Source organism: Pedococcus cremeus, from assembly GCF_900111375.1.
Classification (GTDB): domain Bacteria; phylum Actinomycetota; class Actinomycetes; order Actinomycetales; family Dermatophilaceae; genus Pedococcus_A; species Pedococcus_A cremeus.
Genome location: NZ_FOHB01000001.1, coordinates 623111 through 676648 on the forward strand (window position 1 = coordinate 623111; position 53538 = coordinate 676648).

The 53538-nt window shown below is 70.3% G+C and carries 60 protein-coding genes and 1 pseudogene (1 of these 61 running past the window's edge); 28 read left to right on the plus strand and 33 right to left on the minus strand.

The features are described from left to right. The 7 genes from BMW78_RS02930 to BMW78_RS02960 all read left to right on the plus strand — a co-directional run. Positions 1-254, plus strand: partial view of an ABC transporter permease gene (locus BMW78_RS02930; RefSeq protein WP_091756168.1) — the 3' end only. 757 nt of this gene lie to the left of the window's left edge; 254 of the gene's 1011 nt are visible here — the last part of the coding sequence; its start codon lies off the left edge, out of view; the stop codon is at positions 252-254. A gap of 5 nt (positions 255-259) precedes the next feature. Further along, complete coding sequence (locus BMW78_RS02935; RefSeq protein ID WP_091756170.1) at positions 260-1255, plus strand: ABC transporter permease; 996 nt, start codon at positions 260-262, stop codon at positions 1253-1255. Positions 1256-1258: 3 nt separating this feature from the next. Next, the gene (locus BMW78_RS02940) at positions 1259-2293 is read left to right on the plus strand and encodes an ABC transporter ATP-binding protein (RefSeq protein WP_091756172.1); all 1035 of its coding nucleotides are present in this window, start codon (positions 1259-1261) and stop codon (positions 2291-2293) included. Continuing rightward, entirely contained in the window at positions 2290-3444 is a 1155-nt protein-coding gene (locus BMW78_RS02945) for an ABC transporter ATP-binding protein (RefSeq protein WP_091756174.1), read from the plus strand. Before BMW78_RS02940 ends, BMW78_RS02945 begins: the two co-directional genes overlap by 4 nt. 84 nt (positions 3445-3528) lie before the next feature. Then, positions 3529-3837, plus strand: a complete 309-nt coding sequence (locus BMW78_RS02950) for a 4a-hydroxytetrahydrobiopterin dehydratase (protein ID WP_091756176.1) — start codon at positions 3529-3531, stop codon at positions 3835-3837. Next, entirely contained in the window at positions 3830-4543 is a 714-nt protein-coding gene (locus tag BMW78_RS02955) for a VIT1/CCC1 transporter family protein (RefSeq protein ID WP_091756178.1), read from the plus strand. The genes BMW78_RS02950 and BMW78_RS02955 overlap by 8 nt, the downstream gene beginning before the upstream one ends. Before the next feature lie 10 nt (positions 4544-4553). Next, positions 4554-5966 (plus strand): acyltransferase family protein, encoded by a 1413-nt coding sequence (locus BMW78_RS02960; protein WP_091756180.1) that lies wholly within the window; start codon positions 4554-4556, stop codon positions 5964-5966. Here the strand turns inward: BMW78_RS02960 and BMW78_RS02965 are convergent. From BMW78_RS02965 to BMW78_RS02995, 7 genes are all read right to left on the minus strand, one after another. Then, positions 5950-7248, minus strand: coding sequence for a D-alanyl-D-alanine carboxypeptidase/D-alanyl-D-alanine-endopeptidase (locus BMW78_RS02965; protein ID WP_091756182.1), 1299 nt, complete (start codon positions 7246-7248; stop codon positions 5950-5952). The genes BMW78_RS02960 and BMW78_RS02965 overlap by 17 nt on opposite strands. Before the next feature lie 74 nt (positions 7249-7322). After that, complete coding sequence (locus BMW78_RS02970; protein WP_186339005.1) at positions 7323-8297, minus strand: ABC transporter ATP-binding protein; 975 nt, start codon at positions 8295-8297, stop codon at positions 7323-7325. Between the two features lie 218 nt (positions 8298-8515). Next, positions 8516-9577: an ABC transporter ATP-binding protein gene (locus BMW78_RS02975; RefSeq protein WP_091756186.1), complete on the minus strand. Its 1062-nt coding sequence runs from the start codon at positions 9575-9577 to the stop codon at positions 8516-8518. A 9-nt stretch (positions 9578-9586) separates the two neighbouring features. Next, on the minus strand, positions 9587-10600 hold the full coding sequence (locus BMW78_RS02980) for an ABC transporter permease (protein WP_091756188.1): 1014 nt from the start codon (positions 10598-10600) through the stop codon (positions 9587-9589). A 151-nt stretch (positions 10601-10751) separates the two neighbouring features. Further along, the gene (locus tag BMW78_RS02985; protein ID WP_091756190.1) at positions 10752-12491 is read right to left on the minus strand and encodes an ABC transporter substrate-binding protein; all 1740 of its coding nucleotides are present in this window, start codon (positions 12489-12491) and stop codon (positions 10752-10754) included. Between the two features lie 145 nt (positions 12492-12636). Beyond that, positions 12637-13668: an ABC transporter permease gene (locus BMW78_RS02990; protein ID WP_091756192.1), complete on the minus strand. Its 1032-nt coding sequence runs from the start codon at positions 13666-13668 to the stop codon at positions 12637-12639. Positions 13669-13950: 282 nt separating this feature from the next. Beyond that, positions 13951-14730: an HNH endonuclease family protein gene (locus BMW78_RS02995; RefSeq protein WP_091756565.1), complete on the minus strand. Its 780-nt coding sequence runs from the start codon at positions 14728-14730 to the stop codon at positions 13951-13953. A gap of 134 nt (positions 14731-14864) precedes the next feature. On the opposite strand from BMW78_RS02995, the gene BMW78_RS03000 reads away from it, so the two are divergent. Continuing rightward, positions 14865-16172 (plus strand): hemolysin family protein, encoded by a 1308-nt coding sequence (locus tag BMW78_RS03000; protein ID WP_143056123.1) that lies wholly within the window; start codon positions 14865-14867, stop codon positions 16170-16172. Between the two features lie 31 nt (positions 16173-16203). On the opposite strand, the gene BMW78_RS03005 is transcribed toward BMW78_RS03000, so the two are convergent. From BMW78_RS03005 to BMW78_RS03020, 4 genes are all read right to left on the minus strand, one after another. Next, complete coding sequence (locus tag BMW78_RS03005) at positions 16204-16491, minus strand: hypothetical protein (protein WP_091756194.1); 288 nt, start codon at positions 16489-16491, stop codon at positions 16204-16206. A gap of 48 nt (positions 16492-16539) precedes the next feature. Beyond that, positions 16540-17340 carry an ABC transporter permease subunit gene (locus tag BMW78_RS03010; RefSeq protein WP_091756196.1) on the minus strand — a complete coding sequence of 267 codons (801 nt, stop codon included), beginning with the start codon at positions 17338-17340 and terminating at the stop codon, positions 16540-16542. Beyond that, positions 17330-18241 carry an ABC transporter ATP-binding protein gene (locus BMW78_RS03015; protein WP_091756198.1) on the minus strand — a complete coding sequence of 304 codons (912 nt, stop codon included), beginning with the start codon at positions 18239-18241 and terminating at the stop codon, positions 17330-17332. The genes BMW78_RS03010 and BMW78_RS03015 overlap by 11 nt, the downstream gene beginning before the upstream one ends. A gap of 86 nt (positions 18242-18327) precedes the next feature. Next, the gene (locus BMW78_RS03020) at positions 18328-18564 is read right to left on the minus strand and encodes a PLD nuclease N-terminal domain-containing protein (RefSeq protein ID WP_091756200.1); all 237 of its coding nucleotides are present in this window, start codon (positions 18562-18564) and stop codon (positions 18328-18330) included. A gap of 228 nt (positions 18565-18792) precedes the next feature. Here BMW78_RS03020 and BMW78_RS03025 point away from each other — a divergent pair, with 228 nt between their 5' ends. From BMW78_RS03025 to BMW78_RS03055, 8 genes and pseudogenes are all read left to right on the plus strand, one after another. Beyond that, the gene (locus BMW78_RS03025; RefSeq protein ID WP_091756202.1) at positions 18793-19656 is read left to right on the plus strand and encodes a trypsin-like serine protease; all 864 of its coding nucleotides are present in this window, start codon (positions 18793-18795) and stop codon (positions 19654-19656) included. A 122-nt stretch (positions 19657-19778) separates the two neighbouring features. Next, positions 19779-21104: a cyclic 2,3-diphosphoglycerate synthase gene (locus BMW78_RS03030; protein ID WP_091756204.1), complete on the plus strand. Its 1326-nt coding sequence runs from the start codon at positions 19779-19781 to the stop codon at positions 21102-21104. Positions 21105-21167: 63 nt separating this feature from the next. Next, positions 21168-21362 (plus strand): hypothetical protein, encoded by a 195-nt coding sequence (locus BMW78_RS03035; RefSeq protein ID WP_091756206.1) that lies wholly within the window; start codon positions 21168-21170, stop codon positions 21360-21362. An 86-nt stretch (positions 21363-21448) separates the two neighbouring features. Next, complete coding sequence (locus BMW78_RS03040; RefSeq protein WP_218144200.1) at positions 21449-22294, plus strand: pentapeptide repeat-containing protein; 846 nt, start codon at positions 21449-21451, stop codon at positions 22292-22294. A gap of 9 nt (positions 22295-22303) precedes the next feature. Then, positions 22304-23449 (plus strand): MFS transporter, encoded by a 1146-nt coding sequence (locus tag BMW78_RS03045; RefSeq protein ID WP_143056124.1) that lies wholly within the window; start codon positions 22304-22306, stop codon positions 23447-23449. 36 nt (positions 23450-23485) lie between these two features. Beyond that, positions 23486-23725, plus strand: a complete 240-nt coding sequence (locus BMW78_RS21140; RefSeq protein WP_245735624.1) for an HAD family hydrolase — start codon at positions 23486-23488, stop codon at positions 23723-23725. 18 nt (positions 23726-23743) lie between these two features. Continuing rightward, positions 23744-24202 (plus strand): annotated as a pseudogene (locus BMW78_RS21145) (HAD family hydrolase); the annotation flags it as partial. Positions 24203-24276: 74 nt separating this feature from the next. Beyond that, on the plus strand, positions 24277-24672 hold the full coding sequence (locus BMW78_RS03055; protein WP_091756213.1) for a DUF302 domain-containing protein: 396 nt from the start codon (positions 24277-24279) through the stop codon (positions 24670-24672). On the opposite strand, the gene BMW78_RS03060 is transcribed toward BMW78_RS03055, so the two are convergent. The 3 genes from BMW78_RS03060 to BMW78_RS03070 are packed head-to-tail and all read right to left on the minus strand — an operon-like array spanning position 24659 to position 29717. Next, positions 24659-25615, minus strand: coding sequence for a phosphotransferase enzyme family protein (locus tag BMW78_RS03060; protein ID WP_245735626.1), 957 nt, complete (start codon positions 25613-25615; stop codon positions 24659-24661). The two genes, BMW78_RS03055 and BMW78_RS03060, sit on opposite strands and share 14 nt — an antisense overlap. 4 nt (positions 25616-25619) lie before the next feature. After that, entirely contained in the window at positions 25620-26426 is an 807-nt protein-coding gene (gene hcaB, locus BMW78_RS03065) for a 3-(cis-5,6-dihydroxycyclohexa-1,3-dien-1-yl)propanoate dehydrogenase (protein WP_091756217.1), read from the minus strand. A gap of 36 nt (positions 26427-26462) precedes the next feature. Next, complete coding sequence (locus BMW78_RS03070; RefSeq protein ID WP_091756219.1) at positions 26463-29717, minus strand: ATP-binding protein; 3255 nt, start codon at positions 29715-29717, stop codon at positions 26463-26465. Positions 29718-29869: 152 nt separating this feature from the next. On the opposite strand from BMW78_RS03070, the gene BMW78_RS03075 reads away from it, so the two are divergent. Together BMW78_RS03075 and BMW78_RS03080 are read left to right on the plus strand one after the other, a co-directional pair. Continuing rightward, positions 29870-30334: an RrF2 family transcriptional regulator gene (locus BMW78_RS03075; RefSeq protein WP_091756221.1), complete on the plus strand. Its 465-nt coding sequence runs from the start codon at positions 29870-29872 to the stop codon at positions 30332-30334. A 386-nt stretch (positions 30335-30720) separates the two neighbouring features. After that, a complete protein-coding gene (locus BMW78_RS03080; protein WP_091756223.1) occupies positions 30721-31227 on the plus strand; it encodes an FBP domain-containing protein in 507 nt (168 codons plus the stop codon). 26 nt (positions 31228-31253) lie between these two features. Here the strand turns inward: BMW78_RS03080 and BMW78_RS03085 are convergent, their stop codons facing one another. After that, positions 31254-31811 (minus strand): TOPRIM nucleotidyl transferase/hydrolase domain-containing protein, encoded by a 558-nt coding sequence (locus tag BMW78_RS03085; RefSeq protein ID WP_091756225.1) that lies wholly within the window; start codon positions 31809-31811, stop codon positions 31254-31256. 65 nt (positions 31812-31876) lie between these two features. Here BMW78_RS03085 and BMW78_RS03090 point away from each other — a divergent pair, with 65 nt between their 5' ends. Beyond that, the gene (locus tag BMW78_RS03090) at positions 31877-32260 is read left to right on the plus strand and encodes a PIN domain-containing protein (RefSeq protein ID WP_091756227.1); all 384 of its coding nucleotides are present in this window, start codon (positions 31877-31879) and stop codon (positions 32258-32260) included. 41 nt (positions 32261-32301) lie between these two features. Here BMW78_RS03090 and BMW78_RS03095 read toward each other — a convergent pair whose 3' ends face one another. Continuing rightward, positions 32302-32913, minus strand: coding sequence for a GNAT family N-acetyltransferase (locus BMW78_RS03095; protein WP_091756229.1), 612 nt, complete (start codon positions 32911-32913; stop codon positions 32302-32304). Between the two features lie 144 nt (positions 32914-33057). Here BMW78_RS03095 and BMW78_RS03100 point away from each other — a divergent pair, with 144 nt between their 5' ends. Beyond that, positions 33058-34425, plus strand: a complete 1368-nt coding sequence (locus BMW78_RS03100) for an MFS transporter (RefSeq protein WP_091756230.1) — start codon at positions 33058-33060, stop codon at positions 34423-34425. A gap of 78 nt (positions 34426-34503) precedes the next feature. On the opposite strand, the gene BMW78_RS03105 is transcribed toward BMW78_RS03100, so the two are convergent. Further along, positions 34504-34743, minus strand: coding sequence for a hypothetical protein (locus BMW78_RS03105; protein WP_091756232.1), 240 nt, complete (start codon positions 34741-34743; stop codon positions 34504-34506). A 212-nt stretch (positions 34744-34955) separates the two neighbouring features. Between BMW78_RS03105 and BMW78_RS03110 the strand changes: the two genes are divergently transcribed. From BMW78_RS03110 to BMW78_RS03140, 6 genes are all read left to right on the plus strand, one after another. Next, on the plus strand, positions 34956-35348 hold the full coding sequence (locus BMW78_RS03110; RefSeq protein WP_091756234.1) for a VOC family protein: 393 nt from the start codon (positions 34956-34958) through the stop codon (positions 35346-35348). Between the two features lie 403 nt (positions 35349-35751). Continuing rightward, entirely contained in the window at positions 35752-36390 is a 639-nt protein-coding gene (locus BMW78_RS03115; protein WP_091756236.1) for a hypothetical protein, read from the plus strand. A gap of 302 nt (positions 36391-36692) precedes the next feature. Beyond that, positions 36693-36956, plus strand: a complete 264-nt coding sequence (locus tag BMW78_RS03120; protein WP_091756238.1) for a DUF1905 domain-containing protein — start codon at positions 36693-36695, stop codon at positions 36954-36956. 468 nt (positions 36957-37424) lie between these two features. Next, entirely contained in the window at positions 37425-37958 is a 534-nt protein-coding gene (locus BMW78_RS03125) for a DUF7255 family protein (protein WP_218144201.1), read from the plus strand. 1094 nt (positions 37959-39052) lie between these two features. Beyond that, a complete protein-coding gene (locus tag BMW78_RS20400) occupies positions 39053-39487 on the plus strand; it encodes a hypothetical protein (protein WP_143056126.1) in 435 nt (144 codons plus the stop codon). A 158-nt stretch (positions 39488-39645) separates the two neighbouring features. Next, positions 39646-39831 (plus strand): hypothetical protein, encoded by a 186-nt coding sequence (locus tag BMW78_RS03140; RefSeq protein ID WP_091756244.1) that lies wholly within the window; start codon positions 39646-39648, stop codon positions 39829-39831. Between the two features lie 1360 nt (positions 39832-41191). Here the strand turns inward: BMW78_RS03140 and BMW78_RS03145 are convergent. The 12 genes from BMW78_RS03145 to BMW78_RS03190 form a co-directional block, all read right to left on the minus strand. Continuing rightward, complete coding sequence (locus tag BMW78_RS03145; RefSeq protein ID WP_091756246.1) at positions 41192-42016, minus strand: hypothetical protein; 825 nt, start codon at positions 42014-42016, stop codon at positions 41192-41194. Beyond that, positions 42016-42228: a hypothetical protein gene (locus BMW78_RS03150; protein WP_091756248.1), complete on the minus strand. Its 213-nt coding sequence runs from the start codon at positions 42226-42228 to the stop codon at positions 42016-42018. The genes BMW78_RS03145 and BMW78_RS03150 overlap by 1 nt, the downstream gene beginning before the upstream one ends. Then, a complete protein-coding gene (locus tag BMW78_RS03155) occupies positions 42225-42455 on the minus strand; it encodes a hypothetical protein (protein ID WP_091756250.1) in 231 nt (76 codons plus the stop codon). The genes BMW78_RS03150 and BMW78_RS03155 overlap by 4 nt, the downstream gene beginning before the upstream one ends. Beyond that, positions 42452-42907, minus strand: coding sequence for a hypothetical protein (locus BMW78_RS03160; RefSeq protein WP_091756252.1), 456 nt, complete (start codon positions 42905-42907; stop codon positions 42452-42454). Before BMW78_RS03160 ends, BMW78_RS03155 begins: the two co-directional genes overlap by 4 nt. Before the next feature lie 124 nt (positions 42908-43031). Continuing rightward, on the minus strand, positions 43032-43232 hold the full coding sequence (locus BMW78_RS03165) for a hypothetical protein (RefSeq protein WP_091756254.1): 201 nt from the start codon (positions 43230-43232) through the stop codon (positions 43032-43034). A 17-nt stretch (positions 43233-43249) separates the two neighbouring features. Next, complete coding sequence (locus BMW78_RS03170; RefSeq protein WP_091756256.1) at positions 43250-43897, minus strand: hypothetical protein; 648 nt, start codon at positions 43895-43897, stop codon at positions 43250-43252. 1 nt (position 43898) lies between these two features. Further along, positions 43899-44168 carry a WhiB family transcriptional regulator gene (locus BMW78_RS03175; RefSeq protein WP_091756258.1) on the minus strand — a complete coding sequence of 90 codons (270 nt, stop codon included), beginning with the start codon at positions 44166-44168 and terminating at the stop codon, positions 43899-43901. Beyond that, complete coding sequence (locus BMW78_RS21310; RefSeq protein WP_281247057.1) at positions 44165-44299, minus strand: hypothetical protein; 135 nt, start codon at positions 44297-44299, stop codon at positions 44165-44167. Before BMW78_RS21310 ends, BMW78_RS03175 begins: the two co-directional genes overlap by 4 nt. A gap of 190 nt (positions 44300-44489) precedes the next feature. Beyond that, the gene (locus tag BMW78_RS20650) at positions 44490-44660 is read right to left on the minus strand and encodes a hypothetical protein (RefSeq protein WP_177180245.1); all 171 of its coding nucleotides are present in this window, start codon (positions 44658-44660) and stop codon (positions 44490-44492) included. Next, a complete protein-coding gene (locus tag BMW78_RS03180) occupies positions 44660-45814 on the minus strand; it encodes an AAA family ATPase (protein ID WP_091756260.1) in 1155 nt (384 codons plus the stop codon). Before BMW78_RS03180 ends, BMW78_RS20650 begins: the two co-directional genes overlap by 1 nt. Beyond that, on the minus strand, positions 45814-46062 hold the full coding sequence (locus BMW78_RS03185) for a hypothetical protein (RefSeq protein ID WP_091756262.1): 249 nt from the start codon (positions 46060-46062) through the stop codon (positions 45814-45816). Before BMW78_RS03185 ends, BMW78_RS03180 begins: the two co-directional genes overlap by 1 nt. 133 nt (positions 46063-46195) lie before the next feature. After that, entirely contained in the window at positions 46196-46369 is a 174-nt protein-coding gene (locus BMW78_RS03190) for a helix-turn-helix domain-containing protein (protein WP_091756265.1), read from the minus strand. Positions 46370-46630: 261 nt separating this feature from the next. Here BMW78_RS03190 and BMW78_RS03195 point away from each other — a divergent pair, with 261 nt between their 5' ends. Next, positions 46631-47134: a helix-turn-helix domain-containing protein gene (locus tag BMW78_RS03195; protein WP_091756267.1), complete on the plus strand. Its 504-nt coding sequence runs from the start codon at positions 46631-46633 to the stop codon at positions 47132-47134. After that, a complete protein-coding gene (locus tag BMW78_RS03200) occupies positions 47127-48248 on the plus strand; it encodes a tyrosine-type recombinase/integrase (protein WP_091756269.1) in 1122 nt (373 codons plus the stop codon). The genes BMW78_RS03195 and BMW78_RS03200 overlap by 8 nt, the downstream gene beginning before the upstream one ends. A gap of 17 nt (positions 48249-48265) precedes the next feature. Here the strand turns inward: BMW78_RS03200 and ychF are convergent, their stop codons facing one another. The 4 genes from ychF to BMW78_RS03220 form a co-directional block, all read right to left on the minus strand. Next, entirely contained in the window at positions 48266-49351 is a 1086-nt protein-coding gene (ychF, locus tag BMW78_RS03205) for a redox-regulated ATPase YchF (protein WP_091756271.1), read from the minus strand. A gap of 12 nt (positions 49352-49363) precedes the next feature. Beyond that, the gene (locus BMW78_RS03210) at positions 49364-50227 is read right to left on the minus strand and encodes a thioesterase family protein (protein ID WP_091756274.1); all 864 of its coding nucleotides are present in this window, start codon (positions 50225-50227) and stop codon (positions 49364-49366) included. 145 nt (positions 50228-50372) lie between these two features. Continuing rightward, positions 50373-52811, minus strand: coding sequence for a zinc metalloprotease (locus tag BMW78_RS03215; protein ID WP_177180246.1), 2439 nt, complete (start codon positions 52809-52811; stop codon positions 50373-50375). Between the two features lie 7 nt (positions 52812-52818). Next, a complete protein-coding gene (locus BMW78_RS03220; protein ID WP_091756276.1) occupies positions 52819-53514 on the minus strand; it encodes a peptidoglycan-binding protein in 696 nt (231 codons plus the stop codon). Positions 53515-53538 lie beyond the last annotated feature (24 nt).

Sequence of the window (53538 nt, forward strand, 5' to 3'; positions counted from 1 at the left end):
TCCTGCGCAACGCGCTGCTGCCGGTCATCACGACGATCGGCCTGCAGACCGGTGGCCTGCTCGTCGGCGCCGTCCTCACCGAGCGGGTCTTCTCCCTCGGCGGCGTCGGCGACGCCCTGGCAACCGCCTTCACCCTGCGCGACTACGCCGTGCTCCAGGTGCTGATCCTGGCTGCGGCGGTCACCTTCGTGCTGGTGAACCTCGTCGTCGACATTCTCTACGCCGTCATCGACCCGCGCGTCCGGACGAGGTGAGCCCCATGACCCCCAACCCCCTCAAGACCCAGGCCGACCGCCGCAAGGAACGCATCGACGACCTCGCTGCCACCGCGGGCGGCAGCCCGAGCGGCACCGTGACCGGCGCGGGCGAGATCGAGGAGTCGCCAGGTGTATCGCTCATCGCGAGCGCGTGGCGGCGGCTGCGGCGCAACCCCGTCTTCCTCGTGGGCGCCGGCATCACCCTGGCCTTCGTGGTCCTGGCGATCATCGCGCCGTGGATCGCCCCGCACGACCCGACCCAGGGCCTGCTCCTGGACAAGGTGCGCCAGCAGTCCAACCCGATCCCCGGGTCGGAGCCCGGGTTCCCGCTCGGCGCGGACAACCGTGGCCGTGACCTGCTCTCCCGGCTCCTCGTCGGCGCCCAGCAGACCCTCATCGTGGGTGTCGGCGCGACGGTGATCGGCCTCGTCGGCGGCCTGACGCTCGGCACGCTGGCCGGCGCGTTCGGCGGCTGGGTCGACTCGTTCATCATGCGCATCGTCGACGTGATGCTCTCCATCCCGTCGCTGCTGCTGGCCATGTCGCTCGCGGCGGTCGCTGCCCGGCCGAGCCAGATGACGGTGATCCTGGCCATCGCGATCGTGGAGATCCCGATCTTCGCCCGGCTGCTGCGCGGCTCCATGCTGGCCGTGCGCAGCAGCGACCACGTGCTCGCGGCGCGCGCGCTCGGCGTGAAGCAGTCAGCGGTCGTCTTCCGCCACATCATCCCCAACTCGCTGGCGCCGGTGATCGTCCAGGCGACCATCGTGCTGGCCACCGCCATCATCGACGCCGCCGCCCTCTCCTTCCTGGGCCTGGGGAACCCCGACGACCGCAAGCCGGAGTGGGGTCAGATGCTCGGTGCGTCGCAGGAGTTCCTCGGCGACCACCCGCACCTGGCGTTCTACCCGGCCGCCTGCATCATCATCGTCGCCCTCGGCTTCACGCTCATGGGCGAGTCGCTGCGCGAGGCGCTCGACCCGAAGAGCCGGAGGTAAGGCATGACCGAGACGATCGAGAACGTCCAGACCCAGGCCAACCGCAACGAGGCGCTGCTCAGCGTCCGCGACCTGCGGGTGACCTTCCAGCGCCACGGCGAGAAGCCGTTCGTCGCCGTCGACGGCGTCAGCTTCGACGTCAGGCCCGGCGAGACGGTCGGCCTGGTCGGCGAGTCCGGCTGCGGCAAGTCCGTGACCTCGCTGGCCATCATGGGCCTGCTCCCCCGCCGCGGGGTGAAGGTCGAGGGCGAGGTCGACTTCCAGGGCACCGACCTGCTGCGCCAGTCCGACGACCAGATGCGCGACCGTCGCGGCCGCGACCTGGGCATGATCTTCCAGGACCCGCTGTCGTCGCTGAACCCCGTGGTCCCGATCGGCGTGCAGGTGACCGAGGTGCTGGAGCGCCACCGCGGGATGTCGCGCAAGGCCGCCACACCGGTCGCGCGCGAGATGCTCGACAAGGTGGGCATCCCCGACCCCGAGCGCCGGCTCAAGGACTACCCGCACCAGCTGTCGGGCGGCATGCGCCAGCGCGCGCTCATCGCGATGGCGCTGGCCTGCCAGCCCCGGGTGCTCATCGCCGACGAGCCGACCACCGCGCTCGACGTGACGATCCAGGCGCAGATCCTGGCCCTGCTCAAGGACCTGGTGGAGGACACCGGGACCGCGTTGGTGATGATCACCCACGACCTCGGTGTCGTGGCCGGCCTGTGCGACCGGGTCAACGTGCTCTACGGCGGCAAGATCGTCGAGCGCGGCGACCGGCACCCGCTGTTCGCATCGCCCCGCCACCCCTACACCGTGGGCCTGCTCGGCTCGATCCCCCGCCTCGACGGCACGCGGGGCGAGCGGCTGACCCCCATCCCCGGCTCGGTGTCGGACAACCTGCCCTGGGACAGCGCCTGCGCCTTCGCCCCGCGCTGCCCCAACGCGATCGAGGTGTGCCGCGAGGCGCGGCCCGAGCTGCTCGACGACGGCGGCGGCCGCTGGCTGCGCTGCCACAACCCCGTGGAGAACCCCCTGGAGGTGACCCGATGACGGTCAGCGAGACGGCCACCACCGAGCCCTCGACCACCGGCGACGACGTGCTCGTCGACGTCCGGGGCGTCAAGGTGCACTTCCCGATCAAGAAGGGCGTCATCTTCGACAAGGTCGTCGGGTACGTCTACGCGGTCGACGGCGTCGACCTGCAGATCCGCCGGGGCGAGACCTACGGGCTGGTCGGCGAGTCGGGCTGCGGCAAGTCGACCCTCGGCCGCGCCATCCTCAACCTCGAGACGCCCACCGAGGGGTCGGTCGTCTTCGACGGCGAGGACATCGCCTCCCTGAGCGGTGAGCGCCTGCGCCGCAAGCGCAAGGACATCCAGATGGTCTTCCAGGACCCGATGGGCAGCCTCGACCCCCGCCAGTCGGTGGAGTCGCTGCTCATCGAGGGGATGAAGGCGCACGGGCTCGCCAAGGACGAGAGGTCCGCGGCCAAGCGGCTGCGCGAGCTCCTCTCGGCGGTCGGCCTGCCGGCAGCGGCCTTGAAGAAGTACCCGCACGAGTTCTCCGGCGGCCAGCGGCAGCGCATCGGCATCGCCCGGGCGCTCTCGGTCGACCCGAAGCTGATCGTCGCCGACGAGCCGGTCAGCGCGCTCGACGTCTCGGTGCAGGCGCAGGTCATCAACCTGCTCGAGGACCTGCAGGAGGAGTTCGGGCTCACCTACCTCGTGGTGGCGCACGACCTCGCGGTGGTGCGGCACATCAGCGACCGCATCGGCGTGATGTACCTCGGCGCGCTCGTGGAGGAGGCCGAGGCCGACGACCTGTACGCCCAGCCGCTGCACCCCTACACCCGCGCCCTGATGTCGGCCGTGCCCGTGCCCGACCCGCTGGTGGAGGACCGCCGCGAGCGCATCCTCCTCAAGGGCGACCTGCCGTCCCCCGCGAACCCGCCGAAGGGCTGCCGGTTCCACACCCGGTGCCCGTGGCGGCAGGAGACCCGGTGCGACACCGAGCGCCCGCAGCTGCGCGTCGTGGAGGTGGCCGGCGCGCCCGAGTCCCACCGGGTGGCGTGCCACTGGGCGGAGCAGATCGAGTCGGGCGAGATCCAGGCCCACGAGGTCACCGCGACGCTCACCGAGCAGACCGCCTCCGGCGGCGAGGACGACTTCGTCGGCCCCGCCTCGGTGACCGAGGCGCTGTAGCCGGGCACACGGCATACCGGGCCCGCTGTCAGGGAAGCATCGCCTTCCATGACAGCGGGCCCGCCTCTTTGCCAGAGTGTGCCCATGGCCCGCCTGCTGACTGACGACGAGGTCGAGCGGCAGCTCGGCGACCTGCCCGGCTGGAGACGCGAGGGCGACGCCCTCGTGGCGACCCTCGAGGCACCGGACTTCCCCACCGCGATCCGCCTGGTCGACGAGGTGGCGGTCGAGGCGGAGGACATGGACCACCACCCCGACATCGACATCCGGTGGCGCACCACCCACTGGTCGCTCTCCACCCACTCGGAGGGCGGCGTCACCCAGCTCGACGTCGAGCTGGCCCACCGGGTCACCCAGGCTGCCTCGCGGCTGGGGGTGCAGGCACGTGGCTGACGCGCAGCTGCACGGCGAGGAGCCCCACGAGCAGAACCACGCCGCCCGGTTGAACTGGCTGCGCGCCGGTGTGCTCGGCGCCAACGACGGGATCGTCTCGACCGCCGGCCTGGTCATCGGTGTCGCCGCCGCGACCACGAACCGCACCGCCATCCTCACGGCCGGCCTGGCCGGGCTCGCGGCGGGTGCCATGAGCATGGCCGCCGGTGAGTACGTCTCGGTCAGCACCCAGCGCGACACCGAGCAGGCCCTGCTCGCCAAGGAGCGCCGCGAGCTGGAGGAGACGCCCGAGCAGGAGCTCGCCGAGCTCGCCGCGCTCTACGAGCAGCGCGGGCTGAGTACCGCCCTGGCGCAGCAGGTGGCCGTCGAGCTCACCGAGCACGACGCGCTGGCGGCGCACGCCGAGGTGGAGCTGGGCATCGACCCCGACGCGCTGACCAACCCCTGGCACGCAGCCTGGGCCTCGATGCTGGCGTTCACGGTGGGCGCGCTGCTGCCGCTGCTCGCGATCCTGCTTCCGCCGGCCGCGGGCCGCATCCCGTTGACGGCGGCCGCGGTGGTCGTGTCCCTCGTCATCACGGGATGGGTGAGCGCCCGGTTGGGTGGGGCTCCCCTGCGACCGGCCATCCTCCGCAACGTCGGTGGAGGTGTGCTGGCGATGGTGGTCACCTACGGGATCGGCTCCCTCGTCGGCCTCAGCGTCTGACACTGGTCGCATGCGAGCGCGCCGCAGCCCCCCGTCCCCGGGTCTCGGCGCGCTCGCTGCCTCCACCCCGGCCGGCCGCGACCGCCTGGTCGACCTGGTGCGTGCGGCGAGCATCGTGGTGGTGGCCCTCGGGCACTGGTCCATGGCCGCCCTCGAGCCCCGCCACGACGGTGGCCTGCGGGTCCGCAACATCCTCGAGGTGACCACGTGGGCGCACCCGCTCACCTGGCTGCTCCAGGTGATGCCGCTGTTCTTCTTCGCGGCGGGGTTCACCAGCGCGCTGGCCCTGCGCCGGCGCCGCACCTGGTCCGCGTTCGCCGGCGGCCGGCTTCAGCGCGTGCTGCCGCCGACCCTGCTCTTCGTGGCCGTGTGGCTGGTGCTGTCGTGGGTGCTCGTGCGGGTCGGGGTGCCGGCCGTCGTGGTCGACGCGGCCGGCGACGCGGCGGCGATGCCCCTGTGGTTCCTGGCCGTCTTCCTCCTGCTCGCGGTGCTCGCCCCGGCGCAGCACGCCCTGCACCGGCGGTGGCCGTGGGCGCTGCTGCCCGTGCTGCCGGTGGTGGCGCTGCTGCTCGACCGGCTGCAGGGCACCTGCCTCGCACCGCTCGGCTACCTCAACTACGTGGTCGTGTTCGGCTTCAGCCAGGAGCTGGGCTTCCTGTATGCCGACGGGGCGCTCGTGCGCATCCGTCGCCGCTGGTGGGCGGTCGCCACGGCGGGAGCCCTCGGTGCGCTGGTGCTGCTGACCGGCCCGGGACCGTACCCCGTGAGCATGCTCGGCCTGCCCGGGCAGCGGCTGTCGAACATGCTGCCGCCGAGCGTGTGCGTCATCGCCGTCGGTGTGGTGCAGCTCGGGGTCGTCATGCTCGCGCGCCCCGCCCTGCAGCGATGGCTGCAGCGGCCCCGGGTCTGGCGCGCCACGGTGGCCGCGAACACCGTCGTCATGACGCTCTTCCTGTGGCACATCACCGGGCTGGTGCTGGCCGCCGTCGCGGCCTACCTCCTCGGGCTGCCGCTGCCACCCATCGGGTCGGCCCGCTGGTGGGCCGAGAAGCCCCTGTGGCTGCTGGCGGCCGCCGTGGTCACCACCGGCCTGGTGGTGCTGCTCAGCCCGGTGGAGCGGGCTGCGGCAGGTCGCGTGCACACCGCACCGCCCCGGTGGGGCGGCGTCGCGGCCCTGCTGGCGGTTGCAGGGCTGACCGTCGTGGCCTGCTCCGGATTCGCCGACCCCTTCCAGCGCAGCGGCGTCGCCCTCGCGGGGCAGCAGTTCGCCCCTGCCGCGGGTGCCGCGCTGCTCGCGCTGGCGTGGCTGCTCGGCCGGGCCTGGTCCCGGCCCGCCACGACCGGGGAGCGGCCGGGAACCGGCGTCGGCGAGCCGCCCGGCCCCGGGATCGGGGAGCCGCCGCCCGTCAGTAGCAGCCGTTGACCGTGGCGGCCAGCATGTCGAGGTCCTGCTTGAGCGTGAGCGTGCTCTTCCTGCCGTTCACGACGAAGGCGAAGGTCTTCACCCGCCCGTCGGTGCCCACCGTCCAGCCGGCGAGGCTGGCCGCGTCGTCCAGGCTGCCGGTCTTGGCCCAGACCTTCCCCACCGCACACTTCGACGAGGCGGTCACGAACCGGCCGTAGGAGGCCGCGAGCGTGCCGGTCTTCCCAGCTGTCGGCATGGCCGACGCCGAGCGCAGCGGGGCCAGCGCCGTGCTGTTGCGCGCGTCGAAGGCCGCGTCGACGATGCGGGCGAGCTGGACGGCGGTCAGGCGGTCGGCCCGCGACAGCCCGGACCCGTCGTAGAGCGCCGTGACGGGCAGCCCGCGGCTGGCCATGCGGGCCCGCTGGGCCTGGGCAGCGCCCAGCCACGTCGCGCCGGTGCCGAGCCGCAGGCCGACCAGCTTGTGCAGGGCCTCGGCGTGCTCGTTGTCGGAGTCCATCAGCATCTGCCCGACGATCGTGTCGAGCCGGTAGCCCGCCGAGGAGGCGAGCACCGTGGCGCCGGAGGCAGCGCGGGTGCGGCCGGCATACGTCGCCGTCACGCCATGGGCCTTGAGGCGGTCACGGAAGTAGGCCGCGGCGTCGACCGTGGTGTCGGCCACGTCGTGCTGGCTACGGACCAGGGCACGCACCGGTGTGATGTCGGTGGGCACGTAGGTGGACCGCCACCCGTAGGCCAGGGTCGGGGCGGGGAAGAGGTAGTCGTCGGCATACACCTGTGCCGACGTGATCCCCTTGCCCCGCAGGGCGGTTGCGGTGGCCGAGGCGAGCCGGTCGACGGCCGCGCTGGTGAGCGTGGGGTCACCGGAGCCGACCAGCACGACCCGGTTGGCCGCCACTCCCTGCTTCACCGTGGTGGTGAACCGGAACGCCGGACCGTAGGTCGTCAGCGCGTTGCTCGCCGTGACCAGCTTGGTGGTCGAGGCCGGCATGAGGGCGGTGTCGCCGTTCCTCGACCAGAGGAGCGTGTTGGAGCCGGCGTCCATGACGGCACCGGAGAAGGCCGACCCGGACCGGGTCGCCGTGGCCCGCGTGGCCAGCCGGCTCGCGAGGCGCGTGTCGGCCGTGGTGCGCACGTATGCCGGGTCCGGCCGGCTCGTGCTCGTGGCTCCGGTGGCGGCCGAGCCGGTCGCCGCCCCGGCGACGCCCGCCGTGGCGGCGACGCCGGCAGCGGCCGCCGAGGCCAACAGGACGCGGGGCAGGCGGCGGAGGCTGCGCGGCATACCCGGGAGGCTAGGAGCCGCGACCGGCGACACCCGGGCGAACCGCGCCGAGGTCGGCCGAACGGACTATTCGGTCACATCACGTCGAGCGACGCGGGCCCCGCGAAGTGGCAGGCCACCTCGTGGTCCGGCCCGTGGCTGGTCTGCACCGGCACCTCGGAGACGCAGCGCTCGCGCTGGGTGTCGTCGAGCTCCTTCTTGTAGCGGGGACAGCGGGTGTGGAAGACGCAGCCGCTGGGCGGGTTCACCGGGGAGGGCAGGTCGCCGGTCAGCAGGATGCGCGACCGCTTGTGCTCCTTGCGCGGGTCCGGCAGCGGCACGGCCGACAACAGGGCCTGGGTGTAGGGGTGCAGCGGGTTGGCGTAGAGCTCGTCACGGTCGGCGACCTCCATGATCTTGCCGAGGTACATCACGGCGACGCGGTCGCTGATGTGGCGCACGACCGACAGGTCGTGGGCGACGAAGATGTAGGTCAGGTCGAACTCGTTCTGCACGTCCTCGAGGAGGTTGACCACCTGCGCCTGGATCGACACGTCGAGGGCCGACACCGGCTCGTCGCAGACGATGAGCGACGGGCGCAGCGCGATGGCCCGGGCGATGCCGATGCGCTGCCGCTGGCCCCCGGAGAACTCGTGCGGGTAGCGGTTGTAGTGCTCGGGGTTGAGGCCGACGCGCTGCATGAGCCCCTGCACCGCCGAGCGCACGCCGCCCGTCGGCTCGATGCCCTGGATCGCGAAGGGGGCCCCGATGATCGCGCCCACGCTCTGCCGCGGGTTGAGCGACCCGTAGGGGTCCTGGAAGACCATCTGCATCTCGGTGCGCAGCCGCCGCAGGTCGCCCCCCTTCAGGCCGGTGATGTCGCGCCCCTGGTAGCGGATCGTGCCGGCGGTGGGCTCCAGCAGCTGCAGGACCGTCCGTCCGGCGGTCGACTTGCCGCAGCCGGACTCCCCCACCACGCCGAGGGTCTCGCCCTTGCGGAGGGTGAAGCTGATCCCGTCGACGGCCTTCACCGGGTCGGTGGGCCGCCGGATGATGCCCTTCGTCCGCATGGGGAAGTGCTTCTTGAGGCCCTCCACCTCGAGGAGCACGTCACCGAGCTCGACGCGGCGGCCGCCCTCGGCGCGGTGGCCGCTGAACCGGCGTCGCCCGCGCGGGGTCCCGCCGTTGCCGGCCCGGGGTGCCTCGCCGTTCGACGTCCCTCCCTCTGGGGTCGTGCTGCTCGGTGTCGGTCCGTTGCTCGGTGTCGAGCCCTGTGGCGTTGAGGTGCTCATAGCGTGGGCCGGACCTCCTCCTCGAAGATGCGGCGGCGCTCCTCGGGGTCGATGGAGCAGCGCACCGGGTGCGGTAGCGAGGCGTCGAACTCGGGGGTCACGCTGTTGCAGGCCCACCGCTCGTCGTCCCGGTGGTCGCACCGCGGGTGGAACGGACACCCCTTGGGCCGGGAGATGAGCGAGGGCGGGTTGCCGCGGATGGGCCGCAGCCGTTCCAGGCGCAGGCGGTCCATGCGGGGCATGGACGACAGCAGGCCCCAGGTGTAGGGGTGCTCCGGGTGGTAGAAGAGCGTGTCCGCGTCGCCGCGCTCGGCTGCCATGCCGGCATACATGACCATGATCTGGTCCGCCATCTCGGCCACGACCCCGAGGTCGTGGGTGATGATGATGATCGAGGAGCTGTGCTCCTGCTGCAGGCTCACGAGGAGCTCGAGGATCTGCGCCTGTACCGTGACGTCGAGGGCGGTGGTGGGCTCGTCGGCGATGATGAGCCTGGGGTTGTTGATCAGTGCCATGGCGATCATGGCACGCTGGCGCATCCCCCCGGAGAACTCGTGCGGGTACTGGTCGACGCGCTGGGCCGGGTTGGGGATGCCGACCCGGTCGAGCATCTCGATGGTGCGGGCCCGCGCCTCCTGCTTCGAGGCGTCGTGGTGGACGAGGTAGCCCTCGATGATCTGGTTGCCGACGGTGTAGTACGGGTGCAGTGCCGAGAGCGGGTCCTGGAACACCATGGCGATGTCGCTGCCGCGCCGCTTGCGCAGCTCCTCGTCGCTCAGCGTGAGCAGGTCGACGCCGTCCAGCTCGATGATGCCGCTGAGCCGCGCCCGGGTGCCCCGGTAGAGCCCCATGATCGCCTGGCTGGTGACCGACTTCCCCGAGCCGGACTCACCGACGATGCCGAGGATCTCGCCCTGCCGCAGCTCGAAGCTCAGTCCGTCGACGGCGTGGACCAGTCCGTCCTCGGTCGGGAAGTGCACCTTGAGGTCGCGGACCGAGAGCAGGGTGCCCGCACCCGTGCTCCCGGCCGCCCGCTCGGCGCTGACGTCAGTGCTCATGGTGCCCCCTCAGGCGTACTTCACGCGCGGGTCGATGTAGGCGTAGAGCACATCGACGATGATGTTCGAGGTGATGATGAAGAAGGCAGCGACGATGACGATGCCGACCAGGGTGGGAAGGTCGAACGTCGTGGAGGCCTGCACCGTCAACTTTCCCAGCCCGTCGTAGTTGAAGACCGTCTCGGTGATGATGGCTCCGGCCAGCAGGACCCCGAGGTCGATGCCGGCCACCGTGGCGATCGGCGTGAGGGACGCTCGCATCGTGTGCTTGCGCAGGATCTTGCTCCGGGGCAGTCCCTTGGCCTGGGCGGTGCGCAGGTAGTCCTCCCCCATCGTCTCGAGGACGAAGGCACGGGTGATGCGGACGTACGACGCGATGAAGATCAGCGCCAGCGTCAGGCTTGGCAGGAACAGCCCGGCCAGCCAGGCGGACGGGCTCTGCGTGAGTGGCGTGTAGACCGGCACCGGGACCAGCTGCCACTTGATGGCGACGTAGATGTAGAGCCACAACCCGATGAAGAAGGTCGGGAAGGCGTAGAACACCAGTGACGTGCCGACCAGCGCCCGGTCGAGGAAGCGCCCCTTGTTGAGCGCGGCCACCACTCCCCCCGAAATGCCCAGGACCATCCACATGAGGAAGGCGAAGAGTGCGAGCGAGACCGTGACCGGTAGCTTGCTCGCGAGAAGCGACGTCACGTTCTGGCTCATCAGCGGCGAGTAGCCCAGGCACGGCGCCGGGCAGTGGACCACGGTCTGTGGTGCGGTCTTGGCGATCGCGGGGTCGTCGGGGTAGTTGCGCCCGGTGAAGATGCCCTTGACGAACTCGCCGTACTGCACCAGGACCGGCTTGTCGTAGCCGAGCGCCTTGCGGTTCTGCTCGACGAGCTCAGGGGTGCAGTTCTTGCCGCAGGTGAAGCGCGCCGGGTCGGTGGGCATCGAGAAGAACAGCAGGTACGTCACCAGCGACATCACGAACAGCATGATGAAACCGACGAGCACCCGACGGACGATGAAGGCGAACACGGTTACTCCTCAACGCTGCTCGGTGGTCAGGCCCCGCGGCCGCGGGCCCGGTGTGGGCCCGCGGCCGGGGACCGGGGGCGTGGGCCGCGGGGAGCGGGTGGCGTCCCCACGGCCCACACCGGTCGGTGCTGGCATCAGCGGTGGACCTGCGTCACTTGCTGACCCCGATGTTGCCGAGGTCGGGGTAGCCGTTGGACGCCGGCGTCTGGGTGTAGTTCGTGACGCCCGAGCCGCGCAGCAGGTAGAACTTCTCGACCGCCAGCGGGATGTAGGCGACGTCCTTGCCGAGCTGGTCGTCGATCTGGTTGTAGACCGCGCCCGCGGACTGCACATCGGGCTTGACTGCTGCCTCGTCGATCAGCTTGTTCACGGCGTCGGACTTGTAGTTGCCGTAGTCCTGCCCGTTCGACTTCGCCGTCAGGTTGATCCGCGAGTCGAACAGTGCCGGGAGCACGGTGGCCTGCGACGGCCAGTCGGCGCCCCAGCCGCCCCAGATGACGTCGGACTTGTTGTTCGACGGGTTCTGGATGACGTCGTAGTAGGTGTCGGTCAACGGCTGCAGGGTCACCTTGAAGCCGGCCTTGTCCCAGGTCGCCTTCATGCCGGCTGCAGCGTTGTCCACCTCGGTGGTGCCGCCGTTGTAGGTGTAGGTGATCGGGTAGGGGAGGGTCACCCCCGCCTCCTGCAGCAGCTTCTTCGCCGCGGCCGGGTCACCGCTCGGGGGCATCGTGAAGTTCGGGTTGTCCTTGTAGCCGATGAGCACGGGGCTCACGATCGACTTCGCCGGCCGACCGAACTTGTCGCCGCCCTGGGCGTTGATGTACGCGTTCTGGTCGGTCGCCATCATCAGCGCCTGCCGGACCTTCGCGTCCTTCATGCGGTTGAAGTTCGGCAGCACGTAGTCGATGTAGGGCGCGTCGACGAGCGTCGCCCGCGACTTCACGTTGGGGTTGGCGGAGACCTGGGTGTACATCGACGCCGGGATGCGCCGGTCCGTCACGGCGAACTTGTCGTTGCCGCTGTCGGCGATGAGGCGCTGCGTGATGATCTCGTTGGTCAGCCCCTCGACGAAGATGATCTTGTCAGGGAGTGCCTTGCGCAGTGTGTCGGTCTTGGGGTCCCAGTTGGTGTTGCGCACGAAGGTGCCACCGACGTTCTTCTTCCACTCGCCCTGCAGCATGTAGGGGCCGTCGGAGAAGATCGTGTAGTTGGACTGCTCGCCCTTGTCCTGGTCGGCCCGGTAGGGCGCGGCGAACCGCAGCGAGGCGATGGCCAGGGGGAAGTCGATCCACGGCTTGTTGAACCGGTAGGTGATCGTCTTGCCGTTGCAGGTCACTGCCTTGTCGAACTCGGCCTGGCCGTTCTTCTTGTACGGCCCGTCGTAGACGGGCAGGCCGTTCTTCTTCGGGACGTCGAGGTAGGCCAGCTGGTAGTTCGGGCCGCCGGTGATGACGTCGGTGGCGAAGCCGCGTGAGAAGCCGTACTTCAGGTCCTCACACGTGATGTCCTTGCCGTCCTGCCACTTCACGCCGTCCTTCAGCGTGAAGGACCACACCTTGCCGCCCTCGGTCGACTTGCCGGTGTCGGTCGCCAGGTCCGGCACCGGCTTGGTGCCCTCCTTGGCGTCCGTGGTGATGGGGAAGGACACGAGGTCGCGGTAGAAGAGCCGGTTCGCGTTGGCCAGGTCGCGGCCGATGTAGGTGCGCTGCGGGTCCCAGTGCTCCGTCGGACGCTTGGTCAGGTAGTAGAGCGTGCCGCCCTTGCTGGCACTCGCGCTGCCACTGCTGGACGACCCGCCCCCGGGCGCGGTGGTCCCGCTGCAGGCGGCGACGGCCAGCAACCCGGCCGACGCCACGGCTGTCAGCGTGGCGGTTCTCATCCTGGTGGTCATAAGCCCTCCTTCGGCTCCTGCACCGCGGTGGCGGTGCCTCGTTGCACCGCGGTGGCGGTGCGTCGTCCCCCGGTCGTGCGGCAAGGGGCGTCTGTGGTTTCTCCTGGTGGTCCCGCCGGCGGCGCGCTGGAGCGCGCGCTGCTGCTCACCGCTCGGCCTTGGGGTCGAAGGCGTCGCGCAGGCCGTCGCCAAGGAGGCTGAACGAGATCACGAGGACCGCGATGAACAGCGCGGGGAAGAAGAAGAAGGTGAAGTCGGCCGAGGCGTAGTTGACCGAGTACTTCAGGATGTTGCCGAGCGTGGGGGTCGGCGGCTGGATGCCGACGCCGAGGAAGCTCAGCGCCGCCTCCGCGGAGATGTAGGTCGGCAGCAGCAGGGTGAAGTAGACCAGCAGCGGCGCCCACAGGTTCGGGATGAGCTCCTTGGTGTAGATGCGCCGGTTGCGCGCACCGAGGCTTCGGGCCGCCTCGATGAACTCGCGCTCGCGCAGCGAGAGCACCTGCCCGCGGATGATGCGCGCGATGTAGGGCCAGCCGAACAGTCCCAGCACCAGGATGATGTAGACGCCGTTGCTCCAGTTCCCTGCCGGCACACCGAACGAGGTGATCCGGTCGATCAGCATCCCCGACAGCGCGAGCAGCATCAGCGTCTGCGGGAAGGCGAGGGTGATGTCGATGAGCCGGGTGATCGTGAAGTCCGGCCAGTGGCCGAGGAACCCGGAGATCAGCCCGAGCAGGGTGCCCAGCCCCACGGCGATGATGGTCGCCGAGGTGGCCACCACCAGCGAGAAGGTCACGCCGAGGATGAGGCGCGACATCACGTCGCGGCCGGTGCCCGGCTCGACGCCGAGCGGGTGCGCGAGGCTGATGCCGCCCGCAGGACCCTTGGGGAGCCCGCCGGTGTTGGGGTCGATGAGGTCCTGGTGGAACGTGTACGGGTCGAGCACCCCGAGCTTGGTGAGGATCGGCGCCGAGATCCCGACCAGCAGGGCGAGGGCGACGATGCCCAGGAACGTCATGGTGATCTTGTCGCGGTAGAGACGTCCGCGCGCCAGCTGCCACGGAGTCTTGCCGGCGATGACCTGTTCGGCCGACTCGTCCTGGATGAGCGAGTCGGCCTCGAGCGAGTCGACGGCAGCGTCGCGCTGCGGTCCTCGTGAGGCAGTTCTGTCCGACATGTGCCACCCGCACCCTGGTCAGGGCCGACGCGCCTGCGAGCACGCGCGCACAACCATCCGCTCCGGTCGGGAAGGACGAGCCGACTTCCGCCCCGTCAGTCGTTCCGTTCTAGCCTGACCGCTCTCTTCGGACGGTAGACCCGCTCGGGGGAACGGTCACCGGCGTGAGCCACGCGTTCACCGAATTGCAACCGAACTTGGGCATCAAGATGGCGAAAAGGGACTGTTCGCAACGTTTTTCGCAGGAGACCCAATCTTCACCGGGTGGAGGCGCGGCGACCCTCACCTGGGGAGCGGCTGCCCCGGGCACGCGGTGAGCACACGTCGCACCGCATCGCGCTCCGCGGCGGTCACCCACAAGCCGTAGCGCTGCTTCACCGCCACCTGCCGGGCGACGTAGGCGCAGCGGAAGGAGCGTCGCGGAGGAAGCCACGTCGCGGCGTCGCCGTCGCTCTTGCCCTGGTTGACGCTGCCGCCGACGGCGAGCAGGTTGAGCGGGTCGTTCGCGATGGCGGTCCGCCGGGCGGCCGGCAGCTGTTGCGCCCCCTTCTGCCAGGCGTCGGACAGGGCCACCACGTGGTCGACCTGCACCCGGCTCGACGTGGTCCGTCCCCGCACGAAGGCGACGGTGTCACCCGTGTACGGGTCGTGGAGGGTTCCCCGCAGCACGACGCACCCGTGCGTCCCGGCCTTCAGCGTGTATGCCGTGAGGTCGCGGCGGAGCACGTCGTTGCGGGTGTCGCAGCCGTTGTGGTCGGTGTCGGACCACGCCGGCGCGAACTGCTCCCGCGCGTAGCCGGTCCTGGGGGCGCGGCCCTTGACCGGGAGACCCGCCAGCGCCGCCAGGGCGGTCCCGGCGCGAGGGGCGGCAGCCGGCGACGAGGACGGCGACGACGGGCCGGAGGCAGGGGCCGACGGCCCGGACGAGGACGGCGGGGACGGACGCCCAGCCGGGTCGGCGGGGTGGGCTGTCCCTGCGAGCCCGGGCCACACGAGCCCGACGAGCAGGAGGAGGCCGCAGGCGAGCAGCCATGCGCGACGGGACGGGGAGGGGGCAGGCATGAGCGCATCGATCCGGGTCATGGGGCGGGGACCGGCACAGGGTAGAGGGGCGCTCGGGTACCCCGGGGAACCGGCCGGACCGGCTGGGCGTTGAGCCGGTCCAACCCCTACCGGAAGCGGTGAGCTCTCCCTCCATGTCTGGCTATTGGCTCGACATCGCCCTCGTGGGCATCCTCGTCCTCCTCAACGCCGCGTTCGCGGGCAGCGAGATGGCCCTGGTCTCCTTGAGGGAGGGACAGCTCAAGCAGCTCGAGCGGCAGGGCGGCACGCGGGCCATGCGGTTGGTGCGGCTGGCCCGCGACCCCAACCGGTTCCTCGCCACCATCCAGATCGGGATCACCCTGGCCGGCTTCCTGGCGTCGGCGACCGCGGCGGTCTCGCTCGCAGAGCCGCTGGTGCCCCACCTCTCCTTCCTCGGTGCGGCGGCCCGGCCGGCCGCCATCGCCGGCATCACCCTGGTGCTCACCTTCGTGACCCTCGTCCTCGGCGAGCTGGCACCCAAGCGGCTGGCGATGCAGATGGCGCTCCCGTGGGCGCTGGCGGTCGCCCGCCCGCTCGACGTGCTGTCGACCGTCTCGCGGCCCGCCGTCGCCCTGCTGAGCGCGTCGACGAACGCCGTGGTCCGCCTGCTGGGCGGCCGGGCGGAGTCCGAGGCGCAGGAGATCTCCCCCGAGGAGCTGCGTGACCTGGTCACCGGCCACCGCGACCTCAACCCCGAGCAGCGCGAGATCATCAGCGGCGCGCTCGAGCTCCACGAGCGCAAGCTCCGCGAGGTGCTCGTCCCGCGCGGCTCGGTCTTCGTGGTCAACGGCGACGCGACGCTGGACCAGGCGCGAGCGGCCATGGCTCGCTCCGGGCACTCCCGGGTACCCGTCACACGTCAGCACCACCTCGACGACGTCGTCGGCATCGCGCACTGGGCCTCGGTGCTCGAGGGAGGCGACCAGCCGGTCTCGACCGTCGCCACCCCGGCGCTGGTGCTCCCCGACACAGTGCGCATCTCCGACGCCCTGCGCCACTTCAAGAGCGAGCGGCAGCAGATGGCCCTCGTCATCGACGAGCACGGCGCGGTCGACGGCATCGTCACCCTCGAGGACCTCCTCGAGGAGATCGTGGGTGAGATCTGGGACGAGACTGACCGCGACGTCATCGGCGTCGAGCGGTCGGCCGACGGCGCCCTGACGCTGCCGGGCACCTTCCCGATCCACGACCTCGAGGACGTCGGCGTACGCCTGGAGTCGGCGAGCGGCGACTACACCACGGTGGCCGGCCTCGTGCTGATGCAGCTCGGCCGGGTGCCCGACCGGACGGGCGACCAGGTCACCGTCGACGGGTGGCGCGTCGAGGTGCTGGAGGTCGCCCACCACGCCATCACCCGCGTGAGGTTCACCCCCGCGTCCGCCGCGGCGGCGGACGGCGCCGAGGAGAGGGCAGCCGGGTAGCGACGGCGGGTCTGCTCGACCCGGCCGCTGCTCAGCGACGGCGTGCCGCCCCGCCGCCTGCCGCGCCGTAGGGGAAGGTCAGGCCCAGCACGAACCCGAAGTCGTACCAGTTCCCGTTGTTGTGCACCTCGTAGATGCTCACGTTGTCGTTGAACAGCGAGATGACGAACGTGACCGGGATGATCATCCCCTGCCAGAGGCCCAGCCAGAAGCCGGCGCCGCTGTGGCTCTCCGCGGCGTTGGTGCCGGCGGCGCAGGCGCCCAGCAGCAGCACGACGGCCGCACCGAGCAGCACGCGGCGAACGGTGACCTGTCCCATGGTGTCCCCCAGTTGGTGTGTCGGGTGGTGTCCGAGCTGGTGTGACAGTCAGCCGTGCACGTCGCGGCGCCGGAAGCCGACCACCGCCAGGGCGACGAGCACGAGCACGGTGGCGGCGGCGACCGCTGCGGCAGGCCCGGAGACACCGGTCCGCAGGGGGTCGTGCCCGATGTACTGGAAGAACGGCGAGTAGCGCTGCAAGGGCTCGAGCCACGACACCATGGGACCCAGCCCGTTGACGAGGTACCCGACGACGGCGATGCCGGCCGGCACGGCACGGCTCAGCCCCACGTCGCCGGTGACCGCCCCGATCGCCAGGGCGATCGCCCCGAACACCAGCCCGAGCAGGGCCAGGTGCAGCATCGCCGCGCCGATCCGGTCCACGGGGATCACCATGTCGAAGAGCTGTCCCTCGACCACCAGGGCCAGCCCCAGCGTGGCCGTCAGCACGACGGTCCCGGCCACCATGGCGGTGGCCTTCTCGAGCAGCAAGCGCGACCGGCTGACCGGCTCCGCCAGGAGCAGGTCCATGGTCCGGCGGTCCTCCTCACCGGCAACGGCGCGCGAGCCCTGCGCCACGGCATACACGATCACGAGGGTCGGCCCGATGAAGGACATGAACTCGATCTGGATGTAGCCGACCGGGGTCGACATGTCCGCACCGGACGACGCGAAGAGGGACCTGAACGCCTCGGGCATCGTGTTGAGGAAGTCGCTCATCGACGGCTGGTCGCGGATGCTCGGCCAGATGCCGGCGTACATCAGCACCAGCAGGACGATGGCCGCGACCCATCCGAGCAGCGACCGCCTCTGGTCGTAGGCCGTCTTGGCGAAGACGCTACGGAGCATGCACGGCCTCCTTCTCGTAGTAGGCGAGGAAGGTCTCCTCGAGCTCGGCCTCGGCGCACTCGAAGTCGAGCACGGTGTGCCGGCCCACCTCCTTGATCACGGCGTCGAGGGCCGTCTCCGGCGCCGAGCACGACATCGAGTGGTCGTGCACCTGCAGGTCGCGCACGCCCGGAACGCCGGCGAACGTGAGGGGTTCGACGGCGTCGGCGAACGTCGCGCGGATGTGGTGCAGCGAGCGCTCCCGCAGGGTCGCGAGCCGGTCGACGGCGATGAGTCGTCCCTCGCGCAGCACACCAACGCGGTCAGCGACCCGCTGCACCTCGCTGAGCACGTGCGAGCTGAGCAGTACCGACCGCCCCTCGCCGGTGGTCTCGCGGACGATCGCCTGGAACTCTTGCTGCGCAAGGGGATCCAGGCCTCCGGTGGGCTCGTCGAGCACCAGGAGGTCGGGCAGCGACATGAGCGCGAGCACCAGGGCGAGCTTCTGCCGGTTCCCCTTCGACAGCTCGCGCGAGGGCCTGCCGAGGTCGAGGTCGAGCCGCTCGGCGAACCGTTTCGCGGCGAGCCTGCCGTCCGTGCCACGGAGGTGCCCGAGGAAGTCGACGTGCTGGGCACCGGTGAGCTTGGGGTAGAGAGCCGGCTCCCCCGAGAGGTAGCCGACCCGGCGGCGCACCTCGACCGAGTCGTGCCAAGCGTCGAGCCCGTCGACCTCCGCCGCACCGCTCGTCGGCCGGAGCAGCCCCATGAGCAGCCGCAGTGTGGTGGTCTTCCCGGCGCCGTTGGGCCCGAGGTAGCCGAAGACCTCGCCGCGCTCCACCTCGAGGTCGAGGTCGCGCAGTGCGACGGTGGCCCCGTAGTGCTTCGTCAACCCGTGCGTGCGCACGATGGACGTGCCCGTCATGGCCTCAGCGTCGCTCCGCCGCAGGTATGCCGCACAGGGCCTTTGTGCCCCGGCCGCCGCCACTGCCGGCGCGGGCCACCGGAGGCTCAGCCTGCGGCTGGGCTGCGTCGCCGACCGACGAGGAAGTAGGCGATCGGGCCGACGAAGTTCACCGACATGGCGGGGACCCAGACCCACTTGGGGCCACGCACCTGGTCGGCGGGTCGTCGCCGCAGGTCCCGCAGCGCCACCATCTCCAGGCCGATCTGCACCACCGCGCCGACCACCACCATGCGTCGCTGGCTGTCGCTCAGGTCCTGCCACCGCCGCCTCTGCCGCGCCATGCCGTCATCGTCCCGCCGACGTAGGACCCAGCAGACCGCCCTATGGCCTAGTCCTGCACCTCGCCGTTTGCGGCATGTTTGGCATGGTTTGCGGGTATATGGAGGATCGCAATGGCCACCGCGCCGTCGTAGTCATGGACACCGGCGCCTACGACGGATTGACTGCCCTCGGCGTCTACGGCGACGGCGGCGCCATGCGGGAGACACCGACTGATTCCTGGAGGACAGATGAGACTTGCTCGTTCTGCGGCCGTTGCTGCCGCGACTACCACCCTCGTCGCCGGCACCGCGCTGGCCGCGACGGCGATCACCGGTGGTGAGGTCGACAGCGCCAACACGTACAAGAACGTCGGGATGATCGCCTTCTACGAGGACGGCGGCCGGTACCGCTGCACGGCCACCCTGGTCACCCCGACGGTGCTGCTGACGGCGGCGCACTGTACCGCGGACGTGAAGGGCAAGGTGGCGGTCACCTTCCAGTGGAAGGTCGCGGACGCGCCGCCCTCGGGCCTGCCCGTCGCTGCGGACCCGAACGCGGGCTACACCGGCACCGAGTCCACGGCCTACGCGTTCGGCACGCCCCACGCGCACCCGCAGTACTCCAACTTCACGGACCTGAAGAACTGGAACGACGTGGGCGTCGTAGTGCTCGACCAGCCGGTCACGGGGATCACTCCGGCCAAGCTGGCACCGAAGAACTACCTGAACCAGTACACGCCCGACATCCTCAACAAGGAGCTGTTCCGCATCGTCGGGTACGGCACCGAGGTCCGCCAGGACGCCGCCGCCAACGGCAACATGAAGCCGACGCCGATGAGCTACCCGATCGTGCGACGCTACGCCGACTCCCCCGGGCAGAAGCTGACGCCGCAGATCCTCCAGACCAACGGCAACGAGCACGACAACCGCGGCACCGGCGGCAGCTGCTTCGGCGACTCCGGCGGCCCGACCTTCAAGAACGGCTACCAGGTCACCGTGACCAGCTACGGCTACACCAGCAACTGCCGCTACCTCGACGGCCTCCAGCGCGTCGACATCCCGGTGGTCCAGGACTGGCTGGCCACCTACGGGGTCACGCCGGCGGCCGGCTGACCAGAACTGCACTGAGCAGACCTCGACTGGCCGGACCACGACTGGCCAGACCTCGAGAGACGGGGGCTGTTCCGGGACTTCTGCCCCGGGACAGCTCCCGTCCACGTCTCTAGCCTTCCGCCATGGGCAGACCGCGCAGAGTCGTCATCCTCGGGGCCGCAGGCCGCGACTTCCACAACTTCAACACCGTCTTCCGTGACAGCGACGACGACGTGGTCGTGGCCTTCACCGCGACGCAGATCCCCAACATCGCCGGTCGCGCCTATCCCCCTGGGCTCGCCGGATCCCGCTACCCGCAAGGGATCCCGATCGTTCCCGAGTCCGAGCTGAGCGACCTCATCGCTCGCGAGGACGTCGACGTGGCGGTCTTCGCCTACTCCGACGTGCCGCACACCCGCGTCATGCACGTGGCCTCGCAGTGCCTGGCGGCCGGGGCCGACTTCCTCCTCCAGAGCGCCAAGCACACCATGCTGCCGTCCTCCGTCCCGGTCATCGCGGTCACCGCGGTGCGCACCGGCGCCGGCAAGAGCCAGACGACGCGCTACATCGCACGAATGTTGCGCGACATGGGAAAGCGCGTCGTGGCGGTGCGCCACCCGATGCCCTACGGCGACCTCGAGCGCCAGGCGTGCCAGCGCTTCGCCGACTACAGCGACCTCGACCGGCACGAGTGCACGATCGAGGAGCGCGAGGAGTACGAGCCGCACATCGACAACGGGGCCGTGGTCTACGCCGGGGTCGACTACGCGCAGATCCTCGCCGCGGCGGAGCAGGAGGCCGACGTCATCCTCTGGGACGGCGGCAACAACGACCTGCCCTTCTTCGCGCCCGACCTGCACATCGTGGTCGCCGACCCCCTGCGCGCAGGCGACGAGGAGACCTACCACCCGGGGGAGACCAACGTCCGCATGGCCGACCTCGTGGTCGTGAACAAGTGCGACTCCGCGACCGAGGAGGCGGTCGCCGCGGTCGAGGCGTCCGTGCGCCGGCTCAACCCCGGCGCGACCGTGCTGCGCGCCGACAGCCCCGTCACCGTCGACGACGAGGCGGCCGTCGTCGGCCGCCGGGTGGTCGTCGTCGAGGACGGCCCGACCCTGACGCACGGCTCCATGAGCTGGGGCGCAGGAGTGGTCGGCGCCAGGGCCGCCGGGGCGGCCGACATCGTCGACCCGAGCCCGTATGCCGTGGGGTCGCTGGCCGCGACGTACGCGCAGTACCCCAACGCCCGCGGCGTCCTTCCGGCCATGGGCTACGGCGACGCCCAGGTGGCCGACCTGGCCGCGACCATCGAGGCGACCCCGTGCGACGTGGTCGTCTCCGGCACGCCGATCGACCTCGGGCGCGTGCTCACCGTCTCCAAGCCGGTGGTGCGGGCGCGCTACGACCTCCGGGAGCGGGACCCCGGCCGGCTGGAGGCTGCAGTGCGGAAGGCCCTGGAAGGGGCCTGACGGCGTGCCCCCGGGGTCTTTGGACTCTGGGACAGGCTGACCCGAGACGGAAAGCATGGCTCCATGAGGACAGCGGACCACGCCGACACCGTGAACACGGGTTTCTGGCCGGCGGCCCTTTCGGGCCGGTGGCCGCTGCACCTCATCGCGCCGACCGGCGTGGCGACGGTCTCGTCCATGGTCGCCGTCGCCACCGGTCGGCGTGACCGGTGCGGGGTCGTGACGTCTGCCGGCGTGGAGGGCACCGTCCCGAGGTAGAGACCCAGAGCGAACGGGTGCCAGGCGCCTGCGACCGCCGCCTGGCACTCGCATGTCGGCTCCGGCGCTCTGGGAGAATGCTGGCCATGTCCTCCGACCTGCCTGCGCCCGGCGCTCACCGCGCCGACGTCGGGCAGCGGCTACGCGCCGACTGCAGCCGATGCGTCGGACTGTGCTGTGTCGCCCTGCCGTTCGCGGCCTCGGCCGACTTCGCCATCGACAAGCCCGGCGGGGTGCCCTGCCCGAACCTGCGCGCGGACTTCCGGTGCGGCATCCACGACCGCCTGCGCGAGAGCGGCTTCCGGGGCTGCACGGTGTTCGATTGTCGCGGTGCGGGGCAGCGGGTGTCGCAGGAGACCTTCGCCGGGCGCGACTGGCGTGAGGACCGCGTGACCGCCCGGCAGATGTTCGCCGTCCTTCCCGTCGTGCAGCACCTCCACGAGCTCATGGGCCACCTGCTCGAGTCGCTGGCACGACCGCAGGCCGCTGCGCTGCACGCCGAGCTGGCTGAGGCGCTCGAGCGGCTGGACGTCCTTGCCTCCGGCGACGCGACGAGCCTGCTCTCCCTCGACCGTGGAGCGGTGCAGGCCGAGGTCGGCGAGCTGCTCCTCAGGGTCAGCACGGCGGTGCGCGAGGCGGCCGCCCCCGGCGGCGAGGACCACCGGGGAGCGGACCTCGTGGGCGCCGACCTGCGCCACGCCGGCCTCACCGGCGCAAGCCTGCGGGGCGCACTGCTGGTCGCAGCCCGGCTGGACGGCGCCGACCTGCGCTGGGCCGACCTCGTGGGCGCCGACCTCCGCGACGCCGACCTCAGCGGCGCCGACCTCGCCGAGGCGCTCTTCCTCACCCAGCCGCAGCTCGACGCCGCTCGCGGGAACGCGCGCACCGTGCTTCCCGAAGGGCTGACCCGCCCCTCGCACTGGCAGGTCTAGAGTCGAGAGGTGCCCGCCCGGCTGTGGCGAATGCTGGTTCCGCTGGTGCTCGCGACGATGGCGTCGCAGTCCCTGCTGGTGGTCCTGTCCCCCACGATCGTCGCGATCGCAGCCGACCTCGGAGCCCCTGTCGCCACGGTGGGCCAGGCCAGGTCGGTGACGGCACTGGTGTCGGTGCTCGCCTCGCTGTACCTCACGGCCCGGGCGGACCACCTGCCGGTGCGCGCCCTGCTCCGGTGGGGATCCGTCCTCGCCCTGGTGGCCTGCGGACTGGTGGCCAGCGCCTCCTCCGTGCCCCTCTTCCTGTTGGCGCACATGGTGGTGGGACTGGCCTTCGCACCGTTGCTGTCCGGCGGCTTCGCCGGCCTGGCGGCCTTCGGCCCGGCGGACCGTCCCTGGGCCACCGGGTACGTCGCGGGCGCCAACGCGCTGGCTTGGATCGTGGTGAACCCGTTGGCCGCGGCCCTGACCGCGACCGTCTCGTGGCGGGCGGCCCTGGCGGTGCCGGCGGCCGTCGCCGTCGCGGCCCTGCTGACCTCGGGCGCCGCTGCGTCCGCCCGTCCGGGTCTCGTGGGCGCGAGCCTGTGGGAGCCGCTCCGGGTGACGCCCGCCCGACGGTGGATCGGGAGCGAGGTCACTGCGTTTGCTGGGTGGACGTGTCTGCTCACCTTCGCCGGCGCCTTCTTCATGGAGGAAGTGGGTGTCCCACAGTCGACGGTGGGCTGGGTGCTCGCCGCCGGCGCAGCGGCATACCTCCTGGCCTCGGGCCGCGCCGGGAAGCTCGCTGCCCGGGTCCCGCTCCGGCACCTCGTGTGGGGCTCCGCCCTCGTCATGGCGACCCTCATCCCCCTGCTGCTGGGGACCCTGCGGGCACCGGTGCCGGCGGTGGTGGCCTTCTGCGCCGTGGCCATGGCTGCCGGCGTGCGCACTCCCGCCTCTGCCGGTCTGGCGTTGCTGCAGCTGCCCGAGCACCCGGGCGTCATGGCCGCTGCACGCACGGCGGCCACGCAGACCGGCTACCTCGTGGGTGCCGTCATCGGGGGCGTTGTCATCGCCGGGCCGGGCTGGCGAGCACTGGGCGTGGTGCTCGCTGTCGTCATGGTGGCCTCCGCCTGGCTCGTGCGGCGTATCCACGAGGTGGCCACGATTCCCTGAGTGGTGGAGTGCAGCGTCACTGGGTAGACAGGGCGCATGGCTGACGCAGCGCGAACGCACCGGCACGACACCGTGCTCCTCGACGTCGACGGGACCCTGGTGGACTCGACCTACCACCACGCGCTGGCGTGGCACCGTGCCTTCCAGGCCCACGGCATACGGGTGCCCATGTGGAAGGTCCACCGGGCGATCGGGATGGGCGGTGACCGGCTGGTGGCCGCGGTGACGGGCGACGACGTGGAGGAGTCGCTGGGCGACGCGCTGCGCGAGGAGTGAGAGAAGGGCTACGAGGGCCTCATCGACGAGGTGGAGCCGCTGCCGGGCGCCGCCGACCTGGTGCGCGCGCTGGTGGAGAAGGGCTTCGTCGTGGCCCTCGCCTCGTCGGGCAAGCCGGACCACACGCAGACGGCCGTCGAGCGCCTCGGCGTCGGTGACCTGCTCGCCGCGGTCACGACCTCGGAGGACGCCGAGTCGACGAAGCCGGCGCCGGACATCCTCTCCGTGGCCCTGGAGAAGGCGGGCGGCACCAGCGCCATCGTGGTCGGCGACTCCACCTTCGACATCGCCTCGGCGGCCCGCATCGGCTCTCCGTGCGTGGCCACGCGCACCGGCGGGTTCGGTCGAGACGAGCTGCGCGAGGCGGGAGCCGTGCTGGTGGCCGATGGGATGGTCGACCTGCTGGACGCGGACTGGGCGGGCCTGGCCGAAGCCACGCCCCCGCAGGGGGCCGACCACGACCCCCGGCTGCCGTAGCGCGAAGCGGTCGCAGCCATACCCCCAGAGGTATGCTGCGTGGAAAGGCACATGTCGTCGCAAGGAGGCCTTCCATGGGCTACGCCCTGAGCACCACTGTCGACCGTCCGTTCGAGCAGACCCTCGAAGCAGTGCGTGAGGCCTTGCAGCAGCAGGGTTTCGGCGTGCTCACCGAGATCGACCTGAAGGCGACGCTCAAGGCCAAGCTCGACGTCGACGTCGAGCCGCAGGTCATCCTGGGCGCCTGCCGTCCCCCTCTGGCCCATGCGGCCCTGCAGGCCGAACCGTCGGTCGGGCTCCTGCTCCCCTGCAACGTCGTGGTGCGAGCGTCCGGGGCCGAGAGCACGGTGGTCGAGGCGCTCGACCCGGCGACCATGGTCGACCTCACTGGCAACGAAGCGCTCTCCGACGTGGCCACCGACGCGAAGGGGCGCCTGCAGGCTGCTCTCGACGCCCTCACGGGTCCCTGAGCTGCCTCACGGCCGCGAGCAGGCGGTCGAGCACCGATCGGGTGTGCGGGTCGTCGAACACCTCGCTGATCCACGCCTCGGCGTCCTCGCGTCGCGGCGACCGCCGGTTGGGCTCGAGCCAGTCACAGGCGGCGAGCTCGGTGATGTGGCCGAGCTGGGCGATCAGCATCGTGAAGTGTCCGCGCCGCTCCACCGCCGCAGGACCACCCGCGTCGCGGTAGGCCGCCACCAGCTCGCGGACCCGCCCGGGGTCCGAGCGAGCGAACTCGAAGAGAGCGCACGCCAGCTCGTGGTGCGGGTCGGCGGGTCCACTGTTGTCCCAGTCGATCACGCACACGTCGCCATCGGTCGTGGACAGCACGTTGTCGGCCCACAGGTCGCAGTGGCAGACCTGCAGGTCACGCGGCGGCTCCAGCCACGACTCGAGGGCCACCAGCTCGTCGCGCAGGTCGGCGACCCGTCCGGCAAACGGAGCCCCACCCGCGGAGAGCCGACGGACGAGTTCGTCCCAGCGGGCGGCGCCGACCGGCTCGTGGTTCCACGCGTGGGAGGGCCCCGGCGCCTCCAGGACCACCTGGTGGAGGTCGCCCAAGAGCGCCCCCACCCGGCCGGGGTCGAGCATCGGGTCCGGCGGCAGCAGGTCGACCCACTCGTGCACGCGCACCTGCGCTGCACCGACGACAGCGAGGACCGACCCTTCTTCCGTGCGGCGCACCTTCGGGGTGGGTACGCCTGCGGCCCAAGCCTGCTCGTTGAACTCCGTCGGCAGGCGCACCTCGGCCTCCGAGGTGCGGCGCAGCGGCACCTTGACCGCCCAGCGGCCGTCCGAGGTCTCCAGCCGCCACACCAGCCCCTGCTTGCCCCGGGCCACCGGGCCGTCGGACAGGTGCGTCGCGCGCCCGAGCCCGAAGCGACGCGCGACCTCGGTCGCGTCCCAGTCCACGTTCTCAGGGAGCCGGTGGCAGCGGCATACCCCGCACGGAGAAGCCACCGTCGCAGTCGACCACGGTCCCTGTGGTGGCAGCGGCGTTCGCCCGCGAGGCGAGCTGCACGTAGTGGCCCGTGTACGCGGCCGGCTCGGGCAGGACAGCCAGGGGCAGCACCACGCGCGCCAGCTCGTCGAGGTCGGGCATCGAGGCCAGGGTTCGGTCAGCCTGCCCGAGGGCACCCGGCCCACGGATGTCGGTGCGCATGAAGCCCGGGGCCACCGCATTGACGCGCACGGTGGGCGCGAGCTCGAGCGCGAGCTGCTCGACCAGACCCACGACCGCGTGCTTCGAGGCGGTGTAGACCGCTCCACCCACCCCGGCGTTGCGCGACGCCAGGGATGCGGTCAACACCACGCTGCCGCCGGACTCTCCCAGCGCCTCGGCAGCCGCCTTGACGCCGAGCAGGTAGCCCTTGACGTTGACGGCGAACAGCTCGTCGAAGCCGTGCGCGAGCGCCTCGATGGGCGTATCGACCAGCCGGGCCCCGTAGTCGAACAGACCGGCATTGCCTACGAAGACGTCGAGACGCCCGAACGACGAGATCGCCTGTGCCACAGCGACTTCGTTGTCAGCGGGGACGGTGACGTCGCCGACCACCCCCACCACCGTGTCACGGTGCTGCGCCTCCACGGCGGACACGCGTTCGGCACTGCGGTCGAACGCGACCACCCGTGCACCCTCGGCCACGAAACGGTCGACCAGCGCGCGGCCCAGTCCCGACCCCGCACCGGTGACCACGGCGACGTCACCCTCCAGCCAGCCCATCCGCTCCTCCTTCGTCAGGTGTCCTCATCAGCGTGCTCACCCGGCCGCCGACAGGGCCGAGCCCTCGACCGCGAGGAGTGCCTCGGTGGCCAGGCGCACGGTTGCCCGCAGGTCGGGTGGTTCGTGGCCCGAGGGAGCGGACGGCTCCTCCGGTTGGTCGCTCGGGGGCGGCGGCACCACTGACTCGGCCGCCGCCTGACGTGGGGTCGCCACCGCTCCGCAGGCTCGTCGCAGCGACCGGGCAGACCGCGCCAGCTCGGTTGCCGTGGACGGCGCGGCCGGGCTGACCAGGACAGCGGCGGCCAGGAGCGACTCGACCAACCCCAGGCGGTCACCGATCACGTCGCGGATCACGAGGGCCTCGCGGTGGAGCCGCGCGGCGTCCCGCACCTCACCGCGAGCGGCGCTGACACAGGCGAGGCCCCATCGGCTGTTGGCCTGGTGGCGCGGCGACGCCTGGGTGGTGGTGTGCTCGACGCCCAGGCGGAAACGCCGCGCCGCCTCGGTGAGGTCGCCCTCCTCCAACGCAACCACACCGGACACCCACTGAGGGAACACCGAGCGCATGGTGTGGCCCAGCACGCTGAGGTCGCGGGCGCGCTCGGCCAGCTGGTGCGCCTCCGTCAGCCGCCGCTGCTCCAGGGCAGCGCACGCCCGGGTGCACAGCACCCCTGCCACCTCGGCGGGCGCGTGCAGCCCCTCCGCGACCTCGTGGGCTCGAGTCACGTCGCCCTCGGCCACTGCAAACTCGCCTCGCCGCACCAGTCCTTCGGCCCGCAGTCGCAGGGCGCTCGCGAGCGTGCGGCGGTTCCCCAGGTCCTCGGCGAGCTCGGCAGCCTCGTCCGCGAGCCGGGCCGCGGTGCCGAGGTCGCCGGTGAGCAGCGCCACCCATCCGAGCTCGCAGAGCAGGAGGGGACGGGCGGACAGGTCGCCGATCGACGACGCGAGGTCGAGCGCCTGGCCGTAGAGGTCCTGCGCCTCCGAGTACCTGCCGGTCCAGAGGTCGATCTCCGCCCGCGACCCGAGGAGCAGCCGGAGCAGCTGGTCGTCGTGGGCGTGCTCTGCCGCGCGGATGCCTCGGTCGAGCCACCGCCCAGCTTCCTCCTGGTCGCCCCGGCTGCCGGCCGCGATCGCCAGGCTGCGCAGCACCCCCGCTGAGACCCGCTCGTCACCGGCCTCCTCGGAGCTCTCCAGGGCCTGCCGCCACCGGTTCTCGGCGCCGTCGAGGTCCGACCGCCGGAACGCGACGTACCCCAGACCTGAGAGGGCCCGGGCCCGCGTCGTCGCGTCTCCGCGGGTCCCGCTCAGGGCCAGCGCCTCTGACAGGCACCTCTCGGCGTCGTCCATCTCACCGCGGAGGATGAGCAGGTTGCCCAGTGCCGCCAGCGCTCGGGCCCGAGCCGAGTCGGCTCCGCCCTGGAGCGTCAGCGCCTCGCGGAGGCGGTGGACGCCGGCCCCCCAGTCGCCGTGCGAGGTCCAGAACGGCCCCATCGCAGCAGCGCAGCGCAACGTGGTGTCGGCATCGCCTTCCGCCACACCGGTGGCGAGCGCCTGGTCGATGTTGTCGAGGTCGACCAGGAGCTCACCCATGACGGCGCCGCGGTCGTGCAGGCCGAGCTGCGGCGCGAGGGTCTCGGCTCGGCGTGCGAAGAACTCACGGTGCAGCGCCGACAGGGCCCCGGTCTGGCCGCGCTCCTTCAGCTCGAGGGCCGCGAGCTCGTGCACGGACCCGAGCACGGTCCACCGGTCGTCGTCCCCCATGGAGACCAGGGAGGATCGCACGAGCCGCCGCAGCAGTCTGGGAACGTCCGTGGCCACCAGCGGCGCCTGCCCGCAGACCTCGCTCGCAGCGTCCACGGAACCGGTGCGGGCGAAGACACCCAGGCGGGCGAACAGCAGCCGCTCCTCGGCGCCGAGCAGGTCGAGGCTCCAGCCGAGCGCGGCGCGCAGGGTCTGGTGCCGCTCGGGTGCGCTGCGCCGTCCGTAGGTCAGCAGGGCGAAGCGGTCGGCCAGGCCCTCGACGACGCTGCCCAGGGATCGGTCGGCCAGCGCCGCCGCGGCCAGCTCGAGCGCGAGCGGTATGCCGTCGAGCTGGCGCACGATGGTGGCGACCTGCGGCGCGGTCGCATCGGTGACGCGGAAGCCCGGCCGCGCGAGAGCTGCGCGCTCCTCGAACAGGCGCACGGAATCGGCCCTGCGCAGCCGGTCGGCGGTCGTGGCGCCCCCCTCGGGCACGGGCAGCGGCTCCAGCCGGCACACGACCTCGCCGTCGATCGCCAGCGGCTCCCGGCTGGTGGCCACGACGACCACGTGGGGGCTGTGGCGGGTCAGCTCCTCGGTGAACGCGGCCACCGGCTCCAGCACGTGCTCGCAGTTGTCCAACAGCAGGAGGGCCGACTTCCCGGCGAGGTGGTCGACCACCACGTCTCTCAGGGCGCGTCCGGCGGTCTCCGCCACTCCCAGGGCCGTGGCGACGGCGGAGACGACACCCCGGTCGTCGCGAGCCGAGGCCAGCTCGACCAGCCACGCGCCGTCATCGAAGTCGTCGAGCAGGTCGAACGCCACCTGGGTCGCGAGTCGGGTCTTGCCGACGCCACCGACGCCCACCACGGTGACGAGGCCCGTGCGCCGGACCATGGCCGCCAGTGCGGCTCGCTCCCCTGCCCTCCCGATGAAGGCCGACCGGTGGAACGGCAGGTTGTGGTGCACGACCCCCTGCACCCGAAGGGGTGGGAACTGCACCTGCAGACCAGGGTGGTCGGCCTGGAACAGCCGCGCCGGCTCGGCGAAGCCCCGCAGCTGGAAGGATCCCAGGAACGTCAAGGCCACCTCGGGCGGCAACCGGTGCCGCACCTGCTTCGCCGTGACCTCGGAGAGCACGACCTGACCGCCGTGGGCGCCGGCACAGATCCGGGCCGCCTGGTGCAGCCCGAGCGATACGTAGTTGTCGCCGACCGGCTCCGCCTCCGCCGTGTGCAGTCCCATGCGCACCCGGATCATCGCGCCGGGAGGCCAGGGATGGGACTCCAGGGCGAGCTGGCCCTCGACGCAGCCGCTCAACGCCTCCGCCGCGTCGTCGAAGGCCACCACGAGGGCGTCGCCCTCGGTGGCGACCTCCACGCCACCGTGGCGCTCGAAGGCGCCGGCCAGCAGGCGGTGGTGGGTCTCCAGAAGGCCCACGTAGCCGTCGCCGAGCTCGCGGAACAGCCGCGTGGAGCTCTCGATGTCGGTCATCACGAACGTGACGAGGCCAGCGGGGAGCCGTCGCGCTGTCCGCTGCGGCTCCGCCATGGTGCGTCCTCCACCTCGGGGCGCGGCCTGTGCACGACCACCCGTGCGCGCGTCCCGCCCCACGACGATAGTTCGCTCGCGGCACACCCGTCAGGGCCTTGGGGCGACAGCCGCGGAGCGAGCGCCGCCGGCGGATGCAGGAGAATGCCGCCGTGGACATCTCCGCGCGCACCGAGTACGCCATCCGCGCCATGCTGATGCTGGCCGAGGCGTCACTGACGGGCGCGGGTCCCGTGAGCGTCGACACCCTCGCCACGAAGCAGGACCTTCCCCGCAAGTTCCTCGAGGCCATCGTCGGCGACCTGCGACGGGCTGGGCTGGTGGTGAGCACCCGGGGCGCCCGCGGCGGCTACGCGCTCACCCGCGACCCGGCCGCGATCTCGCTCGGTGACGTGTTCCGCGCCGTCGACGGCCCGCTCGCCGAGGTGCGCGGGCTGCGTCCCCACGAAACCCGCTACGAGGGTGTCGCGGAGCACCTGCCCACGGTCTGGGTGGCCGTGCGCGCGAGCCTCCGCCAGGTGCTCGACGGCACGAGCCTGGCGCAGGTGCTCAGCGGCCGTCTCCCCCCGTCCGTCGCCGCGCTGACCTCCGCCCCGGACGCCTGGCAGAGTCGGTGACGGGCCCGGCAGAGTCGTTCACAGGCCGGCAGAGTCGTTCACAGACCGGCAGAGTCGTTCACAGACCGGCAGAGTCGTTCACAGACCGGCAGAGTCGTTCACAGACCGAAATGGGTGTGACCTCTGGGTGGCCGGCCCCTTAGGCTCTCCGGGTCGTCACAGGGGCGGCCACGAGGACACAGGGAGCGAGCGGGTGCCGGACGTCGCCGCGGGATGCGAGGTGGCCGCTGAGGCCTGCTCGGCCGCCGGCCACACCCGCCCCCGGAACTCCTGACACCTCGATCCTGAGCTCGACGGCTGCGCCGCGCTGCGCACGCCCGCTCGTGGCCGGTGCCAGGCGTGTCCACGCATCCTGGCAGCCGCCGCACCGAGAGCAGAGAAGAACCATGAACCCCCTGACCGAGAAGCAGATTCGCACCTCCTTCATCAACGCCACCCGCCGCGAGACGACGCAGGCGACCCTCCCCGACCTCACGGCGGTGAGGTGGGACCAGCTCGACTACCTCGGCTGGCGCGACCGAAAGGCACCCCTGTCGGCGTACGTCGTCCTCGAGCTGGCGGACGAGCCCACGGGCATCCTCCTGCGGGCCGGCACCCCGAGCGCGACGACGGTTCGCCGCAAGGCGGTGTGCGCGTGGTGCCGCGACCTCGCCTCCGTCGAGGCGGCGATGTTCGTCGCGCGACGCGGCGGCTCCGCGGGACGCGCGGGCAACACCATCGGCACGCTGGTCTGCGAAGACTTCTCGTGCTCGCGCAACGTGCGCCGGCCGCCGACCAGCAGCGACGCGGGCACCGACGCCGAGCTGGTGCGGGAGCTGATCATCCAGGACCGGGTCGCCGGGCTGCGCGAGCGAGCCACCCGGTTCGTGCAGGAGGTCGCAGCGACCCTCTGACGCGGCACGGGACGCGGCCGAGGAGCTCAGACGCGGTCCAGCAGCGCGGAGAAGGGCTCCGGCTCGCGGCCCGGCTCCATCGCCGCGACGAACAGTGCGGCATACCGCGCCTTGCGCCCGGACCCGCCGAGGAAGCGGCGGAGCACCGCTGTGCGTGTCCAGCCCTGTTGCGCGGGCATGCCCGCCAGGCGCTGCAGCGAGCGGCGCTCACCGGCCGCGTCCACGACCCCCTCGGCGGCGTCGAGTCCCAGGGACCTGATGAGCTCGTCCTCGAGGTCGGCCGAACACTTGAAGAAGCCCAGCCGCGAGGGCCCGTCGGGTTCGAGGGCCTCCCTCAGGCCGGCCGCGGCGAGGCCGCCCCGGAGCTTGGCCTCGTCGGCCTCGTCGTAGAGTCCGACGAGCGGGAGGCCGAGCCCCAGGGGTCCGTAGCGGAACGCGAAGGTCCGGGTGTTGGTGATGCCGTTCATCGCGACGACGTCGACGCCCTCGGAGGCGAGGTCGCGGCCCCGGCGCACCGCCAGCGCCTGCAGCGCCACCAGGTCGCTGTGCCCCTCGACGAGGACGACGGCACGCGGCGGGGACACCTCACCATTAGGTGCCCTGCGCGTATGCCGGTCAACCGGCTTTTCGTCCCGCCTACCCTGAGCGCATGGAGCTGCTGGTCGTCGACGCGGCCAACGTCGTGGGTAGCCGCCCCGACGGCTGGTGGCGCGACCGCGCCGGTGCGGCTCGCCGCCTGCGCGACAGCATCGCAGCCGTGGACTGGGGCGACGACGAGGTCGTGCTGGTCGTGGAGGGTCAGGCGAAGGCCGGGCTCTCCCCCGGCCAGGATGGGCACGTCCGCACCGTCCACGCCGCTCGGTCAGGCGACGACGCGATCGTCGACGAGGTGGTCCGGCAGATGTCGGCGCACTCGGTCGCCGGTGACGAGCGAGAGGTCGTGGTGGTGACGGCCGACCGGGAGCTGCGCGACCGCGTCGAGGCAGCCGGAGCCACCACGCGGAGCCCACGCTGGCTGCTCGACCGGCTCTGACGGCATACCGGGTGGCCTCTCATCGGGGAGGCACCGCGCCGTCAGGCTGGCGCCACGGTGCGCTTCATCACGCAGTTCTTCTGGCCCTTGGGCCTCTCGTGCGTGAAGCCGGCTTCCTCGTACATCGCGCGGGTTCCGTTGTAGAGGAAGGAGGACGACATCTTCTTGCCCTCCGGCTGCTTCGACAGGTCGTGCGGGTAGCCCTCGACGACGCCACCGCCGGACGCGGCGATGAGGTCGAGGGCTCCTTGCAGCGCGAGGGCTGCGACCCCGCGCCGGCGGTAGCGCCGGTCCACGAAGATGCACGTGACCCGGAAGTCCGGCGGGCTGAGCAGGCCGGCTTCGTACTCCTGCCGGTGGTGGATGTTGGGCAGCTCGTCGGGTGGCCCGAACTGTGCCCACGCCACCGCCTCGTCACCGTCGAAGACCACCGCGGCGTGCGCGCGTCCCTCCTCGACCAGCCGGCACTTGAGGTCGCGGTTTCCCTCGTAGGTGCGGTCCTTGTCGCGGCTCAGGGTGTGGAACCACGTGCACCAGCACCCGCCGAACACACCGTTGTGCCGGGCGACGAGGTCGGCGAACGCCGGCCAGGTGTCCGTGGCGAGGGGCCGGATCGTGAGGCGGTCCACGTCGGCAGGGGTCTTCGCGGTCATGCCGACGAGGCTAGAACCGAATGCGGACGAGCACCGTCCGGTTGCCTCGCCCGGTGAGTGCCCCGGGCCTCCACTGTCAGCCTCCACTCGCCGCGCGTAGGAAAATGACGCGACATCGGCCATCGGCCCCACGAGAATCTCCGGGTGACTCTCGACGCCGTCCTTCGCCAAGCGCGCCCGCCGTCACCTCTGGCCGGCCGGCTCTCGGCCCAGTCACTGCTCTTCGCCCTGGGCGAGGGCACCTTCATGACCGGCTCGGCGGTGTTCTTCACCCAGATCGTCGGGCTGTCCGCCGCCCAGGTCGGTCTGGGCCTCACCTTCGCGGGCGTCGCCGCGTTCCTGGCGGCCCTGCCGATGGGCAAGCTCGTCGACCGCTTCGGACCCAAGAAGATGTGGGCGGTCAGCGCGACCGGTCAGGCGGCGATGTTCGCGCTGTGGCCGCTCATCAACGGCTTCCAGGGCTACGTCACCATGGCCGTCGGCATGGAGGTCATCGGCGCGCTCGGTGGCGCGGCCTACGGCGCGTACACCATCGATGTGCTTCCAGCCGACGAGCGCGTGAAGTCGCGGGCCTACATGTACTCGGCGCTCAACGTCGGCTTCACGCTCGGCTCCATGCTCGGCGGCATCGCCCTGGCCTTCCACTCCAACGACGTCCTGCACGCACTGCCGTGGTTCACGGCGCTGGTCTTCCTCGTCAACGCCGTCGCGATCGGCCGCCTGCCGAAGGCGGCGCACGATGAGCGCAGTCCCGAGGACCGGAAGGTGAAGGTCCCCGGGCCCGGCCCGCTCCGCAACCCGGGCTGGCTCCTCACCACCTTCTTCACCGGCGTGTTCTGGACCAACCAGGTGCTGCTCAACGTGGTGATCCCCCTGTGGTTGGTCGAGAAGACCGATGCGCCACGAGTGCTGCTGGCGTTCCTGTTCGGCACCAACACCGTCATGTGTATCTTCCTGCCGATGGTGACCTCTCGTGGGGTCAAGGACGTGCCGACGGCGCTGCGGGCCGTCCGGTTCTCGTCGGTGTTCTTCGTCGTCTCCTGCCTCATCACGCTGGCGACGCACGACACGGTCGGCTGGGTGACCATCGCGCTCGTCTGGCTCGGACACGTCACGGTGACCGGCGCCGAGCTCTACCTCTCGGCCGCGAGCTGGTCGTTCGAGGCCGAGCTGATGGACCCGCGGCAGCGCGGCGCGTACCAGGGGGCCGCCGAGCTGAGCGGCACGCTCGGTCGGGTCTGGGCTCCTGCCCTCTACACGTTCCTCGCGATGAACTGGGGCGCCGGGGGCTGGCTGATCATCGCGGCCATCATCATCGTCGCGGCAATCGGCATCCACCCCTCGACCCGGCTGGCACGGCGGTTCCTCGAGCAGCACGTGCCGGCCGACGTGCTCGCCGACGCCCGTGCGTCGGCGCCCGAGCCGGAGGACGGCCTTGCCGTCGGCCCGCCGTCACTCATCAGCACCGAGGATCCGGTGCCCGAACCCGAGCCGGACTCGGTCCGCCGCTGACGTTGCCCGGCGTGTAACGCTGGCCCGCGGTCCGGCAGAGAGTGTCATGAACGTCAACCGTCTTCAGGAGACGGGCACTCAGCGGAGCCACCCGGGGCGGGGGTTCACCGTGTCGCCGTACCAGCTCAAGTCGTCCTCGTAGGCAGCCTCGAAGGCCTCGAGACGACTGTCCGCGAGGAGTCCGTCGGCAACGTCGTCCGAGCAGGCGACGAGTGTGCTGTCCCAGTCGATCTCCGTGGCGACACACCACGAGTGGTCCGACGGCCAGATCAGGTTGGCCGACTGCGGCCAGAACGGATCCATGCCGGGCCACTGCATGAAGGCAGCCTTTCTCGCGCTGAAGAGACGGTACGAACGCTCGGAGCGTCCATGGCGCCCATCTGGCAACGCCGGTCCACGACTTCTCCGCACTACGCCGAGCCGCGGTTCATGCTTTGAGGGGGAACTGCTCCCGCTGCTTTCCGGCCCGCCCCGTATCGGTGCCATGGTGAGATGATCGCGAAAGCGCAGAAGCCTAGGGGGCCTGACCGATGCACATGAAGTTGGAACTGATCCCACTACCGGTCTCAGATGTGGACCGAGCCATCGACTTCTATGCGGGCAAGCTTGGGTTCGAGAAGGATGTCGACGTGCGGCCGAGTGAGGGGGTCCGCGTCGTCCAGCTGACACCCGAGGGCTCGGGTTGCTCCGTTGGTTTCGGGACCGGCTTGGACGTGTACGCGGGAGAGCCCGGCAGTGTCAGGGGCTTGCACCTGGTCGTAGAAGACATCACCGAGGCGCGTGCCGAGCTCATTCGGCGCGGCGTAGAGGTCGGCGATATCCACGACTTCGGGGGCGGAGTTCGAGGTGCGAACTTCTCCGACCCCGACGGCAACACTTTCGAGCTGCAGGAAATGGCGTGGCGCAGGGGGCCCCAGTACTAGCGCGGCCCCGAGGTGGACACCAGCCTGCTGGGGGTGGTGCAAAGTGGGCTGACCGATGCCGGGACGACATCCCGCGGGTAACGCGCGATGTCCGCTTGCTGCGACGGGTCCTTCCGTCCGCGTCGTTTCCACGCGACGAAACACCCTCCAGCACTCAGGGCGTTAGGAGAAGTGCCTCTCCTGCCCCTGTTCGGGGAGCGGGTGCTGCGGCCCTCACTCGCAGGGAGGACCTCACTTCCGTCGCCATCGTTGGTCGTCGCGAGCCACCAGCGGATGAGCGTCTTTCGCATTTTCCCGACCTGAGCAGCGGCGCGTGTGCCACTCTGACGCCCGGGGGGGGCCGACCGGCTCCGGTCGTCGCGAGGAAGTCGTTCTTCCTCGCCACACACAGGGGGATGCACTCATGCGTACAGCTCTACGTACCACCGTTGCCGTCGCGGCCATCGTCGTACCGCTCACTGCAACAGCACTGCCCGCCACCGCCGCCAGCAGTCTCCTGTACCGAGACAGGGGCACGTACGCCGAGACCTACTTCGAGGGCGCGGGAACGCCTGGCGGCCTGCCCGGCAACTACTCGATGGGGTGGCTCAGCTTCCACAGCACCGACGTCGCCGAGGGTTATGTCGACACCTACGCCTGCGACCCCGGCGAAACCCCCTGGGGCGACGTGAACGGTGAGAACGCCTGCGACCCTGCCGGCTCCTACTACGCCTGGGGGGAGACCCTGAAGCTGGTGTCCGGCAAGGGAAAGAACCCCTCCAGCACCTACTCAGGGACTCTCGGCCTGTACGACATGATGTCCGAGAGCGGTGCGACCGCCGCGGAAGGCGTGCCCTTCACCGTCACGCTGACCCCCAGCGGGGCAACGTCCCGCACGACGTTCACGGACTCCTTGAAGGACCCCGAGTCGGGCTACACCTACAAGTACAGCGAGACCCGCACCACCAGCTACGCGGCCGTCGCCGGGAGCCTCGATGGCGTTCCGGCGGTGGGCGGTTCGGTGGGCACCTACTCCCTGAGGAGCATGGAGCGCAGCCGCTGATCCTCACCACGGCCCGGATGGGCTGACCCAACCAGCTGCCGCTGTGGGCTGACCGTAGCTGTCAGCCCACAGCGGCAGAATCACTTCTTGGCACTGCCGTTGGCGACGGATGGTTGAGAGAAAGATGCGGGCCTCCGGGCCCTCCTCATCCAGCCGTCGCCCAACGACCTGAAGCACCCATGCGACGGTGGTTCTCGCCTCAAACCGCGCTTCCTGACGTTGCAGCGGACTGGGCCGAACGACTCAGCCGAGTCCTCCTCAACGCGGCAGCTGAGTGCGCCGCGAGATCTATCGTTGGGCGCATGACGACCTTCCGCACCGTGCTCCAGGCGACAGGCGGCAACAACGTGGGCATTGTCGTTCCCGAGGCGACGGTGCTCGCCTTCAACCGCGGGAAACGAGTACCCGTCGTTGTGACGATCGACGGCGGCTACACATACAAGACGACCATCGGGGTGATGGGAGGCCGCTACCTCGTCTCGTTCAACGCGGAGACCCGTAAGCAGACGGGGCGCAGTGCGGGCGACGAGGTCGAAGTGGAGCTGGTGGCCGACCCCGACCGCTGACGGTCAATTCATCGGTCTGCCCGCGCAGCGAATGCGGCAACCTCGAACGACCGCAGCGCACGCTATCAGCGGCATGTGAGTACGTTGCATCATGAGCAACCCGGGAGCTGCCCGGCTACCTGTTCCCCGGCTGGGGCCCAAGCGCCACATCAGACCGACGTGGATGGCACGTCGCTTCGGACTACTGCAATGCCCGGGTAAAGGGTGGGTAAAACATTCGGGCCCGCGATCCGCGAAGGTCCCGGTTTACGCGCATTGGCGCATTCCGCTCCATCCGATGCCGTGTGAGCATGGCCGGGGTGAGGCAAGTACGGGGCAGCCGGGGGCGCCATGAGACTACCGACCTGGAAGAACGATTTCAGGACCGCTGCAGCGCGAGACAGGATCATGCTGGAGCGATCGCGAGAACCATGGCTCAACCAGCACGGACACCTCGGCCTACCGGAAAGCCTTGCGGAGGAGCGCCGGGTGCTTGGGTTCATCTTCGCCGCCCTCGGTGGCGTGCCGAAACAGTTGGCCATCAGGCGTCCCGGGCAGGCGTTGCTCGGCGACTTCCGGCACCGGGAGTCCGGAACCCTGATCGAGGTCGACACCTGGCAGCACTTCAACCACTACCGGCTGATTGCCCTGAACATGTACCCGCCCGAGGTTCATCTGGGGTTCGACCTCGATGAGTACCGGTCGCTGTGCCGGCAGTGGGCGCCACGGGCCGACCACTACCGGCCGGAGTCCGCTTCGATAGTCTTCGGAGAGGCCGGTGACGCCCTGCAACGGCAACGCGCCTATGAGGATGCGCTTCGGGATCTGGTCACCCCCGTGATGGGCCGCCCACCTGTGGTGCGAGTTCCCGCTGACGACGGAGACGGTGAGGCCGCGTACAAGCGCGTCCGAGACCAGCTGATGGAACTGCAGACGCGGCAGGGGGAACGTCCCCGCGCGGCAGCCTACGGTCGTCCGGCTCCGGGCGGCTGGGCTCCGGATGGGCACCTTGCAGCGAACTGACACCGAGGTGGCAAGGTCGTGCGGGCTCGCCGCCGTCTGCGCAGTGCGCATGGCCGGGTTGCTGATGCTGGGCTTCGCGCGTCCCTGCGATCTGCACCAACGGCCTTGACATGAGGAAGTCGTCCCGGGCCGCCGCGGGCCTCACTTCCCCACGAAGGCTGCCGAGTCGATCCAGCGCGTCCTCTCATCGGCAGATCCGAGCGTCGGCGCCGACTCACGATGGGGGCGACGTTGAGCGTTCAGGTGCCGTTGAGTGGCACCCTGGCGCTGGCTCCCGAGCAGGCACAGACCCCAGTTTCCTGTCGGTACTCGAACACGGCTGTGCCGTGCTGGGCCAGGTCATCGGTGGCCGGCGCCACTGTGACCGTCACTGTTCGTCCATCGAGCTGCTCCGGGGTCACGTGTTGCGGCAGCCTCACGAGCACCGTCCCGCTGTGGGCGGTCAGGTCCGTGCAGGCCATGCCTTCTATGCACAGGTGCGCCGTGTCTCCGACGAGGTGGACGGGACTTGTTCCGTCGACATCGACGAGGTTGATGTATGCCGGCGGAGGGCAAGGAGCGCATTGATCTGGCCCGTGGCTGCACGCGACCAGAACGGCCGCACATGCCGTTACCCACATCGGTGCCCCACAGCGTCGGCCGGTCATAACCTTCAGACGTCCGTTGTCGGCGAGTGGTTGCACTGCACCGTCGAACGCCAGGCGACTCGGGCGGCGGTGCGTTGACATCGGGTCCGCAGGGAGAGCGGTGCGATCACGCGGGCGGCTCGAAGCTGCAGACGGTGCCGGCTGCGCTCATGTCCCTGGCTCGGTGCTGCCGGCTCGAGGCGAGTCGGTGATCACGGTGGCCAACAGTGCCCGGGCCCGCATGTGCCCCACGTGTGCCCCACGGGGAGGTCGCAGGTCGCTGACCGCCCCGTGGGGACCATGTCTCAGACGTTGAAGCGGAATCTGTACCGCATGGATTAGCGGCAACGACTCCTGACGATAAACCCTCTCTGACCTGCATAAACGCCGTTCACAGGTCACGGCATTCAACGGTCCTCGACTGCCCTTGTGTGGGCAATCTGAGGGCAGAACGAGGGGATCAATCTCATGACCATCACCCGCACAATCACCGCCAGTGCCCTGTCGCTCGTCGCGGCCGGCGCCATCGGCGGCGGCATCGTCCTCGCAATGGGCCAGGACCGCAGTCCCGCACCCGTCGAGCTGCGACAGGTTGCCGGGACTGCCACCAACTCACCCACCTCGAGCGCGACGACGGCCACCGTCACCACAACGACGGCAACGGCCAGCCCGAAGACCACCACAGCGCAGCAGCCCACCCGCACACACCGCCCCGTCGAGCCCAAGCCGGCCGCTACCGCAGCAGCCGAACCGGCCCCCGCGCCCGTGCAGCCGGCCCCTGCACTTGTTGCGCCCAAGCCGGTAGCCGAGCAGCCTGCGCCAGTCCAGTCGATGCCGCGCCCAAAGCCGATCGAGGAGGGAACGGCACCCAAGGTGCTGGGAACACCGACGCCGTCGAAGTAATCCACAGGGCGGGACGGAAACCGCAAAGTACCAGCAAAGTACGGAAACCAGCACGAAGCGCCACACAGGTGGCGTAGACATAGAGCGGCCCCAGCCGGTGAGCAAACACCGACCAGGGCCTTGACCGATCACCATCAGGGGAAGGCGAACGATCCACCATGAACATTACCGACACCATCACCCGCGGGAGCCTGCTTGACCCGACGCGGCAGGAACTCACCCCGCTCGAGGTCGCGGCGGCCACTGGACGCAGTCTGTTTGAGGTCTATGACGCCATCAGCCGGGGCACCCTTCCGGCAAGGCCGGCGTACCTCATCGACGCGGCCGACGTCGGCAAGCTCTAGCCACAACCAGAACGAACGACAGCGCCCCTACCTAACGTCGAGGCGGGGGCGCTGTCACGTATCCGCGGTCGAGGCGGCCCCGGTCGCCCGCAGGGGGGAAGCGTTCGCCGGGGCCTAAGGCGACGCCTGAGATTCGGGGGGTCAGGCATCGCCCTACAGACATTTTGTACCCCGCGGGGCAACCCACAAATCCGGGGGCTCTGTGAACATCTGCCAAGCCGCAAGGACCAGACAGCCCTCAACCAATCGGGCGATACCTGCCGAAAACACCACACAGCCACGAAAGGGCTCCATAGGTTGTCAATGTGCTCCTCCTAGGAACCCCCACCCTCCGAGCCATCGCCTGCCACCCCGAGGAACCAACTGACGGTCGGCACGTTCGTTGCATCTGCGCCGAGCCGGCCTGCGACGGAGCCTGCGAAACCGAGATCCTCGAGCGCTGACAGAAGCAAGGCCCGCGCCACAGTCCCCGAATCCGTGGTGCGGGCCTTGCCTTAAATCCCTGCCCAAGCTTTCGCCGGCTTGCACAGCATGCGGCACGTGCTACGCACTACGGCATCCCCCGATCAGGGGATGACATACCGCGCACCATGTCCTAGACCACTGGCCCGAAGTGGCGTGCAGGCAACGTGAGGCATGGTGAGTGGAGCCGAAAGCCTCCGCACCTGCCCTCCCCCCGGGCGGATCGGGAGACACCGGTTAGGGCGCAGTACCCCCGGTAGGCGCCCCGCCCCTCGTGCAAGCCCCAGACCATGCGGCGCTCGAGCGGGCGCACGCCCTCCCCTCTAGCCTCGTAGAGAAGCGGGTGGGCGTCGGCGCAGATTCCAGCGGCGCACCTCGCGGCCATTGATCCTCACCCACACGCCTGGGCAAGTCCACATCTGCCAGCCCTCCGCGGCCATCCGACGCCCCCACGCCTCCTCGCTCTCACCCCTCGAGGGGTCATAGTCGGCCAGGGTGTAGCTCCACATAGGGACACGGTAGGCAGTCGCCCCGACAGACAGACACCGCGAAATGTTTGAACCCTCCGCACCAACGGGAGCCATCCCCCGCGGTCCCAAGAGGACGGGCGATAGGGACACCCCCCACTAGGGGTGGGGCCGGACCCACGCACCGCCCGCGCGTCAGTCTCGTCGGCATACTGACGCTTCTCTCTCCACGAGATTCTGAGCGCCCCAGGTGGCTCCCTGTTGGCCGTTCTGAGGACCATTCGCGTGTGGAAAAAAAGTCGGGGAGGGATGCCGCCATTGCCGAGATAGGCGGCGGGCGGGACTCTCGGGTCCCCCGCCACCCCCTGTGTTGTGGTCATGCCGGCTGGCCCCGCTTACAGCCATTCACGGGGCCAGCCGGTGTCTTTGGGTTAGGCGAACGCGTGCACAGTTCCGGTGTCGCGCTGTCCGGTCATGGCTTCGATGATCTGTCGGGCACGTCGGCCAACCTCCTGCGGTCCAGCCCATTCGAAGGTGGCTCCCAGCTCGGCGAGGGCGGTCGGTGGGAACAGTGCGTCAACGGTCACGGGGGCGAGGGGTGAGCCTCCCTTGGCGCGTCCGGTGAGCGCGTCGTGGAAGGCGTACGCCTGGGTGTGGTTGTCGAAGACGGGCGGCTTGGCCCAGCGCAGTGCGGCAGCAGCAGCGGGGGTGAACGATCCGCCGATGGCGCCGGGGATGGCGGCGGCGTAGATCGTGGCGAGGGGGTCGCGGGTGGTGTCGATGCGGGCCGCTGCGTCACGCACGCGGGTCCAGGCTGTGAACGTGTCGCCGTCGAGGGCTGCGGCGTTGTCTGCCTTGAAGCGGTACGGGAGCCGGTGCGCGTCGGCGTTGAGGGTGTCGACGTCGGCGGCGAGGGCGTCACCGAACGCGGCGGCGATGGCTTCGGCGTTGGCGCGCATGATGGAGCGCAGCCGGGACGATGCGGCGTTGATGATGTGGCCGTTGAGCTTGGCGTCGGCTTCGGCTGTGGCGAGGGCGAGCGCGGCGGCGGCGCGGGCCTTCTCGAGGGCCTTGGGGTCCCCCAGGTGTCGGACGATGTCGGCGACGTAGCTGCCGGCGTTGGCGCTGTTCTGCGGGGTGGTGTTCAGGGTTTCAATGTGGGCGATGCCTGCGGTGATTTCGACGGGGAGGGCGGCGCCTGTCTGCTTGGCAGCGCGGGCCACGAGTCGAACCTCGTTGTAGTGCTGTGCGGTCATTAGAAGATCTCCTTGGCGATGCTGTCGAGGATGTCGGCCTCGGTGGGGTCGGTGTCGTTGGTGACGGGCTGGGGAAAGTGCGGGGCGATGGCGGCGGCGAAGTCGTCAGCCAGGCGCTGCCTGCGTTCCTGCGGTGTCTCGGCGACGGGTCGTGCGTCGATGGCGGCGGCTTGGGCGTCGACCATGGCTTGGAAGTCGTCGGCGATGCTCATGCGGCGGCCTTCCTGTCGAGGGGCACGGGCGCGTCGAGGCACTCGCTAAACGTGACGTGTAGGGCGGTCAATGCCAGGACGAGCAGGGCGTCGGGCGTGGTGTTGTCGACGCGGGCCAGCAGGGCGTCTCTGACAGCCTCAGAGTCACCGGCAATGGTGCACAGCGACCGGATCAGGAGGCGGGCGTCGGTGTCGATCTGTGGGCCGTCGATGGGGTTGTGTGTCATGGGGTTTCTCCTGCGAACTCGAGGAAGTCGGTGCTGTTGTTGGACCTGCGGCGGGGCGTGCGGGCGGCTCTGGTGCAGGGCTGGCAGCCCTTGCCTTTCCACGTCACCACTTGGTCGTGGTGTTCGCGGCAGCGGTAGCGGTGCGCGGTCGAGGTGGCTGTCTGGGGCTTGGCTGCCTCGGTCTCGGCGGTGTCTGCGGCCTGAGCCTCGGACTGCGCCTGAATCCCGGCCTTGGCGCACTTGGCGCACAGGCGCTTGGTTGCCTGACGTCGGCCACCGCACCGGCCGCACTTCGGCACGCCATCCTCAGCTAGGTACTCGATGGCGAAGTATCGGCAGCCGTTGCACCACCACACGCGGTCACCCTTCTCGCCGATGCGGTGGGACAGGTCAGCGCCAGGGCAGTCGGCTCGGTGCTTCATCGGGGGTGGGGTCGGGTTGGTGTCGATCATGCGGTCATGTCCTTGTGGTCGAGGCAGCGCCAGGTGCCGCGGAGGTTGTCGGCGTGCTGCGGCTCGACGTAGAGCACGGCGGCGCAGCGGGTTTCGGCGCACTTCACGGGCGTGCGAGGTTCCGTCAGTCGATCCACGGCGCGTCCATCACCTGGTCGATGGGGAACTTGTCGAATTCGGTGGGGTGAAGGTCGCCGACGTTGCGGGGCAGCTCGGGCTGGGGCTTGTGGTCAGCCGGGGGTGCGGTGTCCTGGTCGAGCCACGGGGAGCCGAGCACCTGAGGTGCCGTGCCCTCTTCGATGGGGTTCGGGCGGGGAATGCTCATGTGAATCTCCTTGAGGATCAGCGGAACCAGAGCACGGACCCGGACAGGTCGGCGCGGTTCAGGGAGTCGGACGGCCACGCGTTGAAATCGGCCAGGGCCTGAATGGCGAGGGCGATGGTTCCGCCGCTGAGGCCGGTGAGGACGACGGACATGGGCGTTACTGCGGTGGCCGATCCGCCCGCGTTGGTGGCGGCGATGGGCACGGCGGTTCCGGTGTTGGAGCCCACGACCGGGCGGATTCGCAGGTAGTCCACGCCGCTCGCGCCGTTGTTAAGCGCGAACACGCGGGCGACGACGCTGATAGCCGCGCTGGTGAAGCCTGCGGGGACGGGCAGGGAGCCGGTGAACACGTTGGCGTAGGCGGTGCCGATGCCGAATCCGCTCGAGCTGTCGTTGATGACACCGGGCACGACCGGGCTTGTGAGCGCGTCGTTTCCGATGATGCCGCCGCGCAACGTGAGGTCGTTGAACTCGGCATTGCCGTTGTCGCTGAACCGGTAGCCGCTCACGCCGGCCTCGTAGTTGTCGCTGTCCATTCCCCCTAGGCCGTTGGGGTGGAAGCCGGTGCCAAAGAACGGGGAGCCGTTGCGGGAGGCTCGGGCCTGCTCGCGGTCCTTGCGGATTTCGCCCGTGATGGTTCGTCGGGTGGGTGGGAGCTTGCTCATGTCACTTCTTCTTTCTCTGGTTGATGGTGCGTAGGGCTCCGCGGTCGCGGATGGTGCCGCCCCACACGCCGAACTTCTCGTCCATCTCGTCGGCTGCAGCACCACACAGGGACTTGATGGGGCATCCCTGTTGGCATTCCTCTGCGGCGGCTAGTAGTTCGTCTGGTGTGCCCTCGAAGAACCGCTCTGAATCGCCGCGCTGGCAGGGCAGCCAGTCATGGGACTCGTGGCGGCGTGCCAGCTCCTGGGCGAGGCCGTCAGCGGCGCTCATTGGCCCTCCCCGAACACGCGGCGTCGGTACCCGGGCGTCTTGGGTGCGAGCCACAGCACGACGGCCCAGAATCCGGCCGGCAACGCGACACCAAAGAGCGCGTATGCCAGGGCGATGATGAGCACACTCATGCCTGCGCCCTCCTACACGCCGGGTGGACGAGCACGCCGGGTCGGAGTTCACCGCCACAGACGGGGCAGTGCCGTTTCCGGGCTGCCAGTGCTGCCCTACACGCTGCGATGCCTGCGGCCCGTGCCTGCTCGGCCTGCTGCCGGTCGTCGCCGTCGATGCGGTCGCCGGTTCGGTCGTAACGGTGCGCCATCACTCCACCTCCCTCGTCCGGTACGCGGGACAGGTGGTGTCGTGGTGCACGGTCAGCCGATAGACGGGCGCCTCGGAGGTGTCGAGCGTCTGGTAGGCGTCGCAGTCACCGCACCCGCCGTGAATACGCCCGTCCTCGGGAACGGCCATGAAGAACGAGGCGCCAGCCATCACGCCACCTCGCAGCGGCAGAACAGCCCACCGCAGTCAGCGCACCGTTCGGATGGCACCGGGACGTCATCCGACAGTCCTGTAGGGGTCTGTTGCATGTGTTGCGCCTGTTGCGTTCCACCTTCAAACGCAACACTCGCAACACTCGCAACAGGGGTATAGGTGCCCCGTCCCGTCTTGGCGATGCGCCCCGACTCAGCCAGTCGGGCGAGGTACGTCCGAGCGGTGTGGGGCTCCATGCCGCACGCCGATGCAACGTCGGCCGCCTTCACCCCATCGGGTTTGGTGTTGACGAACTCCACCACCTCGGCGCTCTTGTCGCCAAGGTCCGCCGTCGCCCGGGCCATCTCTGCGGCCTGCGCAGCTTCCGCCAGGGTGGAGCCGTCGAGCGTCCACCGACCGTCAGCCGAAGTGACTGCGAACTCCGATTCGACGACATCGCGGCCGGTCACCCGGATCACCCCGGACCCAGAGTTGCGGGCGCGGTGCAGGTTGATCGTGAAGTCAGCCGCACCGTTAAGCCCATTGGTGCCACTTGTGGAATCCATCCAGTCTTCGCCGGCCGCCTTGCGGATGTGGTGAATGACGAGCAACGTCGAGCCGGGGTGCGCGTCGGCAAGAGCCTTGAGACGTGAACCGATCCGGTAGTCACGCTGATACGCGCCCTCTCCCGGCTGAGCTGGCGGCATGACCTTGCCGAGCGTGTCGAGCAGCACGAGCGGCTGTGCGTCACCGTGAACGCCCATCCACGCTTCGATGAGCGGGATTACCTGGTTGGGGTGAGCGCTGGTGACGGTGTGCAGGAGTGCTGGAATCGGGTTGCCGTCGAGCAGTTGGCGGGCGCGCCACTGCAGTCGGGCATTGCCGTCCTCGAGCGCGAGGTAGAGCACGGGTCGCGGCTTTCCTGTGGCGATCTTGCCGAACGCCGAGCCACCGGACGAGATAGCCAGGGCTACCCCGAACGCGCACCAGGACTTGCCTGCCTTGGGTGGCCCGGTCAGTAGGCCGAAACCCTCAGGAATGAGCCCGTAAACGGCCCACCGCAGCGGAGGGAAGTCCTGTGCGTCGAGCCAATCGCCTGTCTTGACGAGATCGAGGATGTCGAACGCGTGAGGGTCAGGGGTGGAAGGGTTGTCGTACTCGGTCCCGTACATCAGGCGACACCGCCTCGGGCGGCCTCAATCATTGCGGCCTGCCAGTGCGGACCTTTGGCGGCAGCGTTGCTGATCGCCAGCGCCTCAAAGTCGTTGGCGAGATCGTGAAGCCATTGACGAGCGAGCCATTCGGACGCCTCGCGCTGACCCTGCGCGCGGCCCTGCTCTATGAACGCCATGGCGCCCGCGTGAGCGCCGTCGAGGAAGTCAAATGCGGTAGACTGGACAGTGGTGGTGGAGCCGGTCACGTTGTGGCCGGTTTCATTATTTGACAAGGCTTTTCGCCCTTTCGTGCCAGCGCCTGCAGTCCCCACTGCCGTTCTTCGGCGCGCTGGTGTGATCCCCCGGCAGGGGGCCTATTCAGTTGTGAAAGTTGGCCTGTCAGGCCGCGTTGAACTTGTCGTTCACGAACTTCTCGAGGTCAGCTCGCCGGAACATGCGGCGGCGGCCGATCTTGGCGCTGGCTGGAGCCTGGCCGGTCTGCATCCACCACCGGAGGGTGGCGATTGGGACGTGCATGAAGTCGGCGGCTTCCTCGGTCGTGAGTAGATCCATGACGGACCCCCTTCGTAATCGTGAATGGGCTGTGGCTTGGTGTGCGGCAGTAGTTCTCGTGTGCCTTGGCCTTGTTGGGTCCGCCATCCGACCGCGGCTTTTCATGTCGGAGTCGCCGCCTCCCGTGGCCCCGTCACCCCCTCGTGACGCCCTGTTACGGGTCGGGCTACTGCCTACACCATCGGTGTTAAGTACCGAATACAGATGAGAGTACACGGATCGTGTTGACAATGCAACCGGGTTTGTGCAACCCTGCTCGACATGACGGAACAAGGCGCCGGCCACCGCGACGAGGAGCGCTTCACCGCGAACCTGCGACGCCTACGCGAAGCAAAGGGGTGGAGCCAGAACGAGTTGGCGACTCGGATGCGCGGGCGTGGCTGGGAGTCGTTTCGGCAAACGACAGTCAGCCGCTTGGAAAAGGGTGAGCAGAGCGTCAGGATCGGGGAGGCTCGCGCCCTCGCGGACCTGCTCGGCGTGACCGTTGACGACATGGCACTGACGGAGTCCGCAGAGGCCCAAGCCATCGCTGAACTCCGCGCAGCTATCGAGGAATGCACGAAGGCGCTAGACCGTATCGACACGTATGGGCAGTACCTTCCCCAAGCACAGGCTGACGTGCGCCGACTCATTGCCACCACTCCGAATGCGCCGGCAGACCTGCGTGCAGTAGCGCAGTCGGTGCTGACGGCAGATCCCCTGACGACGCTCACTCGAGCGCTGACCATCGGCCAGGAGATCGCCGGGGGCGGCAGCGATGGCTAACGGCGTCACCCGACGTGGTGACTCATGGCGCGCCCGCTACCGCAACCCCCGCACCGGAAAGCAGTACCAGCGCACATTCAAGCGGCAGGCTGAGGCTCAACGCTGGTTGCGGGATCAGGTTGCATCGCTCGACCGGGGCGCGTGGATCGACCCGAGCGCCGGCCGCATCACATTCGCCGACTACTTCGCCCGTTGGTCAGCTCGTCAGGTGTGGACGGATGGCACGCACAAGGCCATGTCCCTCGCGGTGAGATCTACCCCGTTCGGGGACGTGCAGATCAGGCACATTGCCGCCACCGACGTTGAGGCCTGGGTGAAGGCGATGAGCCAGCCCTCAGATGAGCGGGCGCGGCCACTGGCACCGGGCACGATCAAGACCAGGTTCACCAACGTTCGGGCCGTCTTCCGGGCGGCCGTTCGCGATGAGGTGATTGCCAAGGACCCCACGGAGGGTGTGCGGCTGCCCCGGCAGCGCAAGCGTGAAGCGGCCATGACGATCCCGACCCCTGATGAGGTGCGGGCCATGCTCGAGGCCGCGGATGAGCGGTTCCGGGGCTTCGTGGGCGTGTGCGCGTTCGCCGGGTTGCGCTTGGGCGAGGCGGCAGCACTGCAGGTCGCAGACGTTGACTTCCTGCGCCGTCAGATCACCGTTTCTCGACAGGTCCAGCGCGCCGGCGCAGGGAAGGTAGAGATCCGCTTGCCCAAGTACGGCAGCGAGCGCGTCGTGCCGATCCCGGACGAGCTGGTGACGATGCTGTCAACGCATGTCGCCCTCGGGCACCGCGGCGACTGGCTCTTCCAGGGTGCTGGCGACACTCCCCCGCATCAGAACACGGTGGGCTACTGGTGGCGGCAGACATTGGCCGCCGCGGGCCTGTCAGGGGTGCGGCTGCACGACCTGCGGCACTTCTACGCTTCGGGCCTGATCGCGGCAGGGTGCGACGTGGTGACCGTGCAGAGGGCGCTAGGCCACGCCAAGGCCACCACAACCCTCGAGACGTACAGCCACCTGTGGCCCTCCGCGGAGGACCGCACACGGACGGCCGCCGCGACGCTCGCCGGGGAAGTCCTCGGCGCTAGTGTGGGCGCTGTGAGGGCAGGGGGTGATATCTGAGCGTCTGACGTGGGGGTTTACACGTTGAAGCGGAACTCCACCACGTCGCCGTCGGCCATCACGTAGTCCTTGCCCTCCATGCGGACCTTCCCGGCCGCCTTGGCGGCGTTCATCGAGCCGGCCTCGACCAGGTCGTCGAACGAGACGATCTCGGCCTTGATGAAGCCGCGCTGGAAGTCGGTGTGGATGACGCCCGCGGCCTGGGGGGCGGTCCAACCCTTCCGGATCGTCCAGGCGCGCGACTCCTTCGGCCCGGCAGTCAGGTAGGTCTGCAGCCCGAGGGTGTGGAAACCCTTGTGCGCCAGCTGGTTCAGCCCCGGCTCGGAGACACCGACGGACTCGAGCAGCTCGCGCGCCTCGTCCTCCTCCAGCTCGGCCAGCTCGGACTCGAGCTTGGCGTTGAGGAAGATCGCGTCGGCCGGCGCGACCATGGCCGACAGCTCCTTCTGCAGGGCCTCGTCGGTCAGCTGGTCCTCGTCGACGTTGAACACGTAGAGGAACGGCTTGGTGGTGAGCAGCCCCAACTCCTTCGCGAGGTCCATGTCGACACCGGCAGCCGCGCCCGCGGCATACAGCGTCTCGCCCTCCTCGAGCAGCTTCTGGGCGGCGAGGGCGGTGTCGAGCACCGCCTTGTCGGTCTTCTTGCCCTTGACCTCCTTCTCGAGGCGGGGCACGGCCTTCTCGAGGGTCTGGAGGTCGGCGAGGATCAGCTCGGTGTGGATGGTCTCGATGTCGTCCTTCGGCGAGACCTTGCCCTCGACGTGGTGCACGTCGTCGTCATGGAAGGCGCGCACCACCTGGCAGATGGCGTCGGCCTCACGGATGTTGGCGAGGAACTTGTTGCCCAGCCCCTCCCCCTCGGACGCGCCGCGCACGATGCCGGCGATGTCGACGAAGGAGACCGTGGCCGGCAGCACCCGCTCGGAGCCGAAGATCTCGGCCAGCGTCTGCAGGCGCGAGTCCGGCAGCGGGACGACGCCGACGTTGGGCTCGATGGTCGCGAACGGGTAGTTCGCGGCGAGCACGTTGTTCTTGGTCAGCGCGTTGAAGAGCGTCGACTTGCCGACGTTCGGGAGACCGACGATTCCGATAGTGAGAGCCACGGGTACAGGAGTCTACCGGCGCGGGGAGGTGGCCCTTGCCAGCTGCCGTGAGAGGGCCACCAACCGGCCCTCGCTGTCCCACACCTCGGCGTCCTCCTCGAGGTACCCGCCGGAGAGCGTGCGACTGGTGAGGTTGACCCGCAGCCATCCCGGGGCGGGCCGGCAGCGCACGTGCGCGGTGAGCTCCAGCGTCGGCGTCCAGCCGGGCAGGCCGAGCTCGAAGGCCACCGGCGGCAGTGCGTCGACAGCGAGCAGGAGCAGCAGCGGGTCGGGCTCCCGCCCGTCGGCCATGCGGAACCAGCCGCGGATGACGCCGTTGCCCGACGGCTTGCCGACCGCCCAGCCGGTGGTGGCCGGGTCGAGCCGCAGGTCGAGCCGCTCGAGCAGCGTGGCGTGCTTGAGGAACTGCGGCGGTGCCTGCGCGGCAGATACGCACGCCTCCGGGTCCGGCAGCTGCGGCGGTGTCGCGGTGGTGGTCGCGTCACCGTCGACCGCCGCCAGGTCTCCGTAGGTCGCCAGCACCCGCACCCGCTCGACCTCGCGGCCGGTCTCGTCCTCCTGCACGAGGGAGGCCTGCCCCGTCGAGACCGCCCGCCCGCGGCGCACCGTGTCGGTGCGCACCGTGACCGCGCCCGGCACCCCGGGGGTCAGGTAGTAGGCGCTGATGGCCATCGGGTCGGAGTGCCCCGGTATGCCGTCGGCGGACGTCTCGCCGAGCTCGCGCCTGAGCGCGTGGCCGGCAAGGGCGAGCAGCAGCCCGCCGTTGATGCCGCCGCCGATGCGCCAGCCCTCGCCGAGCTGGCCGCGGTAGGTCCCGGGCTCACCGTCGGCAGCGTCCAGCGCGATCTCGCGGTCGAACTCGCTCTGAGCGGACATCACGCCTCCTGGCTGCGCGGGCAACGGACCGGACCCGGCCCTCGGACAGTCTGCACCGGCACCGGGCCGGTGCCGGCAAGAGGGTCACGGCGCCGTCGCCAAGGGTCAGGACGCCGTCGCCAGGGTCGGGGCGCCGGCGCCAGGGTCAGGGTGCCGTCGTCTCGGCGGCGGCAACGGTGGCGGTCTCCCCTGTCACGGAAGCGCTCGCCGTGTCCGTTGGGACCGGGGTGGTCGTGGCGGAGTCCTCCGGCTCCGCGGTGGAGCTTGGGCTGGGGCTCGAAGAGGTCGCCGTGGCCGTCGAGCCGGGCGCGGTGGCGCCGTCGGTGCTCCCGGGGCCGGCCGTCGCCGTACTGTCGGGCTCGGGACCGGTGGTGCTGGCCTCCCCCGTCGACGTGCCCGTCGGGGCTGAGGTCGAGGAGGGAGCTGACGTCGTGGAACCGGTGGGGTCGACACCCACGATGTCCAGGATCTGCCGCTCGTAGTCCGTCAGTCGCGCCTGGATCTCCGAGAGTGAGAGGTCCTCCAGGCTGGCCCCGAATGCGGCAATCTCCTGCCACAGCGCCTGGAGCTGGGCCATGGTGGCCGCGTCGGGCGCCTCCGGGACCGTGACGACCAGCTGCCGGGCGACCGCAGCCGTCACGCACTCGACGCAGGCGTAGTTGAGCGCGCCGGACAGGTTCTGCGGCACCACGACGTCGGCCGACCCGACGATGAGGACGACCTGGAAGGCCACGGCGACGGTGCGGCAGCCGGTGCAGCTCGCGAAGGCGTAGGCCTCGTTCGTGTTGAGGACGGTGTCGTCATCGGCCCAGACGAGCGCGAAGGCGACGTCATAGACCGTGCTGCCATCGGTGGTGTTGACCGCCAGGGCCTGGTTGTCGCCCTCCCCCGGCGGCAGCGGCCGGTTGAAGGGGAAGACCCACGTCGGTGCCGCCTGCCCCGATCCCGGAGCACCAGAGCCGCCCGATGCGTCAGAGCCGCCCGCCGCGCCGGAACCGGTCCCCTTTCTGGGCACCAGCACGACGGCCAGCTGCGGGGCGTCAGCCGAAGGCAGCTCGGCGTCGGCGGGCCAGATCGTGCGCGCGGTTCCTCCGCGTCCCTCGACGAGACCTGAGGGCGTGGTGCTGCGCAGCGAGGCCGGCAGCACGTCCTGCACGACGCCCCGCTCGTAGGGACGGATCGGCCGGTAGGTGCCGGCGTCGGGCCACCAGGCCCAGGCCAGGCCGGCGACGATGGCAGCCGCCACGACACCGGCCACCGCGCGACGCCCGGGGCGTCCCTCCGTGGCACGCCAGGTGCGCCGCACCACCTGGGTGGTCGTGCGCCCGATGATGAGCAACGTGCCAGCTGTGGGGAACGCGATCGCCACGAGCGAGAGCACCCGAACCCCCACGCCGGCGACGTCGCCCTCTCCGAACTGCTCTCCGAGCAGTGACGCCTGTGCCGACAGGCTGTGCGCCGCGGTTCCCAGCATCCTCGGCAGCGCCAACACCATGAGCACGAGAGTGGTCGCCAGCATGGGCACCACCACGACCACCCAGGTCGTGACGACAGCCCGCGCCCACGGCTTGAGCACCGACGCCTCCGGTGACCTCCAGCGCCCCGGGAGCAGCCCCTTCAACGTCGGGCCGATGCGGTGGTAGAGGTCGGGTACCCCGGTGACGTCCGCCAGGACGTGGTAACCGTCGAACCGGACGAGGGGAGCCAGCTGCCGCAGCATCTGCAGCACCTGGGTTGCGATGATGAGCAGCACCGCGTCCCACCCGGTGGCCCACCACAACCCGAACATGACGAGGGCGACGATGGCGTTGAAGTACAAGCCGCCGAGGTCGGTGCGAACGCGGCCGGCCCGACCGAGGCGGTAGCTGTCGGTGACGTCGGTGTAGAAGGCCGGCCAGACGAGGTAGAGACCGGTACCCATGGCGCCCGGCGTCGCCCCGCCGTACCGCGCCGCCGCCGCGTGCCCGAACTCGTGGAACCCGGCGGAGACGACCGTCAGCGCGAAGACGACCAGGAGGAGCACCGGCTTGTCGAACGCCTGGTGCGCCGCTGAGGCCAGTCCCTTGCCGAACAGCAGCCAGCCGCAGACGGCGACGAAGGCCAGGCAGACGATGGCCACCACCAGTGGGGCGAAGAGCCAGGCAAAGGGCGCCGTCACGCGGTTGGTGACCGAGGGGTCGGACACCACGTAGCGAAAACGCAACGCCAGCAACGGGTTCGTGCGTTTCAGCGTTGGCTCTGACCCGTCGGCGCGACGGAGCGCTCCGAGCGTCCTCAGTCGCTCGCACAGCGTCTGCACGTTCTCCGCCGTGACCTGTCGACCGATCGCAGGTCCCACGACGGCGGCGATCTCGCCGTGGTCCCGCCGTCCATCGACGGCGGACAGCACGGCATACAGCAAGGGCGTCAGCGTCATGACCTGGCCGTCGCCACGGCGCACCAGGGACGGTGCTTCCTTGTAGCCGGAACCCGGGATCTCGCCGATCAGCTCGAGCCCGGTTGCGCGGACCGGCACGTCGGCCGGCGGCGCCGCCCCCGCAGCGCCGCCGGCCGTCGTGCCACTCGCCTCGTGGAGCGCACTCACGCGAGGCCTACTGGTTGATGTCGGACGTCTGGTTGGTCGTGGCTGCGGCGTCGGCGTCGATGTCCTGGCTGATGATGGCGTCCTGCTGGGCCACCGCGACGGCGTCCGAGTCCACCGACGCCACGTTGGCCGCGACGGCGGCGTCGATCGGGGCGGCGACGTTGGCGTTGGCGGCGACGGCGCCACCGATCGGTGCGGCGAGGTTGAGGTCGGTCGCGACGTCGACGTTCACGTCGAGCAAGTCACCGTCGAGCACCGACCCGGTGTCGGTCGGGTCGGTCGCGTCGACGCTGGTACCCGAGCCGGTGGTGCCGTCGGTGGTGCCGTCCGTGGTGCCGCCGGCGGAACCGTCGGTGGCGCTGTCCGTGCCCGACGGGTCGGCAGCCTGGTCGATCCCGCTGTCCTGGTTGCCCTCCGCCACGGCCTCGCCCGTGAGGCCTTGGTCGATCATGACGCCCTGGTCGGAGAGCGCCTGCGCCTGCGAGCCACTCGAGAGCACGTTGGCACCCACGGCAGCATCGATGGGCGCGGCGACGTTGGCGTTGGCGGCCACCGCCAGGTCGATGGGTGCCGCGGCGTCGAGGCCGAGGTCGAGGTCGGCGTTGAGGTCGAGGAGGCTGATGACCTCCTTGTCAGGAAGTGCGGTGCCGCCTTCCGCGGCAAGCTCCTCGTCGGAAAGCGGTTGCAGCTCTGCGTCGCTCATGGTTCTCCCCTGGTCGCGGCCGCG

What these genes read in the sequence shown, in the direction of transcription:
- BMW78_RS02935 (WP_091756170.1), top strand. Translation starts at nt 260, where the DNA reads ATGACCCCCAACCCCCTCAAGACCCAGGCCGACCGCCGCAAGGAACGC.
- BMW78_RS02940 (WP_091756172.1), top strand. Translation starts at nt 1,259, where the DNA reads ATGACCGAGACGATCGAGAACGTCCAGACCCAGGCCAACCGCAACGAG.
- BMW78_RS02945 (WP_091756174.1), top strand. Translation starts at nt 2,290, where the DNA reads ATGACGGTCAGCGAGACGGCCACCACCGAGCCCTCGACCACCGGCGAC.
- BMW78_RS02950 (WP_091756176.1), top strand. Translation starts at nt 3,529, where the DNA reads ATGGCCCGCCTGCTGACTGACGACGAGGTCGAGCGGCAGCTCGGCGAC.
- BMW78_RS02960 (WP_091756180.1), top strand. Translation starts at nt 4,554, where the DNA reads ATGCGAGCGCGCCGCAGCCCCCCGTCCCCGGGTCTCGGCGCGCTCGCT.
- BMW78_RS02965 (WP_091756182.1), bottom strand. Translation starts at nt 7,248, where the DNA reads ATGCCGCGCAGCCTCCGCCGCCTGCCCCGCGTCCTGTTGGCCTCGGCG.
- BMW78_RS02970 (WP_186339005.1), bottom strand. Translation starts at nt 8,297, where the DNA reads ATGCGGACGAAGGGCATCATCCGGCGGCCCACCGACCCGGTGAAGGCC.
- BMW78_RS02975 (WP_091756186.1), bottom strand. Translation starts at nt 9,577, where the DNA reads ATGAGCACTGACGTCAGCGCCGAGCGGGCGGCCGGGAGCACGGGTGCG.
- BMW78_RS02985 (WP_091756190.1), bottom strand. Translation starts at nt 12,491, where the DNA reads ATGACCACCAGGATGAGAACCGCCACGCTGACAGCCGTGGCGTCGGCC.
- BMW78_RS02990 (WP_091756192.1), bottom strand. Translation starts at nt 13,668, where the DNA reads ATGTCGGACAGAACTGCCTCACGAGGACCGCAGCGCGACGCTGCCGTC.
- BMW78_RS02995 (WP_091756565.1), bottom strand. Translation starts at nt 14,730, where the DNA reads ATGCCTGCCCCCTCCCCGTCCCGTCGCGCATGGCTGCTCGCCTGCGGC.
- BMW78_RS03000 (WP_143056123.1), top strand. Translation starts at nt 14,865, where the DNA reads ATGTCTGGCTATTGGCTCGACATCGCCCTCGTGGGCATCCTCGTCCTC.
- BMW78_RS03005 (WP_091756194.1), bottom strand. Translation starts at nt 16,491, where the DNA reads ATGGGACAGGTCACCGTTCGCCGCGTGCTGCTCGGTGCGGCCGTCGTG.
- BMW78_RS03010 (WP_091756196.1), bottom strand. Translation starts at nt 17,340, where the DNA reads ATGCTCCGTAGCGTCTTCGCCAAGACGGCCTACGACCAGAGGCGGTCG.
- BMW78_RS03015 (WP_091756198.1), bottom strand. Translation starts at nt 18,241, where the DNA reads ATGACGGGCACGTCCATCGTGCGCACGCACGGGTTGACGAAGCACTAC.
- BMW78_RS03020 (WP_091756200.1), bottom strand. Translation starts at nt 18,564, where the DNA reads ATGGCGCGGCAGAGGCGGCGGTGGCAGGACCTGAGCGACAGCCAGCGA.
- BMW78_RS03025 (WP_091756202.1), top strand. Translation starts at nt 18,793, where the DNA reads ATGAGACTTGCTCGTTCTGCGGCCGTTGCTGCCGCGACTACCACCCTC.
- BMW78_RS03030 (WP_091756204.1), top strand. Translation starts at nt 19,779, where the DNA reads ATGGGCAGACCGCGCAGAGTCGTCATCCTCGGGGCCGCAGGCCGCGAC.
- BMW78_RS03035 (WP_091756206.1), top strand. Translation starts at nt 21,168, where the DNA reads ATGAGGACAGCGGACCACGCCGACACCGTGAACACGGGTTTCTGGCCG.
- BMW78_RS03040 (WP_218144200.1), top strand. Translation starts at nt 21,449, where the DNA reads ATGTCCTCCGACCTGCCTGCGCCCGGCGCTCACCGCGCCGACGTCGGG.
- BMW78_RS21140 (WP_245735624.1), top strand. Translation starts at nt 23,486, where the DNA reads ATGGCTGACGCAGCGCGAACGCACCGGCACGACACCGTGCTCCTCGAC.
- BMW78_RS03055 (WP_091756213.1), top strand. Translation starts at nt 24,277, where the DNA reads ATGGGCTACGCCCTGAGCACCACTGTCGACCGTCCGTTCGAGCAGACC.
- hcaB (WP_091756217.1), bottom strand. Translation starts at nt 26,426, where the DNA reads ATGGGCTGGCTGGAGGGTGACGTCGCCGTGGTCACCGGTGCGGGGTCG.
- BMW78_RS03070 (WP_091756219.1), bottom strand. Translation starts at nt 29,717, where the DNA reads ATGGCGGAGCCGCAGCGGACAGCGCGACGGCTCCCCGCTGGCCTCGTC.
- BMW78_RS03080 (WP_091756223.1), top strand. Translation starts at nt 30,721, where the DNA reads ATGAACCCCCTGACCGAGAAGCAGATTCGCACCTCCTTCATCAACGCC.
- BMW78_RS03090 (WP_091756227.1), top strand. Translation starts at nt 31,877, where the DNA reads ATGGAGCTGCTGGTCGTCGACGCGGCCAACGTCGTGGGTAGCCGCCCC.
- BMW78_RS03095 (WP_091756229.1), bottom strand. Translation starts at nt 32,913, where the DNA reads ATGACCGCGAAGACCCCTGCCGACGTGGACCGCCTCACGATCCGGCCC.
- BMW78_RS03105 (WP_091756232.1), bottom strand. Translation starts at nt 34,743, where the DNA reads ATGCAGTGGCCCGGCATGGATCCGTTCTGGCCGCAGTCGGCCAACCTG.
- BMW78_RS03110 (WP_091756234.1), top strand. Translation starts at nt 34,956, where the DNA reads ATGCACATGAAGTTGGAACTGATCCCACTACCGGTCTCAGATGTGGAC.
- BMW78_RS03115 (WP_091756236.1), top strand. Translation starts at nt 35,752, where the DNA reads ATGCGTACAGCTCTACGTACCACCGTTGCCGTCGCGGCCATCGTCGTA.
- BMW78_RS03120 (WP_091756238.1), top strand. Translation starts at nt 36,693, where the DNA reads ATGACGACCTTCCGCACCGTGCTCCAGGCGACAGGCGGCAACAACGTG.
- BMW78_RS20400 (WP_143056126.1), top strand. Translation starts at nt 39,053, where the DNA reads ATGACCATCACCCGCACAATCACCGCCAGTGCCCTGTCGCTCGTCGCG.
- BMW78_RS03140 (WP_091756244.1), top strand. Translation starts at nt 39,646, where the DNA reads ATGAACATTACCGACACCATCACCCGCGGGAGCCTGCTTGACCCGACG.
- BMW78_RS03145 (WP_091756246.1), bottom strand. Translation starts at nt 42,016, where the DNA reads ATGACCGCACAGCACTACAACGAGGTTCGACTCGTGGCCCGCGCTGCC.
- BMW78_RS03150 (WP_091756248.1), bottom strand. Translation starts at nt 42,228, where the DNA reads ATGAGCATCGCCGACGACTTCCAAGCCATGGTCGACGCCCAAGCCGCC.
- BMW78_RS03155 (WP_091756250.1), bottom strand. Translation starts at nt 42,455, where the DNA reads ATGACACACAACCCCATCGACGGCCCACAGATCGACACCGACGCCCGC.
- BMW78_RS03160 (WP_091756252.1), bottom strand. Translation starts at nt 42,907, where the DNA reads ATGATCGACACCAACCCGACCCCACCCCCGATGAAGCACCGAGCCGAC.
- BMW78_RS03165 (WP_091756254.1), bottom strand. Translation starts at nt 43,232, where the DNA reads ATGAGCATTCCCCGCCCGAACCCCATCGAAGAGGGCACGGCACCTCAG.
- BMW78_RS03170 (WP_091756256.1), bottom strand. Translation starts at nt 43,897, where the DNA reads ATGAGCAAGCTCCCACCCACCCGACGAACCATCACGGGCGAAATCCGC.
- BMW78_RS03175 (WP_091756258.1), bottom strand. Translation starts at nt 44,168, where the DNA reads ATGAGCGCCGCTGACGGCCTCGCCCAGGAGCTGGCACGCCGCCACGAG.
- BMW78_RS21310 (WP_281247057.1), bottom strand. Translation starts at nt 44,299, where the DNA reads ATGAGTGTGCTCATCATCGCCCTGGCATACGCGCTCTTTGGTGTCGCG.
- BMW78_RS20650 (WP_177180245.1), bottom strand. Translation starts at nt 44,660, where the DNA reads ATGGCTGGCGCCTCGTTCTTCATGGCCGTTCCCGAGGACGGGCGTATT.
- BMW78_RS03180 (WP_091756260.1), bottom strand. Translation starts at nt 45,814, where the DNA reads ATGTACGGGACCGAGTACGACAACCCTTCCACCCCTGACCCTCACGCG.
- BMW78_RS03190 (WP_091756265.1), bottom strand. Translation starts at nt 46,369, where the DNA reads ATGGATCTACTCACGACCGAGGAAGCCGCCGACTTCATGCACGTCCCA.
- BMW78_RS03195 (WP_091756267.1), top strand. Translation starts at nt 46,631, where the DNA reads ATGACGGAACAAGGCGCCGGCCACCGCGACGAGGAGCGCTTCACCGCG.
- BMW78_RS03200 (WP_091756269.1), top strand. Translation starts at nt 47,127, where the DNA reads ATGGCTAACGGCGTCACCCGACGTGGTGACTCATGGCGCGCCCGCTAC.
- BMW78_RS03210 (WP_091756274.1), bottom strand. Translation starts at nt 50,227, where the DNA reads ATGTCCGCTCAGAGCGAGTTCGACCGCGAGATCGCGCTGGACGCTGCC.
- BMW78_RS03220 (WP_091756276.1), bottom strand. Translation starts at nt 53,514, where the DNA reads ATGAGCGACGCAGAGCTGCAACCGCTTTCCGACGAGGAGCTTGCCGCG.